The 57,671-nt window shown below is 63.4% G+C and carries 44 protein-coding genes and 2 tRNA genes (1 of these 46 running past the window's edge); 15 read left to right on the top strand and 31 right to left on the bottom strand.

The annotated features are described in order from the left end of the window. Positions 1 to 105 precede the first annotated feature (105 nt). From RTQ46_RS11510 to RTQ46_RS11525, 4 genes are all read right to left on the bottom strand, one after another. Positions 106 to 181: transfer RNA gene (locus RTQ46_RS11510), tRNA-Glu, on the bottom strand. A 66-nt stretch (positions 182 to 247) separates the two neighbouring features. Next, positions 248 to 323, bottom strand: a tRNA-Ala gene (locus RTQ46_RS11515). Positions 324 to 447: 124 nt separating this feature from the next. Continuing rightward, positions 448 to 1,854, bottom strand: coding sequence for a glutamate--tRNA ligase (gene gltX / locus RTQ46_RS11520; protein ID WP_312436665.1), 1,407 nt, complete (start codon positions 1,852 to 1,854; stop codon positions 448 to 450). Between the two features lie 154 nt (positions 1,855 to 2,008). Further along, positions 2,009 to 2,920, bottom strand: coding sequence for a LysR family transcriptional regulator (locus tag RTQ46_RS11525; RefSeq protein ID WP_312436666.1), 912 nt, complete (start codon positions 2,918 to 2,920; stop codon positions 2,009 to 2,011). A 154-nt stretch (positions 2,921 to 3,074) separates the two neighbouring features. On the opposite strand from RTQ46_RS11525, the gene lysA reads away from it, so the two are divergent. Together lysA and RTQ46_RS11535 are read left to right on the top strand one after the other, a co-directional pair. Then, on the top strand, positions 3,075 to 4,313 hold the full coding sequence (lysA, locus tag RTQ46_RS11530; RefSeq protein WP_312436668.1) for a diaminopimelate decarboxylase: 1,239 nt from the start codon (positions 3,075 to 3,077) through the stop codon (positions 4,311 to 4,313). A gap of 65 nt (positions 4,314 to 4,378) precedes the next feature. Then, positions 4,379 to 5,947 carry a phospholipase D family protein gene (locus RTQ46_RS11535; protein ID WP_312436669.1) on the top strand — a complete coding sequence of 523 codons (1,569 nt, stop codon included), beginning with the start codon at positions 4,379 to 4,381 and terminating at the stop codon, positions 5,945 to 5,947. A gap of 146 nt (positions 5,948 to 6,093) precedes the next feature. Here RTQ46_RS11535 and RTQ46_RS11540 read toward each other — a convergent pair whose 3' ends face one another. The 3 genes from RTQ46_RS11540 to apbC all read right to left on the bottom strand — a co-directional run bounded on the left by RTQ46_RS11540 (position 6,094) and on the right by apbC (position 11,392). Further along, the gene (locus tag RTQ46_RS11540) at positions 6,094 to 7,767 is read right to left on the bottom strand and encodes an alkaline phosphatase family protein (RefSeq protein WP_312436670.1); all 1,674 of its coding nucleotides are present in this window, start codon (positions 7,765 to 7,767) and stop codon (positions 6,094 to 6,096) included. Positions 7,768 to 7,887: 120 nt separating this feature from the next. Continuing rightward, entirely contained in the window at positions 7,888 to 10,056 is a 2,169-nt protein-coding gene (locus RTQ46_RS11545) for a TonB-dependent siderophore receptor (RefSeq protein ID WP_312436671.1), read from the bottom strand. Between the two features lie 235 nt (positions 10,057 to 10,291). Next, entirely contained in the window at positions 10,292 to 11,392 is a 1,101-nt protein-coding gene (apbC, locus tag RTQ46_RS11550; protein ID WP_312436672.1) for an iron-sulfur cluster carrier protein ApbC, read from the bottom strand. Between the two features lie 148 nt (positions 11,393 to 11,540). Here apbC and metG point away from each other — a divergent pair, with 148 nt between their 5' ends. The 5 genes from metG to panC all read left to right on the top strand — a co-directional run bounded on the left by metG (position 11,541) and on the right by panC (position 16,336). Next, positions 11,541 to 13,700 carry a methionine--tRNA ligase gene (gene metG / locus RTQ46_RS11555; RefSeq protein WP_312436674.1) on the top strand — a complete coding sequence of 720 codons (2,160 nt, stop codon included), beginning with the start codon at positions 11,541 to 11,543 and terminating at the stop codon, positions 13,698 to 13,700. 9 nt (positions 13,701 to 13,709) lie between these two features. Then, a complete protein-coding gene (locus RTQ46_RS11560; RefSeq protein WP_312436675.1) occupies positions 13,710 to 14,189 on the top strand; it encodes a GNAT family N-acetyltransferase in 480 nt (159 codons plus the stop codon). 138 nt (positions 14,190 to 14,327) lie between these two features. Beyond that, on the top strand, positions 14,328 to 14,537 hold the full coding sequence (locus tag RTQ46_RS11565) for a DUF3460 family protein (RefSeq protein ID WP_312436677.1): 210 nt from the start codon (positions 14,328 to 14,330) through the stop codon (positions 14,535 to 14,537). A gap of 21 nt (positions 14,538 to 14,558) precedes the next feature. Continuing rightward, the gene (locus tag RTQ46_RS11570; RefSeq protein WP_312436678.1) at positions 14,559 to 15,440 is read left to right on the top strand and encodes a ScpA family protein; all 882 of its coding nucleotides are present in this window, start codon (positions 14,559 to 14,561) and stop codon (positions 15,438 to 15,440) included. Between the two features lie 56 nt (positions 15,441 to 15,496). Further along, positions 15,497 to 16,336: a pantoate--beta-alanine ligase gene (gene panC, locus RTQ46_RS11575; RefSeq protein ID WP_312436679.1), complete on the top strand. Its 840-nt coding sequence runs from the start codon at positions 15,497 to 15,499 to the stop codon at positions 16,334 to 16,336. A 338-nt stretch (positions 16,337 to 16,674) separates the two neighbouring features. Here panC and cheY read toward each other — a convergent pair whose 3' ends face one another. From cheY to flhD, 14 genes are all read right to left on the bottom strand, one after another. Then, positions 16,675 to 17,073 carry a chemotaxis response regulator CheY gene (gene cheY, locus RTQ46_RS11580; protein ID WP_010396677.1) on the bottom strand — a complete coding sequence of 133 codons (399 nt, stop codon included), beginning with the start codon at positions 17,071 to 17,073 and terminating at the stop codon, positions 16,675 to 16,677. Positions 17,074 to 17,220: 147 nt separating this feature from the next. Next, positions 17,221 to 18,300, bottom strand: a complete 1,080-nt coding sequence (locus RTQ46_RS11585; RefSeq protein ID WP_312436692.1) for a chemotaxis response regulator protein-glutamate methylesterase — start codon at positions 18,298 to 18,300, stop codon at positions 17,221 to 17,223. Positions 18,301 to 18,344: 44 nt separating this feature from the next. Beyond that, positions 18,345 to 18,953 (bottom strand): chemoreceptor glutamine deamidase CheD, encoded by a 609-nt coding sequence (gene cheD / locus RTQ46_RS11590; protein ID WP_312436693.1) that lies wholly within the window; start codon positions 18,951 to 18,953, stop codon positions 18,345 to 18,347. An 8-nt stretch (positions 18,954 to 18,961) separates the two neighbouring features. Continuing rightward, positions 18,962 to 19,834 carry a CheR family methyltransferase gene (locus tag RTQ46_RS11595; protein WP_312436694.1) on the bottom strand — a complete coding sequence of 291 codons (873 nt, stop codon included), beginning with the start codon at positions 19,832 to 19,834 and terminating at the stop codon, positions 18,962 to 18,964. An 84-nt stretch (positions 19,835 to 19,918) separates the two neighbouring features. Then, positions 19,919 to 21,640 (bottom strand): methyl-accepting chemotaxis protein, encoded by a 1,722-nt coding sequence (locus RTQ46_RS11600; protein ID WP_312436695.1) that lies wholly within the window; start codon positions 21,638 to 21,640, stop codon positions 19,919 to 19,921. Between the two features lie 318 nt (positions 21,641 to 21,958). Then, positions 21,959 to 22,462, bottom strand: coding sequence for a chemotaxis protein CheW (locus RTQ46_RS11605; protein ID WP_312436696.1), 504 nt, complete (start codon positions 22,460 to 22,462; stop codon positions 21,959 to 21,961). 31 nt (positions 22,463 to 22,493) lie between these two features. Next, positions 22,494 to 24,698 carry a chemotaxis protein CheA gene (cheA, locus tag RTQ46_RS11610; RefSeq protein WP_312436697.1) on the bottom strand — a complete coding sequence of 735 codons (2,205 nt, stop codon included), beginning with the start codon at positions 24,696 to 24,698 and terminating at the stop codon, positions 22,494 to 22,496. Between the two features lie 43 nt (positions 24,699 to 24,741). Then, positions 24,742 to 25,107: a response regulator gene (locus RTQ46_RS11615; RefSeq protein WP_065306416.1), complete on the bottom strand. Its 366-nt coding sequence runs from the start codon at positions 25,105 to 25,107 to the stop codon at positions 24,742 to 24,744. Between the two features lie 87 nt (positions 25,108 to 25,194). After that, on the bottom strand, positions 25,195 to 25,743 hold the full coding sequence (locus RTQ46_RS11620; protein ID WP_312436698.1) for a chemotaxis protein: 549 nt from the start codon (positions 25,741 to 25,743) through the stop codon (positions 25,195 to 25,197). A 48-nt stretch (positions 25,744 to 25,791) separates the two neighbouring features. Further along, the gene (gene motB / locus RTQ46_RS11625) at positions 25,792 to 26,763 is read right to left on the bottom strand and encodes a flagellar motor protein MotB (protein WP_312436699.1); all 972 of its coding nucleotides are present in this window, start codon (positions 26,761 to 26,763) and stop codon (positions 25,792 to 25,794) included. Between the two features lie 58 nt (positions 26,764 to 26,821). Then, the gene (gene motA / locus RTQ46_RS11630; protein WP_312436700.1) at positions 26,822 to 27,682 is read right to left on the bottom strand and encodes a flagellar motor stator protein MotA; all 861 of its coding nucleotides are present in this window, start codon (positions 27,680 to 27,682) and stop codon (positions 26,822 to 26,824) included. Positions 27,683 to 27,871: 189 nt separating this feature from the next. Next, on the bottom strand, positions 27,872 to 28,633 hold the full coding sequence (locus RTQ46_RS11635) for a methyltransferase domain-containing protein (RefSeq protein WP_312436702.1): 762 nt from the start codon (positions 28,631 to 28,633) through the stop codon (positions 27,872 to 27,874). Between the two features lie 85 nt (positions 28,634 to 28,718). Continuing rightward, complete coding sequence (gene flhC, locus RTQ46_RS11640; protein ID WP_312436704.1) at positions 28,719 to 29,279, bottom strand: flagellar transcriptional regulator FlhC; 561 nt, start codon at positions 29,277 to 29,279, stop codon at positions 28,719 to 28,721. A 36-nt stretch (positions 29,280 to 29,315) separates the two neighbouring features. Continuing rightward, entirely contained in the window at positions 29,316 to 29,633 is a 318-nt protein-coding gene (gene flhD / locus RTQ46_RS11645) for a flagellar transcriptional regulator FlhD (RefSeq protein ID WP_065306444.1), read from the bottom strand. A 591-nt stretch (positions 29,634 to 30,224) separates the two neighbouring features. On the opposite strand from flhD, the gene kynU reads away from it, so the two are divergent. The 4 genes from kynU to RTQ46_RS11665 all read left to right on the top strand — a co-directional run bounded on the left by kynU (position 30,225) and on the right by RTQ46_RS11665 (position 35,563). Then, positions 30,225 to 31,481, top strand: a complete 1,257-nt coding sequence (gene kynU, locus RTQ46_RS11650) for a kynureninase (protein WP_312436707.1) — start codon at positions 30,225 to 30,227, stop codon at positions 31,479 to 31,481. A 22-nt stretch (positions 31,482 to 31,503) separates the two neighbouring features. Further along, entirely contained in the window at positions 31,504 to 32,388 is an 885-nt protein-coding gene (gene kynA / locus RTQ46_RS11655) for a tryptophan 2,3-dioxygenase (protein WP_409518318.1), read from the top strand. A gap of 101 nt (positions 32,389 to 32,489) precedes the next feature. Beyond that, entirely contained in the window at positions 32,490 to 34,529 is a 2,040-nt protein-coding gene (locus RTQ46_RS11660) for a hypothetical protein (RefSeq protein WP_312436709.1), read from the top strand. Between the two features lie 2 nt (positions 34,530 to 34,531). Next, entirely contained in the window at positions 34,532 to 35,563 is a 1,032-nt protein-coding gene (locus RTQ46_RS11665; RefSeq protein WP_312436711.1) for a hypothetical protein, read from the top strand. Between the two features lie 166 nt (positions 35,564 to 35,729). On the opposite strand, the gene RTQ46_RS11670 is transcribed toward RTQ46_RS11665, so the two are convergent. The 4 genes from RTQ46_RS11670 to RTQ46_RS11685 all read right to left on the bottom strand — a co-directional run bounded on the left by RTQ46_RS11670 (position 35,730) and on the right by RTQ46_RS11685 (position 40,894). Continuing rightward, positions 35,730 to 36,794, bottom strand: a complete 1,065-nt coding sequence (locus RTQ46_RS11670; RefSeq protein WP_312436712.1) for a hypothetical protein — start codon at positions 36,792 to 36,794, stop codon at positions 35,730 to 35,732. Positions 36,795 to 36,886: 92 nt separating this feature from the next. After that, complete coding sequence (locus RTQ46_RS11675) at positions 36,887 to 37,234, bottom strand: hypothetical protein (protein WP_312436713.1); 348 nt, start codon at positions 37,232 to 37,234, stop codon at positions 36,887 to 36,889. 209 nt (positions 37,235 to 37,443) lie between these two features. After that, positions 37,444 to 39,363: a molecular chaperone HtpG gene (htpG, locus tag RTQ46_RS11680; protein ID WP_312436715.1), complete on the bottom strand. Its 1,920-nt coding sequence runs from the start codon at positions 39,361 to 39,363 to the stop codon at positions 37,444 to 37,446. A gap of 94 nt (positions 39,364 to 39,457) precedes the next feature. After that, a complete protein-coding gene (locus RTQ46_RS11685) occupies positions 39,458 to 40,894 on the bottom strand; it encodes a PLP-dependent aminotransferase family protein (RefSeq protein ID WP_312436717.1) in 1,437 nt (478 codons plus the stop codon). A 101-nt stretch (positions 40,895 to 40,995) separates the two neighbouring features. Between RTQ46_RS11685 and RTQ46_RS11690 the strand changes: the two genes are divergently transcribed. Then, complete coding sequence (locus tag RTQ46_RS11690) at positions 40,996 to 41,901, top strand: DMT family transporter (protein WP_312436719.1); 906 nt, start codon at positions 40,996 to 40,998, stop codon at positions 41,899 to 41,901. A 54-nt stretch (positions 41,902 to 41,955) separates the two neighbouring features. On the opposite strand, the gene RTQ46_RS11695 is transcribed toward RTQ46_RS11690, so the two are convergent. After that, on the bottom strand, positions 41,956 to 45,801 hold the full coding sequence (locus tag RTQ46_RS11695; RefSeq protein WP_312436720.1) for an FAD-dependent oxidoreductase: 3,846 nt from the start codon (positions 45,799 to 45,801) through the stop codon (positions 41,956 to 41,958). A gap of 310 nt (positions 45,802 to 46,111) precedes the next feature. Here RTQ46_RS11695 and RTQ46_RS11700 point away from each other — a divergent pair, with 310 nt between their 5' ends. Further along, a complete protein-coding gene (locus RTQ46_RS11700; protein WP_312436722.1) occupies positions 46,112 to 47,305 on the top strand; it encodes a PLP-dependent aminotransferase family protein in 1,194 nt (397 codons plus the stop codon). 262 nt (positions 47,306 to 47,567) lie between these two features. After that, complete coding sequence (locus RTQ46_RS11705) at positions 47,568 to 48,926, top strand: diguanylate cyclase (RefSeq protein ID WP_312436724.1); 1,359 nt, start codon at positions 47,568 to 47,570, stop codon at positions 48,924 to 48,926. 276 nt (positions 48,927 to 49,202) lie between these two features. On the opposite strand, the gene RTQ46_RS11710 is transcribed toward RTQ46_RS11705, so the two are convergent. From RTQ46_RS11710 to RTQ46_RS11730, 5 genes are all read right to left on the bottom strand, one after another. After that, positions 49,203 to 51,482, bottom strand: coding sequence for a TonB-dependent hemoglobin/transferrin/lactoferrin family receptor (locus RTQ46_RS11710; RefSeq protein WP_312436726.1), 2,280 nt, complete (start codon positions 51,480 to 51,482; stop codon positions 49,203 to 49,205). Positions 51,483 to 51,724: 242 nt separating this feature from the next. Then, positions 51,725 to 53,302: an FGGY-family carbohydrate kinase gene (locus RTQ46_RS11715; protein WP_312436727.1), complete on the bottom strand. Its 1,578-nt coding sequence runs from the start codon at positions 53,300 to 53,302 to the stop codon at positions 51,725 to 51,727. Next, positions 53,299 to 53,613 (bottom strand): hypothetical protein, encoded by a 315-nt coding sequence (locus RTQ46_RS11720; protein WP_312436729.1) that lies wholly within the window; start codon positions 53,611 to 53,613, stop codon positions 53,299 to 53,301. The genes RTQ46_RS11715 and RTQ46_RS11720 overlap by 4 nt, the downstream gene beginning before the upstream one ends. 31 nt (positions 53,614 to 53,644) lie before the next feature. Then, positions 53,645 to 55,225 (bottom strand): glycerol-3-phosphate dehydrogenase/oxidase, encoded by a 1,581-nt coding sequence (locus RTQ46_RS11725; RefSeq protein ID WP_312436731.1) that lies wholly within the window; start codon positions 55,223 to 55,225, stop codon positions 53,645 to 53,647. Further along, positions 55,222 to 56,832, bottom strand: a complete 1,611-nt coding sequence (locus RTQ46_RS11730; protein WP_312436733.1) for an FAD-binding oxidoreductase — start codon at positions 56,830 to 56,832, stop codon at positions 55,222 to 55,224. Before RTQ46_RS11730 ends, RTQ46_RS11725 begins: the two co-directional genes overlap by 4 nt. Positions 56,833 to 56,924: 92 nt before the next feature. Here RTQ46_RS11730 and RTQ46_RS11735 point away from each other — a divergent pair, with 92 nt between their 5' ends. Then, positions 56,925 to 57,671: the 5' portion of an AraC family transcriptional regulator ligand-binding domain-containing protein gene (locus RTQ46_RS11735; RefSeq protein WP_312436735.1), read on the top strand. It continues 315 nt past the right edge of the window; the window shows 747 of its 1,062 coding nt (coding positions 1–747); the start codon lies at positions 56,925 to 56,927; the stop codon falls past the right edge of the window.

The following is a 57,671-nucleotide window of genomic DNA, read 5'->3' on the forward strand; positions in this document are numbered from 1 at the left end:
ACCGCTGACCTCTTGCATGCCATGCAAGCGCTCTCCCAGCTGAGCTATACCCCCCGGGCGCAGAAACACTGCTACTTCTTTGCTACTAACAACACCAGACCGAACTGGCGTCCCCAAGGGGATTCGAACCCCTGTACTCACCGTGAAAGGGTGATGTCCTAGGCCTCTAGACGATGGGGACCGCGGAACTTCCATACAGCTACTGCACCACTTCAACGGCTAACAAAACAACCATCTGTTTTGCTGCTGGTGGAGGTAAGCGGGATCGAACCGCTGACCTCTTGCATGCCATGCAAGCGCTCTCCCAGCTGAGCTATACCCCCGTTGGTGCAGAAACAAGAGTATAGCAAAGAAGTTTCACTCTGCAAATACTCTTTTTCGCCCATGACGAACTTTTCACAGGGGCGGTTTCTGCGCCGCTATTTCACGCTTGCCCGGCAATGCCGATTACAGCCACTTGGCCAGGCGCGCCAGCACGGTCTCGCGGCCGAACAGCACCACCACCTGGTCGATGGCCGGCGTCTGCAACTGGCCCGTCAAAATCAGCCGCAGCGGCATGGCCAGCAGCGGCATCTTGATGGTGTTCGCCGCCAGCACTTCCTTGATCATGGCGGCGATGGCTTCCTTGCTCCACTCCACCGTGGCGATACGTTCGGCGAACTGCGCCAGCACCGGCTTGATGGCGTCCGTAATGTGCTGCGCGGCCAGCGCCGCTTCCGGCTGCGGCTCGCGGAAGAACAGCATCGAGGCGGCGGCCAGTTCATTGACGGTATTGGCGCGCTCCTTCATCAGGCCCAGCACCAGCGCCAGCTCCGGTGCGCCGTCGAACACGGCGCCCGCTTCCACCATCTGCGCACGGGCCAGGTCGGCCAGGCGGGTATTGTCGGCCTGCTTGATGTATTGGTTATTGATCCACTTGAGCTTTTCCAGGTCGAACTGGGCGGCCGATTTGGTCAGGTGATCGAGGTTGAACCACTCGCAGAACTGCTGCACCGAAAATACTTCGTCGTCGCCATGGCTCCAGCCCAGGCGCGCCAGGTAGTTCAGCATCGACTCGGGCAGGAAACCCTGCGCCGGATAATCCATCACGCTGACAGCATCGCGGCGCTTGGACATCTTCTGGCCGTCCGAACCCAAAATCATCGGCAGGTGGCCGTACAGCGGCAGCGGTGCGCCGATGGCGCGCAGGATATTGATCTGGCGCGGCGTATTGTTGACGTGATCGTCGCCGCGCAGCACGTGGGTGATGCCCATGTCCCAGTCATCGACGGCGACGCAGAAGTTATAGGTCGGCGTGCCGTCCGGACGCGCGATCACCAGGTCGTCCAGCTCGCGGTTCGAGATCGTGATGGTGCCCTTGACCACGTCGTCCCAGGTCACGTCGCCATCGAGCGGATTCTTGAAGCGCACGACCGGCTTGCGGTCGGCGGGGATGGCCGGCAGGGTCTTGCCCGGCTCCGGGCGCCAGGTACCGTCATAGCGCGGCTTTTCGCCGGCGGCGCGCATGCGCTCGCGCATCGCTTCGACTTCTTCCGGCGAGGAATAGCAATGGTAAGCCGTACCTTCGCCCAGCATCTGCGCCACCACTTCGCGGTAGCGGTCCATGCGCTGCATCTGGTAGAACGGACCTTCGTCATGCTCCAGACCCAGCCACTGCATGCCTTCGATGATGGCCTGCACGGCTTCCGGCGTCGAACGTTCCAGGTCCGTGTCTTCGATGCGCAACACGAAGGTGCCGCCGAAATGGCGGGCAAAGGCCCAGCTGTACAAGGCGGTGCGGGCGCCGCCCAGGTGCAGATAGCCGGTCGGGCTGGGAGCGAAACGGGTGCGGACGGGAGTAGCGGTTGTGGTCATCGAAGTAATCAGGCTTTAATAGGTAAAACGCCATTTTACTCTGTTCACTACACCCAACGGCAAACCCCGGGGTCGGTCGCTTCGTGATCGAAATGGGGCCCGCCGGGGCCCATTTCCCCTGAGGGTCCGACCCCAGTCCTCGATTGGGGTGGCTTTACAACTGAAGCAGCCGCTTTTTCACCTCGTCCGCCTGCGCCTGCAAGGCCTGCCCGAACAGGGCAACCAGCTGCGACAGGGGCCGGTGCAGCGGCTTGACAATATTGACCGTGAACGGCAGCGACACGGCAAAGCGGCGGATCTGCAGCCCCTGCCCCGCAAAATCGAGCGCCGTGAGCGGGTTGACGATGGCCAGCCCCACGCCTTCGCGCACCATGGCGCATACCGACGCCGCGCTGTGCGTGTCGAGCGCCATGCGCCGCTCCACGCCGGCCTGCGCAAAAATGGCGTCGATCTGCTGGCGGTACGGATCGACCGCCGCCAGGCTGATAAACGGCAGCCCTGCGAAATCCTCCGGCGCCAGGGTAGCCTTGGCCGCCAGCGCATGGCCATCGGGCAGCACGCACACTTCATCGACGGACATCAAGGTATCGAGCACGGTGCCGGGCGGCGCGTTGTCCACCTCCGTCAGGCCGAAGTCGTGGCGCTGCGCCGACAGCCATTCTTCCAGCAGCGGCGACTCCTGCGGCGTGATGCTGATGCTGACATTCGGAAAGTCCGCCACGAACAATTTGCACGCCTGCGGCAGCAGCGACTGCGAAAACACGGGCAGGCAGGCGATCGACAGCTGCCCCTGGTCGAACTGGCGCAGGGCGGTAGCCGTGCTGACGATGCGCTCCAGGCCGAAATAGGCGCGCTGCACCTCCTCGAACAGCTGCAGCGCCTGCGCGGTAGGCCGCAGCCGGCCCCGCTCGCGTTCGAACAGGGTGAGCTCGGTCAAATACTCCAGCCGTGCCAGCTCGCGGCTGACGGTAGGCTGCGAGGTATGCAGCATGGCGGCGGCGGCAGTCACGCTGCCAGTCGTCATGATGGCGCGGAACACTTCGATATGGCGCAGCGAGATGGTCATGCCCATATCATAAATGAATAAGGCAGGCCCAAACAGATATTTTATGCAAGGCTCAAAAACCGGCATCATGATCAGCATCGCAGGTCGGATTAGCGCCGCGCGCGTAATCCGACACCACCACCGTCGCCACCAAAACATTAAGAGACCACCACCCATGAAACCCGTCCCCGACCACACCCTCGCCCAACTCGCCCAGCAGCACGGCACGCCCCTGTGGGTCTACGACGCGGCCACCATCCGCGCGCGCATTGCGCAGCTGGCGCAGTTCGACACCGTGCGCTTTGCGCAAAAGGCCAACTCGAACATCCATCTGCTGACCCTGATGCGCGAAGCGGGCGTGCATGTGGACGCCGTCTCGCTGGGCGAGATCGAGCGCGCGCTGCAGGCGGGCTATACGCCGGCACAGACCAATGGCGCCGCCGGCGTGGTCTTCACCTGCGACCTGTTTGACCGGGCCACCCTGGCGCGCGTGGTGGAAGCGAAGATCGAAGTCAATTGCGGCTCGGTCGACATGCTGCGCCAGCTGGGCCCTGCGTCGCCCGGCCACCGCGTCTGGCTGCGCATCAATCCGGGCTTTGGCCATGGCCACAGCAACAAGACCAATACGGGCGGCGAAAACAGCAAGCACGGCATCTGGCATGAAGAACTGCAGGAGGCGCTGGCCATCATCCGCGCCCATGGCCTGCATCTGGTCGGCCTGCACATGCATATCGGCTCCGGCGTCGATTACAGCCATCTGGAAACCGTCTGCGGCACCATGGTCGGCCTGGTGAAGAACATGGGCCACGATATCGAGGCCATATCCACTGGCGGCGGCCTGTCCGTGCCCTACCGCGATGGCGAGCAGCCGGTCGATACCGGTCACTATTTCCAGCTGTGGGACGCGGCGCGCAAGCAGATCGAGGCCCACCTGGGCCACCCGGTCCATATGGAGATCGAGCCGGGCCGCTTCCTGGTGGCCGACGCGGGTCTCCTGGTGGCCGAAGTGCGCGCCACCAAGCAAATGGGCGGCAATCATTTCACCCTGCTCGACACGGGCTTCAATGAACTGATGCGCCCCGCCATGTACGGCAGCTACCATGCGATGACGGTGATCGCGCATGACGGCCGCGCGCTCGATGCGCAGCGCGCCACGGTGGTCGGCGGCCCGCTGTGCGAATCGGGCGACGTGTTTACCCAGCGCGATGGCGGCGTGGTGGAAACCCGTTTGCTTCCTGCCGCGCAGGTGGGCGACTATGTGGTGTTCGAAGGCGCGGGCGCGTATGGCGCGTCGATGTCGTCGAACTACAATAGCCGCCCGCATGCGGCCGAGTACCTGGTCGACGGGAATGCTTCGCGCCTGATCCGCCGCCGCCAGACGGTGGCCGAGCTGATCGCGCTTGAATCCGTGTAATCCCTGCAAGACCTCGGCTTCGGCGGGCTTCTGATACCATCGGGCAACCCCGATGAAAGCCCGCCATGACCCGTATTATTCTTCCTTCGCGCCGCCTGGCCGCCCTGTTTTCGGCGGCGCTGTTCGTTTCCGTTCTTCTGGGCGGCTGCGCCGAACTGCCCTCGCTGGCCGGCCGCACGCACAGCGTCACCCTGACCGACATGGCCGACACCAGGCTGGCGCAGGCCATCATGCCGGTGGCGGCGCAGCATCCTGGCGTCTCGGGCATCTATTCGCTGTCCGACGGGCGCGATGCGTTTGCCGCGCGCGCCCTGCTGGCCGCCGCCGCCCAGCGCACGCTCGACGTGCAGTACTACATCTGGCACAAGGACATTACCGGCACCCTGCTGTTCGACGCGCTGCGCCAGGCGGCCGAACGGGGCGTGCGCGTGCGCCTGCTGCTCGACGATAACAACACGGCCGAACTCGACGACACCCTGATCCTGCTGGCCAGGCAGCCCAACCTGGAAATCCGCCTGTTCAATCCCTTCGCGCTGCGCTCACCGCGCGCGCTGGGGTTTCTGACCGATTTTTCGCGCCTGAACCGGCGCATGCACAACAAATCGTTCACGGCCGATAACCAGGCCACCATCGTTGGCGGGCGCAATGTGGGCGACGAATATTTCGGCGCGGCCGGCGACGTGCTGTTTGCCGATCTCGACGTGCTGGCCATCGGCCCGGTGGTGGGCGAGGTGTCGCACGACTTCGACCGCTACTGGAACAGCCCGTCGGCGTATCCGGCGCCTCTCCTGATCAAGGCGCCGAAGACGGGCGACGCGAACGATATTGCGGCGGAGGCGGACCGCATCGACGACACCGACGCGGCTGCGGAATATGTACGCGCCATGCGCACCTCGCCGTTCGTGCAGCAGATGATCGAGCGCCGGCTGCCATTCGAATGGGCACCGACGCGCATGGTCAGCGACGACCCGGCCAAGGTGCTGGACCAGGCGCGCGCCGGCAGCGGCGTGGCGGCCAACCTGAAAAACCTGCTCGGCGTACCCGCCACGGAACTCGACCTGGTCTCGCCGTATTTCGTGCCGGGCAAATCGGGCACGCAGGCATTTGCCGACCTGGCGCAGCAAGGCGTGAAGGTACGCGTATTGACCAATGCGCTGGAAGCGACCGACGTGGCGGCCGTGCATGCGGGCTACGCCAAGTGGCGCAAGCCCTTGCTGGAAGCGGGCGTGACCCTGTACGAGTCGCGCCGTTCGTGGGATGAAGGCGACGCGCGCGAAAAGACGGGCCGCTTCGGCAGCTCGGCGTCCAGCCTGCATGCGAAGACCTTTGCCGTCGACGACCGGCGCATCTTTGTCGGCTCGTTCAACTTCGACCCGCGCTCGATCGACCTGAATACCGAAATGGGCCTGGTGATCGACAGCCCGGCCCTGGCCGGCAAACTGGGCCAGGCCATGCGCAGCACCATCCCGCAGCGCGCCTACCAGGTGCTGCTCAACCCCGACGGCTCGCTGTACTGGATCGCGCGCGACGCCAATGGCGGCACCACGCGCTACGACACGGAACCGGGTGCCAGCGTGTGGAAACGCATGGGGGTGTCGATCTTGTCGGTGCTGCCGATTGACTGGTTGCTGTAACAATGGCGCAGTACATGGGCCAACAATATGTCGGATTACGGGCGGCGTTGCCGCGCCAATCCGACCTACGATGCTGGCCAATAGCGCAGGTCGGGTTGGCGCGCAGCGCGCAAGCCGACAACATTGTTGGCCTGGCCGGTGGCGATTTACCGCATCGCTTCCGTCAACACCCTTCCCTCCGACGCCGACGGCTGGCGTATGCGCAGCAGATGCGCCAGGGTCGGTGCGATATCGACCACTTCCGCATACTGGCCATACGCGCCCGGCTTGATCCAGCGCGGGCCGTACACCATTAGCGGCACGTTGGTGTCGTAGGTATAGGGCGTGCCGTGCGAGGTGCCGCCCACGCCCTTGCCGAAGTACCAGGCCGGTTTCGTCACCACCATCAGGTCGCCCGACAGCTGGCGGTTCCAGGCGCGGCGCATCAGCGTATCCATGCGCGTGGCCACCGCGCCGGTCTCCATCTGCGTGCGCGTGTAGACCTGCGCCAGGCCGTCCTGCTGCAGCAGGAAACGCGACGCCTCGTCTTCCAGCTTGACGCGGCCGATGCCGTTTTTTTCCGCCAGCGCGTAGTCGAGATAGATATTCGGCAGCGAATGCGTGGTCACCAGCTTGTCGACGCCCAGCGCGCCCGCCAGGTGCTGATTGAGATTCGCCACCAGCTGCGCGCCGTCGATGCGCTTGGCCGGAATGCCCCGCGTTTCGTTAAATTCCGGGACGTTGGCAAAGCCATGGTCGGCCGTCAGCACCACCAGCACATTGTCCATGCCGACCTTCTTGTCGAGGTCCGCAAAGAAGCCGGCCAGCATGCGGTCGAGACGCTGCAAATGGTCGTGCGACATCCTGCTCTCGGGGCCGTAGGCGTGGTTGACGTAATCGTGGGCCGACAGGCTGACACCGAGAATATCGGGCACGCCGGCCGGGTTGCGGCCCAGCTGCTCGCCATCGACGGCGGCGCGTGCGAATTCCAGGGTCAGCTCGTCGAGGAAGGGGCCGGACTTGAGGCGGCTGTAGTAGTCTGCATCGAGGCTGCCGCTGTCGCTGTAGTAGCTGAACGGGAAGGTATTGCGCGCGCCCGGCCTGGCCGGAACGATGTCGTCACGGGCGTCGTTCGCATAGGCAGAATCGGCCAGCAGCGGCGTCCAGCTCTTGCCGTAGTAGCGGTCCTGCGGTTTGCCTGCCTGGTAGCGCTGCACCCACTGCGGATGCTGCTGCATGTAATAGGTGGAGCTGGCAAAGTTGCCGGTCTTTTCCATGTACATATAGGCAGTGCCGGTCTTGCCGGCCAGCAGGATGGCGCCACGGTCCTTGCCCGACACGGTGATGACCTTGGCCTGGCTGCCGGTGCCGTAGCGCAGCTCGTCGCCGAGCGTGGTCACGCGCAATTTGGCGGGCGAGGTGCCGTCATCGGGTTTGGTCTCTTCGCCGATATATTTGTGCGCGCTGTCTTCGGTGCAGTAGACCGACTGTCTGGTGACCGGGTCGATCCAGTTATTGCCGATCACGCCGTGCTGGTAGGGGTAGGCACCCGACAGCACGGCCGAATGCCCGATGGCGGTGACCGTGATGCCGTGCGCCTGGTGCGCATCGCTGAACCAGGCGCCCTGCTCCAGCAGCCTGCGCAAACCGCCCTGGCCGAACTGGTCGCGGTAGCGCGTGACCTGCTCCTGCGGCAGGCCGTCCACCACCAGCACCACCACCAGCTTGGGTTGTGCGGCCGGCCTGGCAGGCGTGGCGGCATGGACGGAAAAAGCGGCCAGCATGGACGTCAGCAGCAGCGCTGGCGCCAAGGCGCGTGTCAGGGAGATCGGTAATGTCATGGATAGTGTCGGTGGCTGGTTGAACTGCGCGGCGATCGTGCCGCGGCCCGCCCGGCAGCATACCCATGCCAGATGACAGGAGCATGACAGCGAACAGCCGCCATGCTCCTGGAGTGTTACTTAAAAGTCAAACACGGCCTTGAGGCTGGCCACGCGCGGGTCGCCCAGCGGCAGCACGTTGGCGTTCAGCACGCCGGCGTAGTACTCGCGATCGAACAGGTTTTTCACGTTCAGGCTGACGCGGTAGCCGCGGCCCTGGTAGGCCAGGCTGGCGTCCGCCACGGTGTAGCCTGCTACCGTGTAGCTGACGGCCGGTCCCGTCTTGCCCGCCTCGTAGCGCGCACCCAGGCCGGCCGTCCAGCCGTCCATCACGCCGCCACGGAAGCGGTAGTTGGCCCATACATTGGCACTCTGGCGCGGCGTGTTGAGCAGGCGCCGGCCGACGGTGCCGCCGTTGTCTTCGGTCACGCGACCGTCCAGCAGCGTCAATGCGCTCTGCACGCTCCAGCCATTGCGCAGGTCGGCGCTGATCTCGGCTTCGAAGCCGCGCGTGCGCTGCTCGCCCGTCTGCACCTGGGCGCTCGACAGGATGGCGATGTGGGCCGGGTCCGGGTCGGCCGTGGTCACATTCGTGCGCGTCAGGTCGTAGAGGGCGACGGCGCCATTGATGCGGCCACCGGCAAACTGGAACTTGCTGCCTACTTCCGCCTGGCGGCCCTCTTCGGGTTTGAACTGTACGCCGAAAAAGTCGCTGCCGCTGACGGGCAGGAACGAGGTCGCGTAGCTGACGTACGGGATGATGTTCGGCGTCAGCACATACGACAGCGCGGCATTGCCGGTGGTCGACGAGGTGTCCTGGCGCTGGGTGACGCTGGTCAGGCCATTCAGTTCGCGGTTGCGCGCGCGGTCGTGGCGCACGGCCAGGTTGACGCGCCATTGCTCATCGAGCTTGATCTGGTCGCGCAGGTACAGGCCGGTCGACGACACGGTGGTGGTGGTCAGGCGGCTGACGGGCGGACAGGTGACCACCGTGTTGTAGACGGGATTGAGCACGTTGAGCGCACCGATGCGGCAAGCCTGGTTGGCATTGCGCACGCGGTCGCTGTTCAGGTCCAGGCCGGCCATCACATTGTGCTCGACGCCGCCGAAGGCAAACGTGCGCGAGGCATTGGTGTCCAACCCGCGGGTAATCCCGTCGACATCCTGCACCTGCGCGGAGCGCGACAGCAGCAGCTCGTTCGCGGACAGGCCGCCCAGCGAGACGAAGCGCCCGTCCATCGCCATTTTCTGCCAGCGGAAATTCTGCGCCACTTTCCAGCCATTTCCGAACCGGTGTTCCAGGCTGTAGCCGACCTGCTTCTGCGACGAGTCGTACGGGCCGAAACCGGGTTCGCCAAAGAACTGGTTGCGGTCCAGCCGGCCATTGCGGTTCGCCTGCAGGGTGCCCCTGACCGGCACGCCCTGGTTGCGCAGGTATTCGCGGCTGGTGTATGACGTCAGTATCGTGAAGTCCGTGTTCGCGCCCAGGTCCAGCGACAGCGAAGGCGCCAGGTACCGGTTCTTGAACCAGACCTGGTCGGTCTGGTCGTCGCTGCTCGACCACAGGCCATTGAGGCGGAAAGCCGCCTTGCCGCTGTCGTTCAATGGCCGGCCCAGGTCGAACGTGGCCTGCTTGTAGTCGTAGCTGCCCACCGCAAAGCCGGCCTGGTTGAAGCTTTCCGCGCGCGGGCGCTTGCTGACCATATTGACCATGCCGCCCGGCTGCACCAGGCCGAAGTTGATCGAGGCCGGGCCCTTCAGGATCTCGATGGTCTCGACGCCGGATACTTCCTGCGCCACGTAGTTGGACTGGTTCAGTTTCAGGCCGTCGACATACACCGATTCCGAGGCGCGCTGGCCGCGGATGGAAAAATCGTCCCAGCCGCGCTTGCCCCAGCTGCCCGACGACACGCCGGCCGAACTCTGGATCGCCTCGTTCAGGGTGGTGACCTGGCGCGAATCGAGCAGGTCGCGCGTCAGCACGGAGATCGACTGCGCCGTTTCGAACAGCGACAGGTCGGACTTGGTGGTGGTGCTGCTGGCGCGCGTGGCGCCAAAGCCGGAATTTTCTTCGCGCGTACTGGCCACGTGCACGGTCTGGATAGTCGCCTGGACGGCATCGGCGCCGGCATCCGGCGAGCCGGTATCGTCAGCGAAGGCGGGACTGCACAGCAAGGCGGAAGAAAGGGTGAGGCACAACAGGCGGACAGCAGCGGGGATGGGGCGTGGTGTCAGGATGGAGAGAGACATTGAAGAATCTTTATCGTATTGAGAATGATTCTTATTATTAAATGTAAATCCGTGTAAAGACAAGGTGAAATGATTGCCTTGGGATAGTTTTCTGGCCTTTTGACAGGGTTTTTACGTGTTATCCCTTAATGGCCTTTGTGGTTTTTGTTGATGTTTGTGAAATTTTGACAAAAAAAATGCCGCGCGTTGATGCGCGGCATTTTTGCATTGCCGTTGGGTTAAAACACGTTAACGATCAATCGTTTTTAATCACAATGCTCGGGAATTTATTGGTCATGTCCTTCGCCTTCTCCGCCACCTTGATGGCGATGGTGCGCGCGATCTGCTTGTAGATCACGGCGACCGGGCCGTCCGGTTCGGCCACCACGGTCGGCGTGCCCGAATCGGTCTGCTGGCGGATCGCCATGGTCAGCGGCAAGGCACCGAGGAATTCCACGCCGAAGTCCGCGCACATTTTCGCGCCGCCGCCGGCGCCGAAGATTTCTTCCGCATGGCCGCAGTTCGAGCAGATATGCGTGCTCATGTTTTCCACCACGCCCAGGATCGGGATGCCGACCTTCTCGAACATCTTCAAACCCTTGCGCGCGTCGAGCAGCGCGATGTCCTGCGGCGTGGTGACGATCACGGCGCCGGTGACCGGCACTTTTTGCGACAGGGTCAGCTGGATGTCGCCGGTGCCTGGCGGCATGTCGACGATCAGGTAGTCGAGGTCGCGCCAGTTGGTCTGGTCCAGCAGCTGCTGCAGCGCCTGGGTGACCATCGGGCCGCGCCACACCATCGGTTCGTCCGGATCGATCATGAAGCCGATCGACGACACTTGCAGGCCGTGGTTTTCCATCGGCTCCATGCTCTTGCCGTCCAGCGTCTTCGGCTGGCCACTGATGCCCAGCATCATCGGCTGCGACGGGCCGTAGATATCGGCGTCCAGCACGCCCACCGACGCGCCTTCGGCGGCCAGGGCCAGCGCCAGGTTGACGGCGGTGGTCGATTTGCCCACGCCGCCCTTGCCGGACGCGACGGCGATAATGTTTTTCACGTTGCTCATCGGCTTCAAGCCGCGCTGCACCGTGTGCGAGATGATTTTCGACGATACGCCGACGCTGACATTGCCCACGCCCGGCAGCACGCGCAGCGCGTCCAGCACCGATTTGCGGATCAGGTCGATCTGGCTCCTGGCCGGATAGCCGAGTTCGATATCGAGCGAAATATCGGTGCCAGTTGCGCTGCCGTCGACCTTCAGATTCCTGACGGTCTTGCTGGAAACGAAATCTTTTTGTGTATTGGGATCAATAACCTGCGCCAGTGCCGCCTTGACGTCTTCTACCGTGATGCTCATGTAAATACTCCATATGTAATACGCGCAGTCTAGCGCAAATTTGCATGGCGCGACGTGGACAAAACCGCCACGCAATGGCGCGGCATCTGCTCATATTGCGTTTCCGCTGTTAAAATGCCTGTTTATCCATCCCAAAAGTGCATCAATCATGACTCGCAAGCTGTTCGTCACCACTGCCCTGCCTTACGCAAACGCCGCTTTTCACATTGGCCACATCATGGAATATATCCAGGCCGATATCTGGGTCCGGTTCCAGCGAATGCAACGCGATGGCGACGCTGGCCGCGAGGTGCACTTCGTGGGCGCCGACGATACGCACGGCACGCCGATCATGATCGCCGCCGAAAAGGAAGGCATCACGCCGCAGCAGTTCGTGGCCAATATCGCCGCCGGCCGCGCCCAGTACCTGGACGGCTTTCATATCGCCTTTGACAACTGGTATTCGACCGACTCGCCGGAAAACGTCGAGCTGTCGCAATCGATCTACCGCAAGCTGCGCGATACCGGCCTGATCGTCACCAAGACCGTTGACCGCTTCTTCGATCCGGTCAAGGGCATGTTCCTGGCCGACCGCAATATCAAGGGCGAATGCCCGAAATGCGGCGCCAAGAACCAGTACGGCGACAATTGCGAAGTGTGTGGCGCGGCCTACCAGCCGACCGATCTGGTCAACCCGTTCTCGGTATTTACCAACGCCACGCCGGTGATGAAGCCGTCGGAACAGTATTTCTTCAAATTGTCCGACCCGCGCTGCTTCGAATTCCTCAAGGACTGGCTGAACACGCCGGGCCGCCTGCAGCCTGAAATGGTCAACAAGGTCAGCGAATGGCTGGGCGAAGCGGGCGAGAAGCTGGCCGACTGGGATATCTCGCGCGATGCGCCCTACTTCGGCATTCCGATTCCGGATGCACCGGGCAAGTTCTTCTATGTCTGGATGGACGCGCCGGTCGGCTACCTGGCCAGCCTGAAAAACTATTGCGACAAGCAAGGCATCGATTTCGACGCTTTCCTGAACGATCCGAGCACCGAACAGATCCACTTTATCGGCAAGGACATCGTCTCGTTCCACCTGCTGTTCTGGCCTGCCATGCTGAAATTTGCCGGGCACCCGGTGATCGACAAGCTGAAAGTCAATGTGCACGGCTTTTTGACGGTCAACAACGAAAAAATGTCGAAGTCGCGCGGCACCGGCATCTCGCCGCTGCGCTACCTGGACCTGGGCATGAACCCGGAGTGGCTGCGCTACTACATCGCCTTCAAGCTGAACTCCAAGGTGGAAGACCTGGACTTCAACGGCGAAGATTTCGTGGCGCGCGTGAATAGCGACCTGATCGGCAAGTACGTGAATATCGCCAGCCGCTGTGCCGGCTTTATCGCCAAGCGTTTCGATGGCAAGCTGGCCCCGGCCCTGTCCGAAGGCGCGCAGACCTGGATCAACCGCGCGCTGACGCAGGACGTCAACGGCGTCGTGGTCGAGCGCCAGGACAGCATCGCCAGGCACTTCGAGAACCGCGAATTCGGCAAGGCGCTGCGCGAGATCATGGAAATCGCCGACATCACCAACCAGTATGTCGATGAAAACAAGCCGTGGATACTGGCCAAGGACGCGGAAAAAACAGCCGAGCTGCACGACGTGTGCACCACCGCGCTGATCCTGTTCCGCCAGTTGACGATTTTGCTGTCGCCGGTGCTGCCGGGCGTGGCGAAAAACGTGGCCAGTTTCCTCAACGACGCCGACTATACCTGGGCCGACACGCAGGTGTTCGGCGACGCCGTCGCGCACAGCATGCTGGGCCGCACCATCGGCGCCTACAGCCACCTGATGACGCGCATGGACGCCAAGATGATCGAAGCGCTGTTCGATGCGCCGCAAGCCGTGGCCGCTGCCCCGGCTATCGATGCAGCAAATGATGCTGCGCCGGCTCTGGTCGCCGCAACCCCGGCCTGCGCCATCGAAGAGCTGGCGCCCGAAATCAAGATCGACGACTTCCTGAAGGTCGACCTGCGTATCGCCAAGATCGTCAACTGCGAACTGGTGGACGGCTCGGACAAGCTGCTGCGCCTGACCCTGGACGCGGGCGAAGGCCGCCTGCGCAATGTGTTCTCGGGCATCCGTTCGGCCTACAAGCCGGAACAGCTGGTCGGCAAGCTGACCGTGCTGGTGGCCAACCTAGCGCCGCGCAAGATGAAGTTCGGCGTGTCCGAAGGCATGGTGATGGCGGCGTCCGCCGCCGACGAAAAGGCCAACCCGGGCATCTATATCCTGAACCCGTGGCCGGGTGCCGAACCTGGCATGCGCATCCGTTAAGGCCACGCCATGAAGATCGTGGTGCGCGAAGCGGGCGATGCGGATGCGGCCCTGATGGCCGGACTGACCCGCGCGGCATGGGCGGGCAAGGTCGCCGCCTCGTCCAGCGGGCACCACGAAACGCCGGAGCAGGTGGCGCGCTATCTGCGCAGCGGCGGCGGCTTCATTCTGTTGATCGACGGCATGCCGGCAGGTTCCCTGCGCTTCATGCCGCTCGACAGCGAACCGTCGATCTGGGAAATCTCGCGCATGGGCATTTTGCCGGCCTGGCGCGGCCACCACTGCTCGCAGCATCTGCTCGAAGCCGTGATCCATCATGCATTGTCGTGCCAGGCCGAAGAATTGCGGCTGGCCGTGCGGCTGGACCAGGGCAAGCTGATCGACTTTTATGCCGCCTTCGGTTTTGAGCTGGCGGAAGAACTCGAATATTCGCACGCCAATCCGGCCGAACCGCCCCCTTCCGTGATGCGGCGCATGCTGCGCTACTAAGCGGCGTTACCAAGTTACATTACCAAGTTACGTTATTGAGTTTTAGAAATTTCCATTGCAGCCCAGGCGACAGAATGTCCCACCGCGCTGCCCGGCGCGGTAAAATGTGGCCTGCTGACTTTTTATACAGAAAAGACCATGAAACTGCCTGCAAAACACATGAATTACGTTTCGGACCACACCCTGTTCATCGCCGAACTGAAAGCGAAGAACCCGGGCATGGAAGAAGGCCAGCGCGCCGGCCGCGCCCTGCTGTGGGACAAGCCGCCCGTCAGCCTCGACGAGCAGGACCGCCAGATGGCCTCGGCCGTCAAGCAACAGGCTTACGTCTACCAGAACAAGATCTGATAGACCGCCTGCGGAACCGGCATGTTGCCTGAAGAAACGGCGGACTCGCCAGGCACAGACGCGCCTGATGCGTCCGCCGTGGCGATTGCGCCACCCGAACCTGCCGCTGCCGCCGTCGCTGATCCGCTGGCGATTGCCCGCCTGTACGGCGAGCCGCTGCTGCGCATGCCGACGGATCTGTATATCCCGCCGGACGCGCTGGAAATCTTCCTCGAAGCCTTCGAAGGCCCGCTCGACCTGCTGCTCTACCTGATCCGCAAGCAGAATTTCAATATCCTCGATATCCCGATGGCGCAGGTCACCCTGCAATACCTGAAGTATGTCGACCAGATCCGCGTGCGCAACCTGGAACTGGCGGCCGAATACCTGCTGATGGCCGCCATGCTGATCGAGATCAAGTCGCGCATGCTGCTGCCCTCGCGCAAGAGCGAGGTCGAGGAAGACGGCGGCGATCCGCGTGCCGAACTGGTGCGCCGCCTGCTGGAATACGAGCAGATCAAGCTGGCCGCCTACGACCTGAACGCGATTCCCCAGTTCGAGCGCGACTTCGTGCGCACCCAGATCTTCATCGAGCAAAGCCTGACGCCCACCTGGCCCGAGGTCGAGGCGGTAGACCTGCAGCAGGCCTGGCTCGACCTGCTGAAACGCGCCAAGCTGACCCAGCATCACCGCATCAGCCGCCAGGAACTGTCGGTGCGCGAGCACATGACGGCGATTTTGCGCCGCCTGCAGGGCGCGCGCTTCGTCGAATTCGGCGACCTGTTCGAGCTGTCCGGTGGCGTGCCGGTGCTGGTGGTCAATTTCGTGGCCCTGCTGGAACTGGCCAAGGAAACCCTGATTGAAATCACGCAAGCCGAACCGTTTGCGCCCATTTACGTCCGGCTGGCCTATTCGCCGGCCTGATACCATCTCCCTTTGTCACTGACCACCGTACAACGGGGTTTTAGCGAAAGCAATCCATGAAAATTATTTCCGACATTGAAGAATTGCGCGACCAGCTCAGCGGACAGCTGCGCACGGCATTCGTGCCCACCATGGGCAACCTGCATGAAGGCCATCTGTCCCTGATGCGCCTGGCGCGCAAGCATGGCGACCCGGTGGTGGCCTCCATCTTCGTCAACCGCCTGCAGTTCGGCCCGAATGAGGACTTCGAAAAATATCCGCGCACCATGGCGGCCGATGTCGCCAAGCTGGAAAAGGAAGGCGTCTACGTGCTGTTCGCGCCGACCGAGAAGGAACTGTATCCGGAGCCGCAGGAATACCGCGTGCGCCCGCCTGAGGGCCTGGGCAATACGCTGGAAGGCGAATTCCGACCCGGCTTCTTCGAAGGCGTGTGCACGGTGGTGACCAAACTGTTTTCCTGCGTGCAACCGCGCGCGGCCGTGTTCGGCAAGAAGGACTACCAGCAGCTGATGATCATCCGCAACATGGCGCGCCAGCTGGCCATGCCGACCGAAATCATCGCCGCCGAAACGTATCGCGCCGAAGACGGCCTGGCGCTGTCGTCGCGCAATATGTATCTGTCCGACAGCGAACGCGCGGAAGCGCCCGAGCTCTACAAGGGCCTGAACTTTGTGGCCGAGGAAGTACGCAAGGGCAACCTGTCCGTTACCGAACTGGAACAGGCCGCCATGCGCCTGCTCGACGGCCGCGGCTGGAAGTCAGACTATATCTCCGTGCGCAAGCGCGCCGACCTGCAGGCGCCGAATGCGGCCGAGCTGGCGGCCGGCGAGCCGCTGGTGGTGCTGGCGGCAGCGAAGCTGGGGCAGACGCGCCTGATCGACAATCTGGAGATTTAGCCGACATGCCGAGACCGTTCAGTTAGCGTCCCGCGCCACCAGCACACCGGCAAATGGATTAAAACCTCAATCGCCCGCACCGGTCCCCGGGCCAAGCGGGCCTGAAAAATGTCGAGGGCAAGGCGCAGCGACGAAGACGGTACGACTGGTACGGCAATGAGCTGCAACGCAGCCATCGGCATTTTCTCAGGCTCGCGTCTCCGGCCCGCCATTTTGACGTTTTTGCGCCTTTCAATGCGTCGGAAAGCTTAATTTAACGGCATCAGTTCGGATCCCGGATGTAAAAAAAGCTGCCAGTTCACACTGGCAGCTTTTTTATTGGATCAACCCCGGCAAAATCAGGCGCCGGCTTTTTCCAGCTTTTCAAAAATCTTGTTCAGCTTTTCATCGAGCGTCGCGGCCGTGAACGGCTTGACGACGTAGCCGCTGGCGCCGGCTTGCGCGGCAGCGATGATGTTTTCCTTTTTCGCTTCAGCCGTCACCATCAGCACCGGCAGCTTGGCCAGTGCCGGATCGGCGCGGATATGCTGCAGCATGGTCAGGCCGTCCATGTTGGGCATGTTCCAGTCCGAGACGACGAAATCGTACGATTCCGCGCGCAGCTTGGCCAGACCCATCACGCCGTCTTCCGCCTCGTCGACGTTGGCATAACCCAGTTCCTTCAACAGATTCCGGACAATGCGGCGCATCGTCGAAAAATCGTCAACGACTAAAAATTTCATCTTTGGATCAGCCATGAATAACTCCGTTGTTTCTGTAGCGGTTTGTTAATAATATCGACATGAATGCCGACATTATGGTCGACACTACGGCAGCAAGCTGTAGGATAGCATTTTCGTTGCTTTTAAGCGAAAAAACTTGCCCTTTATCATAGGAAACGTGGCTTACACGCGCAAAGCGCGCATGCCATGCGCCGCCAGGTAGCCCAGCACCATGCCGGGCAGCGCTGTCAGCGCACCAACCTCGTGCGTGGCGCCGACGGCAATCGCTTCGCGCGGCATGCCGAACACCACGCTACTGGCTTCATCCTGTGCGAAATTATACGCTCCTGCGGCCTTCATCTCCAGCATCCCTTGTGCGCCGTCCTTGCCCATGCCGGTCAGGATCACGCCGACCGCGTTCTTGCCGGCAAACTGCGCGGCTGAACGGAACAGCACGTCCACCGACGGACGGTGGCGGTTGACCGGCTCGCCCTGGTCGATCTTGGTCATGTAGTTCGCGCCGCTGCGGGTCAAGGTCAGGTGCGAGTGGCCCGGGGCGATATACGCGTGGCCTGGCAGCACGCGCTCGCCGCCGGCCGCTTCCTGCACCGAGATCTTGCACAGCGAATCGAGGCGGCGCGCAAACGAGCGCGTAAAGCCTTCCGGCATGTGCTGGGTGATCAGGATGCCGGGACAGTCCGACGGCATCTGCATCAGGAACTCGCGGATCGCCTCGGTGCCACCCGTGGATGCGCCGACGATGATCAGTTTTTCCGACGACAGCAGCGGATTGCGCAGGATCGGCAACGGCGCCGTGCCAGGCGCTGCCGGCGCGCCGTGCGGCGCCAGCGTGCGGGCACGGATGCGCGCCTTGGAAGCGGCGCGGATCTTGTCGGCGATCATCTCGGTGTACTCGCGCATGCCGCTCTGAATCGAAATCTTCGGCTTGGTGACGAAATCGACGGCGCCCAGTTCCAGCGCGCGCATGGTGATTTCCGAGCCGCGCTCGGTCAGCGACGACACCATCAATACCGGCATCGGGCGCAGGCGCATCAGTTTTTCCAGGAAGTCCAGGCCATCCATCTTCGGCATCTCGACGTCCAGCGTCAGCACGTCCGGATTGGTCTGCTTGATCATTTCGCGCGCCACCAGCGGATCGGGGGCGGTGCCCACCACTTCCATGTCGGGCTGGCTGTTGACGATTTCCGCCATCACGCTGCGGATCAGCGCCGAGTCATCCACGATCAGTACCTTGATCTTCATTTATTCCCCTTCCAGGCCATACGGGCCTTTACTCATGATCTTTGTTAGAACAAGTCGACCGATCCGCCTACCGGAGCGACTTTCAGGCGGCTCGCGTAATCGAGTTCGCGGCGTACCAGCGTGTCGTTATGCGACTGCATCAGCTTCTTGACCAGCACCTTGCCGCTGCGCGGGAAGAAATACACCTTGCGCGGATGGATGTCATTCAGGTCTTCGGCCACCACGCGCATCTTCTCGGCCTTCAGGTAGTTGATGACGAAGGCCGCATTGCGCTCGCCGACGTTGATCGCCGTGAAGCCGCGCAGCACGGCGCCGCCGCCGAACACCTTCGCTTCCATGTTCTCGCGCTTGGCGCCCGCTTTCAGCAGGTCGTTGATCAGTATCTCCATCGCGTAGGTGCCATAGCGCATCGAGGCCGAGATCGGGCTGTTGGTGTCGCTGCCGCCGTCGGGCAGCATGAAGTGGTTCATGCCGCCCAGGCCCGTGACGCGGTCGCGGATGCAGGCCGACACGCACGACCCCAGCACGGTCACGATCAGCATGTCCTTGTTGGTGAAGTAGTACTCGCCAGGCAGGATCTTGGCGGCTTCGCAGTTGAACGTCCGGTCGAAATAGACGTTGGTGGCAAATTGTTCTTTGGGTGCGAGGCTCATGGCTAATCTCAGGTACGTTGCGACGATGCTTTGGGTGCGGTGCTGCGCGCCAGGTCCAGTTCATAGACCGTCTTGCCGCGCAGTTTCAGTGACTCCGACACGTACAGGAAATTTTCAGAGTGGCCCGCGAACAGCAGGGCATCAGGTTTCATCAGCGGCACGAAGCGCGACAGGATCTTGCGCTGGGTCGCCTTGTCAAAATAGATCATCACGTTGCGGCAGAAGATCACGTCGAACTGGCCCGTCAACGGCCAGCCGTCGGCCAGCAGGTTCAGCGGCTTGAAGGTGATCATCTGGCGCAGCTCGGGGCGCACCCGCACCTGGCCTTCGCGGTCGCCCTTGCCGCGCAAGAAAAAGCGGCGTGCGCGGTCGGCCGGCATCTTGTCGAGGCGGTCGAGGTTGTAGACGCCATTGGCGGCCGTGGCCAACACATTGGTGTCGATATCGGTGGCGATGATGGTCACCGGCGGCGTGAGCGTGTTGAATGCTTCGCACACCGTCATGGCGATCGAATACGGCTCTTCGCCGGTGGAGGCGGCCGAGCACCAGATGGTGATCGGCCCCTTGAGTTTTTTCACGTGTTCGGCCAGCAGCGGAAAGTGATGCGCTTCGCGGAAGAACGAAGTCAGGTTGGTGGTCAGCGCGTTGGTGAATGCTTCCCACTCGTCGCCCATGCGGCCCGCTTCCAGGTCGTCCAGGTAGCGCACGAACGAGGAGATACCGGTCGCGCGCAGGCGCCGCGCCAGGCGGCTGTAGACCATCTCCTGCTTGCTGTCGGCCAGCGCGATGCCGGCCCGCTTGTAGATCATTGCGCGGACCCGCTCGAAATCCTTGCCGGTAAAGTCAAACTCCTTGACTGAATCCGATTTAGTTTGCGGCATTTGTGTTTACCTCTTTCATGACTGCTTGGACCAATGCCTGTACTGTGCAAGTATAACCAGCGGGGCCGCCGGGATTACGATCGGTCAGAATTCTTCCCAATCGTCCCCGTTGGCCACCGCCAGCTTTTTCGCGGGTGGCGAAGCTGTCGTCTTCGCCGCTGCCGCCCTGTTTTCCACCGCCTTCACCACTTTCGCGCTGGCTGCCGGCGGCCTTGCCGGCGCTGCAGGCCTGGCGGCCATCGCCACCGGCGCATCGCTGTCGCCACCGAGCTTGAAGATGCTGACCGCATCGGCCAGGCGCTGCGCCTGGTCCTGCATGCTTTCGGCCGCCGCCGCCGCTTCCTCGACCAGCGCCGCATTCTGCTGCGTCATCTGGTCCATCTGCGCGATGGCCTGGTTCACTTCCTCGATGCCATGGCTCTGCTCCTGGGTCGCCGCCGTGATCTCGCCCATGATGTCGGCCACCTGGCGGATCGAGGTGACGATCAGCCCCATGGTCTGGCCGGCTTCATCGACCAGCCGGCTGCCCGCGTCGACCTTGTCGACCGAGTCGCCGATCAGGCTCTTGATTTCCTTCGCCGCGCCGGCCGAGCGCTGCGCCAGGTTGCGCACTTCCGACGCCACCACCGCAAAGCCGCGTCCCTGCTCGCCCGCGCGCGCCGCTTCGACCGCAGCATTCAGCGCCAGGATATTGGTCTGGAACGCGATGCCGTCGATGACGCCGATAATGTCGACGATCTTGCGCGAGCTGTCCTTGATCGAGCCCATGGTGTCGACCACCTGCGCCACCACGCTGCCGCCCTGCTGCGCCACCGACGACGCCGACACGGCCAGCTGGTTGGCCTGGCGCGCATTGTCGGCATTCTGTTTCACCGTCGAGGTCAGCTCTTCCATCGACGACGCCGTCTCTTCCAGCGAGCTGGCCTGCGTCTCGGTGCGGGACGACAGGTCGGCATTGCCGCTGGCGATCTCGCGCGAGGCGATCGTGATCGTCTGCGTACCCTGGCGCACATCGCTGACGGTGCGCACCAGGCTTTCATTCATGTCCTTCAATGCCTGCTGCAGCGCGCTGGTCTCATCTTTTCCTTCGACCACCACGTGCGAGGTCAGCTCGCCCGCCGCCACCTTCTGCGCCACCGCCACCGCGCCCGACAGCGGCACCGTGATCGAACGCGTGATGAACACCGCGCACCAGGCGCCCAGCGCCACGGCCACGCCGCCCAGCACCATCAGCACCAGCATCAGCCGCTGGTCGTCGGCCAGCGAACCGGCCATGAAGCTTTGCTGGCTGGCGTGCTGCAGCTGCAGCAGCTTGTTGATATCGGCCAGCATCTTGCGGTTCAGCGGATCGATGCGGTTGGCGATCACCTTGGCGCCGCCTTCGCTGTTAAACGCCAGCACCTGGCCCATCGCTTCCTTGAACGCGCTGTCGACCTCGCGGTCCAGCGTGGCGATATTGGCCAGCAGCGCCTTTTCGCCATCGGACAGGCCCAGCGTGGCCAGCCTGTCGCGCCCGGTCTCATAGAGCTTGCGCTGTTCGCGCACCTTGCCTTCTTCCACCTGCATCAGGCCGACATCGCCCTGCAGGCCGATATTGCGCATCGCGATGCCCATTTCCAGCATCGCGCTTTTCATGGTCGAGGCCTGCGTGTTCTTTTCGCTGGCCAGTTCCAGCCCCGCCAGCAGCTGGGCCTTGTTCCGGTAATTCAATACATTGGCCGATACCACCACGACCACCAGGATGGCCAGAATGCTGCCGAAGCCGATTCCCAACCGCGTACCGATCTTGAAATTGCGCAAACCCATTACAGTCTCCCCCTATGTTTGATGACGGCGCGCACGATAGTCGTGTCGCGCCGTGCCGTGGCCTGGTTTCTGTGAACCTTGCGGCCTGCCGGCGCGCCTCTGATCGCGCCGGGTCATGCATATGCTGTAGTGATGCTGGTGCTGGTGCTGCTGTCAATCTTGTTGCGGGTGTTGCCGGGTTACGCTGAACGTCGGGTTCCGCTGCGCTAACCCGACCTGCCCGACCTGCGCGACTTTCGCTTTCACCCCCAACCGCAAAATGCCGGGGTCGGACCCTGAGGGTCCGACCCCAGGTGCTGCCTTGGGGTCAAAGGTTGCTCAAGCGGCCAGTTTGTCGATCAGGCCCATTTCGCTGCTCGACATCAGCTTGTCGATATCGACCAGGATCAGCATGCGCTCGTCGATCGTGCCCAGGCCGATCATGTAGTCGGTCGAAAACGCGGTGCCCATTTCCGGCGCCGGCTTGACCTGTTCCGGGGTCAGGGTGGTGACGTCGGAGACGCTGTCGACCACCATGCCGACGATACGGCCACCGATGTTCAGGATGATCACCACCGTGAACTGGTCGTACACGGGCGTGCCCAGCTTGAACTTGATGCGCATGTCGACCACCGGGATGATGATGCCGCGCAGGTTGATCACGCCCTTGATGAATTCGGGCGCGTTGGCGATGCGGGTAACCGCTTCGTAGCCGCGGATTTCCTGGACTTTCAGGATATCGATGCCGTACTCTTCCGAGCCCAGCGTGAAGGCCAGGAATTCACGGCCGGCGATATCCTTGCCGTCGCTGGTTTTGCTGGATGATTGTTGAGTATCTGACATGGCAGGTTTTCCTATCGTTTATCTATCGGTGTTACGAAAAAATGGCTTCGTCCGCCAGCTGGCGGGACGAGCGGATCAGGGCGGCGACATCGAGGATCAGCGACACGCCGCCATCGCCCAGGATGGTGGCACCGGAAATGCCGACCACCTTGCGGTAATTCGATTCGAGGTTTTTCACCACCACCTGCTGCTGGCCGACCAGGTCGTCGACAAACAGCGCGGCCTTGCGCCCTTCCGTTTCCAGGATCACGCAGATGCCTTCGGACGGATTGACAAAGCGCGGCGCGATATCGAACATCTGGTACAGGGGGATCAAAGGCAGGTATTCGCCGCGCACTTTCACTACCTGTCCCTTGCCGCTGATGTCCTTGATGTCTTCGACGGCCGGCTGCAGCGATTCGATGACAAAGCCCAGCGGCAGGATATACACTTCCTCGCCAACGCGGATCGACATGCCGTCCAGGATCGCCAGCGTGAGCGGCAGCGAAATCGAAATCGTGGTGCCGAAACCCTTGGCCGAGCGGATGTCGACCACGCCGCCCATGGCGCTGATATTGCGCTTGACCACATCCATGCCCACGCCGCGGCCCGACACGTCGGTGACCGCTTCGGCGGTGGAAAAGCCGGGCGCGAAAATCAGCTGCCACACCTCGGCGTCGCTCATCGTGTCCGACACGTCCATGCCCTGCTGCTGCGCCTTGGCCAGGATGCGTTCGCGGTTCAGGCCCGCGCCATCGTCCGATACTTCGATGATGATGTTGCCGCCCTGGTGGCTGGCCGACAGGAACAGGCGGCCCGCTTCGGTCTTGCCGGCGGCCACGCGGGCGGCCGGCATTTCCACGCCATGATCGATGCTGTTGCGCACCAGGTGCGTCAGCGGATCGACGATGCGTTCGATCAGGCCCTTGTCCAGTTCGGTAGCCGCGCCATTGGTGATGAAGTCAACCTTCTTGCCCAATTTGCCGGCCAGGTCGCGCACCATGCGTGGAAAGCGCGAGAACACGAAATCCATCGGCATCATGCGGATCGACATCACCGCTTCCTGCAGGTCGCGCGTATTGCGCGTCAGGTGGCTGACGCTGTCGAGCAGTTTTTCATGCAGCATCGGGTCGAGCGCGCCGGCGCGCTGTTCGATCATCGCCTGCGTGATCACCAGTTCGCCCACCAGGTTGATCAACTGATCGACCTTTTCGATCGACACGCGGATCGACGACGATTCGGCGCCCGCCTTGTCGGCGTCTTTCTTGGCAGGTTTTTTCTCGTGTTCCGCCTCGCCGGCTGCCACTACCGCCACCGGTGCGGCAACGGCTGGCGCCACGCTGGCGGCGTTGGCGCGGATCTGTTCGAGCGGCTGGAAGAAGCCGTAGCCGCGTTCGGCGTCCGTCTGCACGCCGGCGGCGGCGCGGATGTCCTCGAGCGGCTGGAAGAAGCCATAGCCCTGCTCCGCCTCGCTCTTGACGCCGGGCGCATCCGGCAAGGGATCGAAGAAACCGTAGCCCTGCGCCGCTTCCTGCGCGGCGCGCGCGGCCTGGGCAGTCGTCGCTTCGCCCGGCGCCAGCGGCGGCGCCTGCGTGATCACCATGTCGTCCGGGTTCAGCACGAACGAGCAGATGGCCAGGATATCGTCCAGGCTCTCATGGGTCGTCACTTCGAGCACGCTGCGCGTATCGGGCAGCTGCGATACCGCCACGTCGCCCAGCAGGCCCAGTTCGGCCGCCAGCGCATCGACTTCGCGCTGCTCCATCTTCGGCAGTTCAAGCCGGAAGCGGTGGCCACCGGCATGGCTGACGGCGGCTTTTTCGGCCGTATGAAAGGCCGGCGCGACCGGCGTGAGCGCCGCCACCGGCACGTCCTGCGCAAACGACTGCAGCATCATGCGCACGTTGGCCACGGCGTCCTGGTCCACCTCGGAGCCGAGGCGATGGCCGTCGAGCTGCATCTTGAGGATATCCTTGGCCGCCAAAAAGGCATCGACGTGTTCGGCCGTCAAGGCCATCTGGCCCTGGCGGATACGGTCGAGCAGGGACTCGAGGATGTGGGTCACCTCGCTCATGTCCGACAGGCCGAACGTCGACGCGCCGCCCTTGATCGAATGGGCGGTACGGAAAACGGCATTCAGGTCTTCGGCGTCGGGCGCCGCAATATCGACGGCCAGCAGCAGCCGTTCCATTTCAGCCAGCAGTTCCTCGGCCTCATCGAAAAAGACCTGGAAAAACTGGCTAATATCGATGGTCATATCGTGACTCCGTCCATTGCATCGTTGCGCTGTGCGACTGGCATCAGCCGATCACCTTCTTGACCACTTCGATCAGGCGTTGCGGATCGAACGGCTTGACCAGCCAGCCATTGGCGCCGGCCGCACGTCCCTTCGATTTCATTTCGTCCGACGATTCCGTCGTCAGCATCAGGATGGGCACCTTCTGGTAAGCCGGCAGCTCGCGCAGCAGCTTGATCAGTTCCAGGCCGTCCATGCGTGGCATGTTCTGGTCCGTCAGCACCAGGTCCACGGTTTGCAGCTTGGCTTTTTCCAGTCCGTCCTGGCCGTCCACGGCCTCCACCACCTGGTAACCGGCGGCTTTCAGGCTGAACGCCACCATCTGGCGCAATGAGCTGGAATCGTCCACTGCAAGTATCGTTTTGGCCATCTTTGCTCCCACTGATTCCCGGGCCTCGTGCCCGGGTTAATTATTGAATTGATCCATGCAACCGCAAGCGTTCCGCAAAAACCTTTGCTAGAACAGCTCGATGTCGCCGCTTTCCAGATGCTGTTGACTGACAGCCTTGCGCAGCACGCTGCGCAGTTCCAGGCTTTGTATCGCCAGCGCCATGCTGACGCGCCCAAGCAGGGCCACGATTTCCTCGTTATCGCTTTCCGGCAGCATTTCGGCGCCGTGCGACCCGAGGGTGCCGAGAAACTCGCTCAGGCCCGTTACCCGTTTCAGGGTGCGGTCGATCAGCTGGCTGGTCATGTCCTGGAACTGCATGCTGGTGATGGCGGCATTGACATAGCCGCCCACCTCGTCCTGCAATGCCAGCAGCTTTGCGCGCTGTTCTTCGGGCGGCACGCCGCCGTCGAGCAGCAAGGCGATCGTGTCCTGCTGCGCTGCCACGGCCGCGTGAATGGCCATGAAGTTGAAGGACAGTTTCTCGATTGCCTCTTCCAGCAAGATGCCGGTCTGCACCAGGTCGGTCTCAACCTCGGACAGATGCTTGCGGCCATGGTCCGACACGCCGGACAACAGGCGCTTCACATGCGAGCCAAGTATTTTCTTTCTTGTCATAGAGATCTCATTGTTTTACTACACGATGCGCTGGCAAGCCATGTACACCTAATTCTTTGCCGGTGCCGGGCTGGGGGGAGGCGCCGCTGGCGGCGCACCGGCCGCCAGCGATGAGCTGATCGCGGCAGCGGCGTCGTTCACCGGCAATTCGATCGCCGCGCCGTCGCGCAGGACGTTTTCTTCCGTGCGCTTGTTCATGACGATGATGCTGATGCGCCGGTTGATGGGATTGAAGGGGTCGAGCTTGTCGAGGTTGGCGGCCGAGCCGAGACCCACCACGCGCAGCACTTTTTCTTCCTTCATGCCGCCGATCACCAGTTCGCGCCGCGAAGCGTTGGCGCGGTCGGCCGACAGTTCCCAGTTGCTGTAGCCGGCGTCGCTCATGTAGGGCGTCGAATCGGTATGGCCGGACAGGCCGATGCGGTTCGGCACTTCGTTCAGCACATAGCCGATCGCGTGCAGGATTTCCTTGGTGTAGGGCTGCAGGTTGGCGTTCGCCAGCGCAAACATCGGGCGGTTCTGCTCATCGACGATCTGGATGCGCAGGCCTTCGCTGGTAATATCGAGCAGCAGCTGGTTCTTGTATTTTTTCAGCAGCGGATTGGCGTCGATGGTCGCTTCGATGCGCGCTTTCAGCGCCTGCAGGCGCTTGCCTTCTTCGCGCTCCAGGGCCGCCTTGGCCGAATTGAGGTCGAACGACTTGCGCTGCTGCTCTTCCTGCGCCTTGCGCACCTGGCCATCCTGGCGCGACAGATCCTGGCCGCCGCCCTGGATCACGGAACTGCTTTCGCCGCTGCCGGAGCCGCCCGCCATCGCCACCTTCAGCGGCGTCTTGAAGAATTCGGAAATGCCGTTCAGGTCGCCCTTGGAGGTCGAGCCCAGCAACCACATCAGCAGGAAAAAGGCCATCATGGCCGTCACGAAGTCGGCGTAGGCGATCTTCCACGCGCCGCCGTGGTGGCCGCCGGCGGTTTTCTTGATGCGCTTGACGATAATCGGGCGCATGCCTTCATCGGCCATGGCGTCCTCCTTTCGTGTGCGGCAATCGACTCATGTTATCCAGACGTGTATTCACTGCTTACTTCGTTTTCGATTTCTTGATGTGGTCTTCGAGCTCATTGAAGGTCGGACGCTCGGTCGAGAACAGCACCTTGCGGCCAAACTCCACCGCCAGCGCCGGCGCATAGCCGTTCAGGCTGGCCAGCAGGGTCACTTTCACGCACTGGAACATCTTGCTCGACTCGTCGAGCTTCTGCTCGAGCAGGCTGGCCAGCGGGCCGACGAAACCGTAGGCCAGCAGGATGCCGAGGAAGGTGCCGACCAGCGCGTGCGCAATCAGCATGCCCAGTTCGGCCGGTGGAATGCCGACCGATTCCATCGTGTGCACCACGCCCATCACGGCAGCGACGATACCGAAGGCCGGCAAGCCGTCGCCGACCTTGGCGATCACGTGGGCCGGCACGGCGCCCTCGTGGTGATGGGTTTCGATTTCGTTGTCCATCAGGTTTTCGATCTGGAATGCGTCCATATTGCCCGACACCATCAGGCGCAGGTAATCGGTCATGAATTCGACGATATGGTGGTCGGCCAGCACGGCCGGATACTTGGAAAACAGCGGGCTGTCCTGCGGGCTGTCAATATCGCTCTCGATCGACATCAGGCCTTCCTTGCGCACCTTGCTGAGCACCTCGAACAGCAGCGACATCAGTTCCATGTACAGGTCTTTGGTATAGCGCGAGCCCTTGAACAGCGTCGGCAGGGCGGCGATGGTGGCCTTGATGGCCTTGCCATTGTTGCCGACCAAAAAAGCGCCCGCAGCCGCACCGCCGATCATCAGCAGTTCCAGTGGCTGGAACAGGGCCGCCAGATGGCCGCCCGCCATCGCAAAGCCGCCGAATACCGAGGCGCAAACGATGATGTATCCGATTATGACTAACAAAGTGCTGTAACTCCCAAATGTGGCCGGGCCTGCATTCCCATGATATTCAGGCAGGTCCGCGCAGCGGCAAAAAGTAACCGAAGGTAGTTTGAAATGGCGACCATTCCAAGGTATTTTCAGCAAAGTGCCGTGTGGAACTACAATAACGTGAGATTGTGCTCCGGGCAAGCAAATAACGCAGACAATTGCCTAAAAGAACCATACGTAAAGTAAAGGGCCACACTCTGTGGCGGCGATGGTCTTGTCGGGCGCCCGCGCGGCGATCCTGAATTCGTAACTGACAAGCATACTGCCGGGCAACATTTGCGCTGCCGCCTGTTGCCACAAGGCCGCCATGGCAGCCGGCGACAGGTAGGCAAACACCACATCGTAAGCGGCAAAATCAAGCGCCGCATAGTCGCCACGAATAAAGCGCGCGCGGCTGCCGCCCGCCTTGGCACGCAAGCGGCTGACCAGCCATGGCAGCGGCGCCAGTTCGATGCCGCAAAACTCGCCATCGGGCCGGCGCCGCGCCAGGTCCAGCACCAGGCCGCCGAGACCGCTGCCGATATCGATCAGCCGCACGCCGGGCCGCCCGTCAATCAGCTGCGCCACTTCGCGCCACACGCGCGGACCGGACGGATAGAACGGCACCTGGGTGCGGAACGTCGACCAGTACAAACTGAGCAAAAATATAAAGGCCAGCAGGAACAGCCATGGCGGCAAGTCCAGCATGCCGACGATCAGCAGCGCTGGCGCGAACAGCAGGCCGATCGCGCACCACCAGCGCGCCAGTCCGGCGCGCCAGGTGATCAAGGCCGCCAGCAGACCCTGCAGCAAGGCGACTGCCAGCAGGGTCATGCCGACACCGGCACGCGCCAGCAAGAACACCAGACCCAGCATAAAAGGAAACGCCAGTGCCTGGATCAGGATGGCCTTGAGCGCAGGCGCCCGCAAAATCTGTTGCAGCATGGATCGGTTTTAGCGGAAACAGTGGTGAGAACGGCAGTATTGACGGCGGTGCACCATCCCGACTTTGTCTGACACGGCGAAGAACTCAGCTGCCGTTGTCGGTCGGTGCGGCAATGGCTTCGTCGCGCGCTTTCTTGGTCTTGCCGGCGCGCGACGGCATGTGACACAGGCCGCATACATAATCAGAATTCAGGTCCAGGCAGTTGACGACGAACTTGCCGCCACACTTGCCGCAGGTAGCCATGGCCAGCATCTTGCTGCTGAAAAAGCGCACCAGGGTCCAGGCCCGCGTCAGCGACAGCAGCGGCTCTTCGCCCGGCTCGGGCGGCATTTGTTCAAGGTAGAGCTTGTAGGCCTTCATCACGGCTTCGATGCCGGTGGCGCCGGCGTGTTCCACGAGGAAGTGGTGGATATTGATGAACAGCGAGGAATGGATGTTCGGTTGCCAGGTGATGAACCAGTCGGTAGAAAACGGCAGCATGCCTTTCGGTGGCGATACTCCCTTTAACTCCTTGTACAGATTGAGCAGCCGCTCGCGCGACAGCGATACTTCAGTTTCCAGCAATTGCAGGCGGGCGCCAAGCTGTATCAACTCGATCGCCAGCTGGATTTCCTGTGCTTCCGAGACGACACTTTTTTTGGCCATGCTGCTGCTCCCGTCTGATTGACTACGGGTTGCAGTTTACACGATTTCTTCGACGCCCTGTCCGGCCATCAGGATCGCGGCATGCGACTGTGCCAGCGAACGATCCTTGTTGTAGTTCGTCAGCATGCCCAGGATGGCGCTGTCGTCGAAGCGGAAGCGGGCCAGCATCATGTTGCCGCCAGCCAGTTTCAGGATCTGGGCATTGCTCATGCCTTCGATCAGTTCGGCGATTTCGGCGGACACGCCAAGACGGAAAATGGCCGTTACCTTGTCCGCACGGATCATCTGCTGGGCCAGCATCAAATAGCTCAGGTTAGCATCGCGAATCTCAGCCATCATGTCGTTAGCAGTCATTTCCATCTCCTCAATCCGTTGAATTCTATCGCTGGAACACAACGTGTTTCCAGTGAGATACATTCTGCCGGAGCAACACAAAACGGCATAGAGGCGCGCTGCTGTATTTTTGGCCGGACAATAGAGGATAGGACCGTCGGTGTTTGTCTTACAAACACGGTGCGATCAGGTCTGCACGCCTGTAAAAGCGTGTAAAAAGGAGCGTTGAAAAACCAAGTTTTCCGACTTTCTGCGACATACGTGCTATCGCATTTTTACAACGGCTTGACTTGCATCAAAATATCTTCACTCCCTGTATCGGCAGTGATGGCGAGAACTTGAGGGTTTTTTCAAAAAGATTTGAAAATAGTTCCTATCTCTTCCATGTAGTCTTTTACGACGCTTGCGATGGAAACTTTAGGGCTTTTGAAAAATATTTTGAAAAAAAGCGAAATTTTTTCCCTACGCCCGGGAAAACCCCACTTTTGGCATGGGTGGCAGGCGCAAAAATGGTGCAGATGAGCCCAGACTTGCTACACTGCCGTTCCCGTTCGGCCCTGCTCCGCCAGCCGATATCATGCAACGAAGACAAGTATCGACATGAAAGCCACCATGATTTCCAGACAAGATTGCCTTGCATACGACCAAGACGATGCGCTCGCGCCGCTGCGCGGCCAGTTCGACCTGCCGGACGGCGTGATTTATCTCGATGGCAACTCGCTGGGCGCACGCCCGAAAGCGGCGCTGGCGCGTGCCCAGCAGGTCATTGCCGCCGAATGGGGTACTGACCTGATCCGCAGCTGGAATACCAACGGCTGGTTCGACCTGCCCAAGCGCCTGGGCGACCGTCTGGCGCCGCTGATTGGCGCCGGCCAGGGCGAAGTGGTGATTACCGACACCACCTCGGTCAACCTGTTCAAGGCGCTAGCAGCCGCGCTGCAGATGCAGGCGTCACACGCCGACCCTGCGCATGCTGCGCGCCGCGTGATCGTCAGCGAACGCAGCAACTTCCCTACCGACCTGTATATGGCGCAAGGCCTGGCTCAATGGCTGGACCGCGGCTATCAGCTGCGCCTGGTCGACGATCCGGCCGAACTGGCGCAGGCAATCGACGCCGACTGCGCCGTGGCCATGCTGACGCATGTGAACTACCGCAGCGGCTACCAGCATGACATGGCCGCTGTCAGCGCCCACTGCCACCAACAGGGCGCGCTGGCGCTGTGGGACCTGGCCCACTCGGCCGGCGCCGTGCCGCTGGACCTGAACGGCGATGGCGCCGACCTGGCCGTCGGCTGCACCTATAAATACCTCAATGGCGGTCCCGGTGCGCCGGCCTTTGTCTGGGTGCCGCAAAAGCACCAGGCCGCGTTCCGCCAGCCGCTGTCCGGCTGGTGGGGCCATGCGGCGCCGTTTGCCATGGATCCGTCGTTTGCACCGGCCGACGGCATCGCCCGCGCGCTGTGCGGCACCCAGCCCATCGTCTCGCTGGCACTGGTCGAATGCGGCCTCGACATCTTTGCGCTCACCAGCATGCAGGCGATCCGCGCCAAGTCGCTGGCTTTGAGCGACCTGTTCATCGCACTGGTCGAACAGCGCTGCGCCAGCCATCCACTGGGACTGGTCACGCCGCGCGAGCATGCGCGGCGCGGCAGCCAGGCCAGCTTCACGCATCCGCATGGCTATGCCGTGATGCAGGCGCTGATCGCGCGCGGCGTGATCGGCGACTACCGGGAACCGGCCATCATGCGCTTCGGCTTCACGCCGCTGTATACCAGCTTTGCGGAGGTGTGGGATGCGGTCGAGATCCTGCGCGAAATCCTCGACACGCAGGCCTACGATATCGAAGCCCGCCGCGACGCGGTGACCTGATTTTAAAAACCGAGACCAGCACATGAACGACACACCAATCACCAGCGGCTGCCCGATGCATGCCGGCGCCAATGTCCAGGACAAGGACGCCCAATGGCATGGCGCGCAGATGGATTTCAGCGAGTCGATGAGCTATGGCGACTACCTGGCGCTGGACCGCATCCTGACGGCCCAGCATCCGCTCTCGCCCAACCACAACGAGATGCTGTTCATCGTGCAGCACCAGACCAGCGAACTGTGGATGAAGCTGATGCTGCATGAAATGCACGCCGTGCGCGCCAACCTGCAAAGCGGCGACCTGCCGCCCGCTTTCAAGATGCTGGCCAGGGTCGCACGCATCATGGACCAGCTGGTGCATGCCTGGGATGTGCTGGCCACCATGACGCCGCCGGAATACACGGCCATCCGCCCTTACCTCGGCGCCTCGTCCGGCTTCCAGTCCTACCAGTACCGCGAGATCGAATTCATCCTGGGGAACAAGAACGCGGCGCTGCTGAACGTGCATACCACCGCGCCCGAACCGTACGCCGTGCTCGATGCGGCCCTGCGTTCGCCGTCCGTCTACGACGAATCGGTCAGGCTGCTGGCGCGCCATGGCCTGCCCATTTCCGAGGCTCGCCTGAACGCCGACTGGACCCTGCCAACCGCCAGCGACGACTCGGTCAAGGCTGCCTGGCTGGAGGTCTACCGCGACCCGTCGAAATACTGGGCGCTGTACGAGCTGGCCGAAAAGCTGGTCGACCTGGAAACGGCGTTCCGCTTCTGGCGCTTCCGCCACGTCACCACGGTCGAACGCATTATCGGCTTCAAGACAGGCACCGGCGGCACGGCCGGCGTCAGCTATCTGCGCAAGATGCTCGACGTGGTGCTGTTTCCCGAGCTGTTCGCGCTGCGCACCGAGCTCTGACCCGGCCCCAGGCTGCGCACGATAGGCGTGTATTTGCTCAATGGGAAGAAGTTAGGCAGTATCGATGCCTTTCCATAGTGGGCAACGCGCCTGTCCCCCCGATGAAACGCCTTTTTCTGCCACTGCTGTTCTGCACCGCCCTCGCCCACGCCGCGCCGTTCTACCAAGGCAAACCGCTGGCCCATCCCGTGATCGCGGCCTCGCAGGACAGCGGCCTCGATATCGTCTTCCTGAAAGAGGGAAATGGCGTCAACGCGTACTACTGCGAATGCGGCAAGGCCGGCGCAAAACCGCAACGGCTCGACCAGTTCGGCAATGCAGTGATCCGCTCCGTGTTCTACGCCCCGCTCGACCACAAGCCGGAATCCTCCACCCTGCTGGTGCTGTTCCGGCTTGACGGCAAGCAGGGTCTGCGCGCCTACCGCCATGACCACAGCTCGGGCAAGTATGTGAAACTCGTCGGGCTGCAGCCGGCGCTGGACCGCGTCGTGGCGCAGACCGCCACGCCGAATGCGGGCCAGGTCAAGGCGGCACTCGGCAAGCTGACGCCGATGGATTACAGCGTCGTGCGCGGCAAAAGCGGCAATGCCGATTTTGACGCGATCGACCATACGCAAGGCACGGTGGTCGGCTTTTTCGATAATCAAGGCCACTCTGTGGACGCCGCCAGCAAGGACGCCATCACCTACAAGAAAACCTTTTCCAGGCAGGGCGCGCGATATCTGACGGCCAGCTACACGCTGTACGGCGACGGCGGCGCGGGCGAGCTGCCCAACTACCGCTTGTGGCAGGTGGGCTGGGAAACCGCGCCGCAGCAGTTTGCGGGCAGCGCGGAGGGGCCGTCCGTGATCTACAGCCTGAGCTGGGATGACGGTTCGGTAGTGGAGCGGGGCGAGTACGCCCACGGCAAGCGTACCGGCATCTGGACCCGCAGCGGCCTGCATGAAGGCTCGGCCAGGGGCGCGTATGTGAACGGCCTGCCCGACGGCCCCTGGCATATCGAGGAGCCGAAGCAGACCGAGGACGGCGCGTACCGCGCCGGCAAGCGCGAAGGCCGCTGGACGGTCATCAACTATGCCGGTGAAGACGAAGTGACCGGTTTCGACACCTACGCAGGCGGCCAGCTGAACGGCCCGCACGAACGCACGATGAAAGGCAAGCTGCAGGCGCGCGGCAATTACGTCAACGGCACGCGCCAGGGCAAGTGGATCACGGGTGATGGCGAAGGCAGCTATCTCGACGGCCTGCGCGATGGCCCCTGGATACTGAAACTCAAGGATGGCGCTACCCTGCGCGTCAATTTTGTGAAAGGCAAAAAACAGGGCGAGGCGACAGAGAGCGACGCCAGCGGCAAGCTGCGGTTGCGCGAACACTATGCGATGGATGTCCTCGATGGCGAGCGCACGCGCTACATGCCCGATGGCACGCTGGTGTACCAGGCCACGTTTCGCAACGGCCAGCTCGACGGGCGCGAGCGCGCCTGGAACGCCGACGGCAAGATCCTGCGACTCGACACGGCCTGGGACAACGGCAGGAAACAGGGCATGGATGCGCGCTACTACCCGGACGGCAAGCCGGAACGCCTGACTGTGGTCGAACGGGGCCGGCTGGCGGCGCACCTGCGCGAGTACGCCGAGGACGGCACCCTGATCAACGATATCCACCGCTGTTACTTTACCGAAGACGGCCGGGAGCGCGACGATGTGTGCGACTATCACCGGATGTGGTATGGCAATGGCAGACCAGAGTCCGACTACGTGTTCCAGTTCGGCCAGCGCCAGGAGGGACACTCCTGGTATGCCAACGGCAAGGTGATGGATGAACTGCTGGTCGACCGCGCCGCCGACACCTCGGTCTACAACACCTACTTTGAGAGCGGCCAGCTCAAATGCACGGAGCCGCGCCGCGGCCACGGCAAGCGCACCGTCAATGGCCAGACTGTCCTCAGCTATGCCTCGGCCGAGCGCGACGGCGACGCCATCTGCTATCACCCGAACGGCAAGGTGGCCAGCATCCGCAGCTATCGCCAGCGCATCGCCGTCGACTGCGGCAAGACATTTGACGACACGGGCATGCAACTATCACCGGGGCCGGAAGGCTGTCCGCTGGCGAAGAAAACCCCGTTCGTATTTGGAGAATAAGGATGAAACAAAGCACGCTGACCCTGCAGAATCCTTTGCAACTGGATGGAGCTGAAATCGGCGCAGCCATCGCCGCCGGCCGCCAGGTACTGGTGCAGTTCGACACGCTGGGCGAGCCCGGGCCGCTGCTGCCCGAACTCGATGCACTGGCGGCCATTCATGGCACGGCACTGACAATCCGCATCTACGGCTACGATCCGCGTGTCTTCGATACGCGCATCCTGCTTGGCCTGCCGCATGTGGCCAGCCTGTCGATCGACTGCCACCGCAATGCGCTGTATCTGGAAACGCTGGGCGAACTGCGCCATCTGAAACGCCTGGACCTGGGCGTGTACGAACTGGCGCAGACGGATATCCTGCAGCTGGAGAACCTGCACGGGCTGGAATACCTGCATCTGGGCGAAACAGTCAAAAACAATATCGACCTGGCGCCGCTGCGCCATTACACGCAGCTGTCCTCGCTGGCGATCGAAGGCCACGCCATGCAGATCGACACGCTGGCCGGTTTGCCCGCGCTGACCGAATTGTCGCTGTACCGCATGAAAAACACGGTGGCGCTCGATTTTATCTCCGGCATCGCGCGCCTGGAACGCCTGCTGCTGCAGCTGGGCGGGCGCGAATCGATCCGGGAGATCGACGCGCCGCAATTGACGCAGCTGGAAGTGATCCGCGTGCGCGGTCTCGAAGACCTGGGCGACCTGGCCCGCTTCCCGCTGCTGCGCCAGCTGTGGCTGGAAGACCAGATCAAGCTGACGCAACTGGACGTCAGCGGCAACCGGCTGCTGGAGCGGCTGCATCTGCTGACGTGCAAGGGGCTGGAGCGGCTCGACGGGCTGGCTTTGCTGACCGCGCTGCACACATTGTCCGTGTCGGAAACCCGGCTCGATTTCGATGCGCTGCTGGCAGGCGGACTGCCGGCGGCGCTGATTTATATGCGCTTCAGGACGGGGAAGGTCAAGCGGGATCAGGAAATCAAGGCGATGCTGGCGCTGGGTGGCCATGATGGTGATGTCGGGTTACGCGCTGCGCGCTAACCCGACCTACGATCCTGCCTCTGTCACGCAGGTCGGATCAGGCGCGCAGCGCCGTAATCCGACCACACCGCTGGCGCCAACAATGGTGTCGGATTACGGCTCCGCCTAATCCGACCTGCGGTCTTGTTGCCCGGCTGCCCGACCAACCGCGGGAGCCACCAATGGTTTATTGTCCGGCCACCAGCTTTTTCTGCCACAGTGCCACGTCGATCATCACGCCGTCAAAGCCCGTGTTGCGGATATACACGCGGTAGCTGCCCTGCCCCAGGTCGCCGTGCAGGTAGGCGGTGCGTTCGTTGCGCTGCAGGCGGGCGCCCTTGATGGTCTTGCGGTACAGCTCGACCACGCTGTCGAAGCTGGCGTAGCTGCGCAGCGCCACTTCCAGGTCGCGCGGCGGCCGGCCTTCCGCTTCGTCGAGCACATTGTTCTGCTTCTTGCCCTTCAGGGACAGCGGGAACGTGAACACGCCCGCGCCGGCCGAGGTCAGCACGGTCGATTTGTCGAGCAGCAGCGGCAGCAGCGCGGACGGAAAGCCGGACGGCAGCTGCGCGCGGTTCCAGCCTGGCAACGCCGGCTGGGCCAGTACATATTCGACCGTGGCGATCTTCTGTCCGTCACTGCCCGTTTCATCGTCGGCGGCGATCAGCGCCAGCATCGGCGGCAGCTGCCTGGCCCACGCCAACAGCGGCGCCGCTTCGCCAACCAGCATGCCCTTGCGGTGAAACACGGTCAGCACGGACTGCGGATCGGGATTGCAGACCCTGGCCAGCGGCTGGCCGTGCAGGCGGCAATGGCCGTTAACCAGGCCAAAGGCGATCACGGCGCCGCGCTTGTCGAGCAGGATGGCGCCCCGTTCGCGGCCCTGGTTGCGGTCGTTCATGGAAGCGAGCAGCTGGCGCCCGTCCGGCAGCACGTTGCGGGTGGCATCGCGCCGTTCGCTGATCGCTTCGAGCGCCTGCTCCAGCAGCAGCGCGTCGTCATCGGTATAGCTGCCGCGCGCATAGCCGAAAAACTCGAACAGCGCCGCGCGCACCTGCGGCTCTTCGCTCAGGCGCGGCAATTGCCCGGCCGGCAGCACGATGGCCCGGGGCACGATGGCCCGGGGCGCGATCGCAGGCGCCTTGACGGCGGCCGGCGTTGCGGCTTTGGCCGGCGAAAGCACCGGCATGGCCGCGCAGGCAGCCCATAACAGGATGCCGCCGAAGCGGCGATAAGTCGATACAGTATTCATGATTCCGTCTGCCCAGGGTCTACCCGTGAATGCGGCCACGCTTGGCACGTCGGCGATTCTAGCATGGCGCCGTTCGGGCTACTACAGGGGCATCAGCGCCGGTAGCGCGCCAGCCTGCGCCCGGCCAGCACGCCGAGCCAGCTCGCGGCTGCGGCCGCCATGCTGAAATAGACGGCGCGCAGCGGATGCTCCGGCAGAAAACACACCAGCACGGCCACCGCCAACAGTACGCACAGCACGGCCTTGACGACATCGTAGGGCACCAGCGCGATCAGCAGATTGGCTCCGGCCACACCATACAGCAGCAAGGCAAGCGTGAGCGCACCGGCGATGCCGCTGGCCGGCAATGCACCCATCAGCCGCTCACGCAAGACGAACCGGAGCCACAGCAACACCAGGAACAGCACACATGCCAGCAGATGCGCGGCGAGGCTGGCCATCACGCTTTTCATTGCACCCATCCCTGTCTTGTCTTCAATAACCCATCTTGGCTGGCTAGCCGAGAGCCAGGCGCTGGTATCGGATAAAAAAAAACCGGTCCTTTCAAGGAGAAAGGGCCGGCTTCGATACATCACTTTGCTGTGGTGGCCGGATTACGCTTGCGCTGATCCGACCTGCGCACTGGGCGTATCAGATACGCCAGGATGCGTTATTTCGCCGAATTGAGCAGCAGTTCGTTCAGGCGCTTGACGAAGGTGGCCGGGTCGGCCAGCGAACCGCCTTCGGCCAGCAGGGCCTGGTCGAACAGGATATTGGCCCAGTCGCCGAACTTGCCGCCTTGCGCATCTTCATACTTGAGGCGCGTCACCAGCGGGTGGTTCGGGTTGATTTCCAGAATCGGCTTCGATTCCGGCGCGCTCTGGCCGGCTGCCTTCAGCATGCGCAGCAGGTTGCCCGACAGTTCGTTCTCGTCGGCCACCAGGCAGGCTGGCGAATCGGTCAGGCGGAACGTCACGCGCACGTCCTTGGCCTTGTCTGCCAGCGCGGTCTTCATCTTGCCGACCAGGTCTGCGTACGAGGTTTCGGTTTCTTCGTGCTCTTTCTTTTCCGCTTCGTCTTCCAGCGCGCCCAGGTCCAGACCGCCCTTGGCGACAGAGACCAGTTCCTTGCCTTCGAAGTCCTGGATAAACGACAGCATCCATTCATCGACGCGGTCCGTCAGCAGCAGTACTTCGACGCCTTTCTTGCGGAAGATTTCCAGGTGCGGGCTGTTTTTCGCGGCGGCGTAGTTGTCGGCCGTGACGTAATAGATCTTGTCCTGGCCTTCCTTCATGCGCGCCACGTAGTCGGCGAACGAAGTAATCTGTTCGTCGCTGTCGTTGGCGGTCGAGGCAAAGCGCAGCAGCTTGGCCAGGCGTTCCTTGTTGCCCGCGTCTTCGCCGATGCCCTCTTTCAGCACCTGGCCGAATTCCTTCCAGAACGTGGCGTACTTGTCCTTTTTATCCTGCTCGTCGGCGTTCGCCAGTTCTTCCAGCATGCCCAGCACGCGCTTGGTCGAGCCTTCGCGGATCACCTTTACGTCGCGCGACTCCTGCAGGATTTCACGCGACACGTTCAGCGGCAGGTCGGACGAATCGATCACGCCTTTTACAAAGCGCAGGTAGGTCGGCATCAGCTGCTCGGCGTCGTCCATGATGAAGACGCGCTTGACGTACAGCTTGATGCCGCCGCGCTTGTTGCGGTCCCACATGTCGAACGGCGCCTTGGCCGGGATGTACAGCAGCTGCGTGTACTCGCTGCGCCCTTCCACGCGGTTGTGCGTGTGCGTCAGTGGCGCCTGGAAGTCGTGCGACACATGCTTGTAGAATTCTTCGTACTGTTCCGGCGTGATATCGGACTTGCTGCGGGCCCACAGGGCGCTGGCCTGGTTGACGGTTTCCAGGTCGTCCTTGACCACGGTTTCCTTCTTCTCGTCGTCCCACTCTTCTTTCTGCATCACGATCGGCAGCGAGATATGGTCCGAATACTTGCGGATGATGGACTTGATCTTCCAGCTCGACAGCAGCTCGTCCTCGCCTTCGCGCAGGTGCAGGATGATGTCGGTGCCGCGGCCGGTTTTCTCGATGGTCTCGATGCTGTAATCGCCTTCGCCGGCCGACTCCCAGCGCACGCCTTCCGAAGCGTCGGCGCCGGCGCGGCGGGTTTCGACGGTGATCTTGTCGGCCACGATAAAGCCCGAGTAGAAGCCCACGCCGAACTGGCCGATCAGGGCCGCGTCCTGCTGCTGGTCGCCCGACAGTTTGCCGAAGAATTCCTTGGTGCCCGACTTGGCGATGGTGCCCAGGTGCGAAATCGCCTCGTCACGGGTCATGCCGATGCCGTTGTCGGAAATGGTGATGGTGCGCGCTTCCTTGTCGAAGCTGACCTTGATCTTCAGTTCATGGTCGTTGCCATACAGTGCGTCATTGTCGATCGCTTCGAAGCGCAGCTTGTCGGCCGCGTCGGACGCGTTCGAAATCAGCTCGCGCAGGAAAATTTCCTTGTTCGAGTACAGCGAATGGATCATCAGATGCAGCATCTGCTTGACTTCGGTCTGGAAACCCAGTGTTTGCTTTTCGGAGACAGCCATGTTTACCTCATAGTCTTGTGAATGGGACGAGTGTCAGCTAATTGGAGATGCTGGCGGCGATTTCAAGATGCCAACAAGCAAATTTTTCACGCCGTCAGCTACCCAGCGTGCGTTGGAAAAAATCCCATACCCGCTCATCCTGCATGGTGGCCAGGTTCAGCCGCATGCGCGTCGAGGGCAGCTGGCGCGGCGAAAACAGGCTGCCGGGCGCCAGCACCAGGCCATCGGCCAGCGCCTGTTCGGCCAGCAGATTGGTATCGCTGCCGGCATCGGCCCAGACAAACATGCCGGCCGCGGCAGGCTCGAAGCGCAGGCCGGCCAGCTCCAGGCGGCGATACGTGCCGTCGCGCACCCTGTCGAGCCGCGCGCGCAGCCGTTCGGCGTGCTTGCGGTACAGTCCCTGCGACAGGATTTTATACACCACGCGCTCGCCCAGATCGCTGCTGGTCAGCGTGGACAGCATCTTGCGGTCGGCCAGGCGCTGGGCCCGCTCGAGCGAGGTCGCGATAAAGCCCACGCGCAGGTTGGCCGCCAGGCTTTTCGAGAAGCCGCCCAGGTAGATCACGCGCCGCAGCTGGTCCAGCGCGGCCAGCCGCGTGGCCGGCTGCACCGTGCCGCCGGGATGCATGTCGCAATAGATATCGTCCTCGACCACCAGGAAGTCGTGCTGCTCGGCCAGGCGCAGCACCTGGAACGCTTTCGCGGCAGAAAGAGAAGTCGAACTGGGGTTGTGCAGCACGGAATTGATCACGTACAGCCTGGGCCGGTGGATGGCCGCCATTTCTTCGAGTACGGCGATATCGGGGCCGTCGCCCTGGCGCGGGATGCCGATCACCTGCATGCCCATGGCGGCAAAGGCGCCGAACATCAGCCAGTAGGCCGGGTCGTCGACAAAGATGGTGTCGCCAGGGCGGGCAAATTCGCGCGCCACCAGGTCCAGCGCCTGCATGACGCCCACGGTGGTGACGATCTGCGCCGGAGGACAGGCGATTTCCAGCCCGGCCAGCTTGATCTGCAATTGCTGGCGCAGCGGCAGAAAGCCCTGCGGCGCGCCATAGCCAAGCATCAGCGCGCCGGGCTGGCGGCTGACGTCGCGCAGGGCGCGGCCCACCAGTTCGCCATCGAGCCAGTCGGGCGGCAGCATGCCCGAGCCGGGCGCCAGCGACGTTCCCAGCGCGGGCGACTCGCGGAACATATTGCGGATCAGCCAGACCACATCCATCGGCCGGGCCGCGCCCTGCGGCTGGGGCGCCACCGGCAGATGCAGCGGCGCACGCTCGCGCACATAGAAGCCGGCGCCGCGGCGCGATTCCAGGTAGTCGCGCGCCACCAGCTTGTCGTAGCTGGCCACCACCGTGGCGCACGACACGTTCAGGCTGGCCGCGCACTGGCGGATCGACGGCATGCGCGCGCCGCCGCGCAGCATCCGGTCGTCGATGCGCGCCGCCAGGCTGCGCACGATCTGATCGATCAGGGTTTCGCCCGAGCCGCGCGTCAGCAGGCCGGGTATCGCGTCGGTTGTATTGCTCATCAGACCATTACAGTATAAGAAATTATGCGGAAAAGTGTATTTGTACTGTACTGCTACTGCGCCTAGCATAGCACCATCAGCCATCCCTTTTCAGGAAAACCATGCCGCCGACCACATTGACCACCGCCCCACCCTTGCTGGACAACGACCGCAAGGGCCTGCTGCTGGGCTTGAGCGCCGTCGCGCTGTTCAGCCTGACCCTGCCGTTTACCCGGCTGGCGGTGGCCGAGCTGCCGGCCATTTTTGTGGCACTGGGCCGCGCGCTGGTGGCCGCCTGCCTGGCGGCATTGTGGCTGTGGCATCAGAAAGCCGCACTGCCGCGCCGCCAGCAGTGGCTGCCGCTGGCTTTGGTGGCCGGTGGCTGCGTGGTCGGTTTTCCGCTGCTGACGTCGCTGGCCATGCGCAGCCTGCCCGCCTCGCATGGCGCGGTGCTGGTCGGCATCCTGCCGCTGGCCACGGCCGTGTTTGCCGTCTTGCGTGGCAAGGAGCGGCCTTCGGTGGCTTTCTGGCTGATGGCGGTGGCGGGCACGGCGCTGGTGGTGCTGTTTGCGCTGCGCCAGGGCGGCGGCAGTTTTCATGCGGCCGACTGGCTGATGTTTGCCGCCGTGCTGCTCGGTGCGCTCGGCTATGCGGAAGGCGGCCGGCTGGCGCAGTCCATGCCGGGCCAGGATGTGATCTGCTGGGCGCTGGTGCTGGCCGCGCCGTTCGTGCTGCCGGCAGTGCTGTGGGACGCCTGGCCGCAGCGCGCACTGCTGGTGCAGGCCAGCCTGCAGGCCTGGGGCGGCTTTGCGTACATCTCGGTGTTTTCCATGTTTATCGCCTTCTTCTTCTGGTACCGCGGCATGGCTTTGGGGGGCGTGGCGCGCGTGGGGCAGACGCAGCTGCTGCAGCCGTTCCTGACGCTGGTCGGCGCAGCCGTGCTGCTGGGCGAACCATTGACCCTCGACAGCCTGCTGTTTGCCGGCGCCGTGATCGCCGTGGTGGCCGCCGGGCGCAAGCTCAAATAAGAAAAGCCCGGCCGCTTGCGCGACCGGGCTTCGTGATGCGGGCGAATCAGCGTGCTACGACGCCGTGACCTGCGTCAGATCATCGCCGCCGCGCGCAGCCTGCACTTTTTCCGCCGCCTTCTTGCCTGCAAGGAAAGCATGGTCCGAGTTGTAGTATTCCCACTCGCTGTAGCGGCCGGCCAGCACGATGTCGTGCCGCTCCATCCAGGCGCGCACGGTGGCGACATTGTGCGCGCGCTGATGGTCGTACACCACATAGGCGTACGGCATGTCGACCTGGTTGGCCACCAGCACCTTGTCGTCGGCCCTCATCATGCCGACCGCGATGCAGTCGTCGATGCAGCGCTGGATCAGCGCGTCGCCGTCGAGCGGCAGCGGTTTCCATGGCGAATAGGAAATCTCGCAGGTAAAGCCGAAGCCGCCCGGCGCATTGCATTCCGGGCTGGCATTGCCCTGCACGAAGATGCGGTGGAAGATGCTGTCTTCCGGATAATAAATCCAGTGCTTGTCCGTCACGTCGGTGCGGGCGATGCCGATATTGACGCAGCGAATCGAGATATGGCGCAGGCCGCGCGCGGCCGCCTGGACTTCTTCCGGCGCATCCTGCCCGATCAGCTTGACCAGTTCCGGCAAGGGCATGGTGCTGATCAGTTGATCGTACTTGAAGCGGCGGCCATCGGCCAGCGCCACCGTGTGTTCGGACGGCAGCACCTGCGTCACGTCGGCGTTCAGTTCGACCTTGCCGCGGATATGCGGCAAAAAGCCCGACACCAGCGCCTGGAAGCCGCCCTTCAGGGGATAGCCGAAGCGCGCATTCGGCCCCTGCGGCTTGGCCACCGGCTGCAGCGCGCCATCGATGATTTCGCCCAGGTCCGGCAGCGGCACCCGGCCGCCCAGCCACGAGGTTTCCATCTCGGCCAGCGGCACGGTCCAGATCTTCTTGTTGTACGGAATCGCAAAGTGCCTGGCAATGCCGGCGCCCCACACTTTATAAATGAAGTCCTCGAAGCTTTGCGTCTTTTGCGGGCGCGCGGTGGCGCTCGCATTGGCCGCGTCCACCGTGCCGTCGGCGCAGCAGTCTTCCACCGTGTTGGCGGCGCAGGTGGCCGCCGCGTCGCTGACATCGGTCACCGTGTTGCCGTAGCGCGCGTCGATGGCGCCGACGATACACTCCTTGATCACGTCAGGCGGCAAGCCGTACAGCGCGCCCTGGAACGGATAGCGGGTAAATACCTGCTTGCTGTAGACCCACGCTTCGCGCATCTGCCAGTGCTGGTTGTCGCCCAGCAAAATATCGTACAGCTTGAGCACATACGGGTCGTTCGAGAACATGATATGACCGGCATAGTCAAAGGTAAATCCCGCGTCCTCGATCGAGCGGCACCAGCCGCCAACCGTTGCATTGCGTTCGAGCAATACCGTATTGGCGTCGCCATGATAGGCGGCCGACAGGCCCGTCGGTCCGCCACCGATGATCAGGCAGCCGATATCGGTCACGGGCGATGGTGTGCGCAGCGGGTTGATCTTGCCTGCCACGCCATAGTTTTCGGTCAGAACAGGCGCGGCCACGGCGGCGTTGGCGGCCTTGGCGCGCGCATTGCTGTCGATCAGCATGCACATGGTGTCGGCCGTGGCATCCCACGAAGTCTTGCTGACGATGTCGCGCATGCGTCCCGCCATGATCAGCGTTTCTGCGGAGGACTGCGCCAGCGCCGCTTCGCAATGGGCGATGAATTCGGCCTGGTCGTGGCCGATGGCGACGATATCGCCATACGGCTGCTCGACGTCGGTAATGGCCGTGCTGACGATCGGCAGTTCGGCCGCCATGTATTCAAGCACCTTGGTCGGGCTGATGAAGCGCGTCGATTCATTCAATGCGAACGGCAGCAGGCAGACATCCCAGCCGGCCAGGAACTGCGGCAGCGCCTGGTAGGCCTGCTGGCCCAGGTAATGGATATTGGCGCGCTGCGGCAGGCTGGCCGGGTCGATCTTGACGACCGGGCCGATCAGCACAACCTGCCATTCCGGATGGGCGTCGGCCAGCGCGGCGATCAGGCCCGCGTCGAAGCGCTCGTCGATCACGCCATAGAAACCCAGTCGCGGACGGGCGATGGTTTGCTGCAGCGGATGGGCATTGCTGCGGTCGAGCGCCTGCTCGAAGTGGATCACGTCGACGCTGCTGGGGAAACAATGCGCGTTCGCATGGCGCGTGCGCTTGGCTTCATACAGGCTGGGGCCGCCCGTGAAGACCAGGTCGGCGATGCCGAGCAAGGCGCTTTCGCGCTGCAGCAATTGCTTCGGCGGATTGTTGAACGCGGACAATTCGTCCATGCAGTCGTACACCACCAGCGACGGATGCAATTGGGCCAGCAGCGGCAGCGCCATCGGCGTGTAGAACCACACCACCGGATGCACGCCGTCCGGCACCAGGCCGTCGAGCAGCGACTGCAGCACCGGAATCTGGTCGTCGTGGAAACCGGGCGCCTGGATCGGCGTATGCGGCTGGTACACGGTCAGGTTGGGCACCGGGGTGTAGCTGTGCATGCTGGCCAGTCCCGCGTCATACACGGGTTCTTCCACGAAGATCACTTTGTAATGGCGGGCCAGGCGCGTGAGCAGTTGTTGCGGCCGTTGAAACACGAAATCCCAGCGCAGGTGACAAAATACGACGACAGTTTCCACGATACTCTCCTTGGTTTGCCCTTGCGGGACGCTAGTGATGCTGCTGGTTGTGATGTTTGTCTGTTCTGTTATGCGCAGCTTGTCCGTCAGGTGCTGCGCCTGCCGCAGTGCTGCCGCGTACGGCGCCACCAGCAGGCGCGCCAGCGGATCAGGGCCATCGCGGTCCAGGTCCCACAGGCCGCTGCGGTGCCAGTGATGTTCGTGCATCCAGTCGGGGCGGTCGATGATCGGGTACAGGCACACCCCCAGCACCGGCGCGCCATGCTGGATCGCCAGCGCCGCTTCGGCCGCCATCTCGCGTATCCACACGCCGCGTCCGCTGCCCACATGGCTGGTCTCGGCCAGCAGCAGCGGACGGCGGTAGCGCTGGTGCAGCGCCAGCAGCAATTTGTGCAGCGGCTGGCGGCGCGCATCGGCAAGGTGCCACCACAGGCGCGCGTTGGTGCCGCCTTCCCACTGGTTGGTGTCGTAGTAGTTGGCGCCGATCAGGTCGAGATAGTGCGGCGCCCCCCCCAGCTCCGGTTCGCGCCGGCCGCACAGCATGTCCCAGGCATCGAACTGGGCGTCGTGCCAGGCGGCCGCCTGCGGCGCCAGTTCAGGTTGGCCAGGCGGCGCGATCACATTGATCAAAGGGTCGCAATGCAGCATGCGCGCGCCGGGCGTTACTTCCCGGATGGCGTCGCAACCGGCCAGCGTGGCGCGCACCAGCTGGCGCTTGGCCTCGGTGGCCGCGCGTTCGTCATGGCGGTTCAGGCAGCCGAACATGTGCACCGACAGGCCCCAGCTGGTAAACGACAACTCATTGATCGGCGAATAAATGGGTGCGGGTCCGGCAAACGGCGCCAGGTACAGCGCGGCGGCGCGGCAGAAGCGGGCAAAACGCGGCACAAATTCAGGGCCGTAGACATCGATCTCGGGCGGCCAGCCGTAGTGGCAAAAGGTCCAGCATATCTGCAGCCCCTGCTCGCGCGCCGCATGCAGGCGTGCATCGAGAAACGAGAAATCGAACACGCCGCCGCGCTCGGCCAGGCGCCAGCCGATGGTCTCGCGCACCGTGCGGATGCCGAACTGGCCCAGCAGCGCATAGTCGGCACCGGCGCGCACGTCATGGCCTGTCAGCCCATTCATGTCGAGCGCGCGGCCGCCATGGTTGACGTGGTCGGCGCCTTCATAACCACCTTGCCAGAACGAACTGAACGGAGAATTGAACTGAGCCATGCACCGCTTCCAATTTATGATAATTTTGTTAATTTACATGCATTAATTGTAACTTGTGCGACTATGAATTTGCTATCCTTTCCTGCCCTGTTCGCGTGGGATAATTCCTACGTCAGAAATCCGCAATGCGGCACACATGCGCTGTTGCCGGCCATGCCAGGCGGCTATGGGCATGGCGCCCGCTACGTCGTACAATGCCTGCTGACCAGATTCAGGGCGGCGCTTATCCGGCGCCGCTTTTTTCAAGCCGCCACAAGCGTCTTTACCCAGGCCGCGCCTGTCGCACGGCACTTTCTTTATGAGATCTCGAATGAAAATTGACAATCCAAATCCGATACAGTGGCGTTTTGCCGAGCGTGCCGAGCAATTGCAAAGCTCCTTCATCCGCGAGATCCTGAAGATCACGCAGCGCCCCGAGATCATTTCGTTTGCCGGCGGCCTGCCCTCCCCGGCCACCTTCCCTGTCGAGGAAATGAAAACCGCGTTCGACAAGGTCCTCAGCAACAACGGCAAGGTCGCGCTGCAATATGGCCCGACCGATGGCTACCTGCCGCTGCGCCAGTGGATCGCCGATACCCTCTCCACCAGCGGCAGCACGATTGCGCCGGAACAGGTATTGATGACGTCCGGCTCGCAGCAGGCGCTCGACCTGCTGGGCAAGGTATTGATCGACGAAGGCAGCCGCGTGCTGGTCGAAACCCCCAGCTACCTCGGTGCGCTGCAGGCGTTTTCCGTCTATCGTCCCGAATTCATGTCGGTCGATACCGACGACGAAGGCCTGGTGCCGTCATCGGTCGACCCGGTAGCCGATGGCGCGCGCCTGCTGTATGCGCTGCCGAACTTCCAGAATCCGACCGGCCGCAGCCTGTCCGTGGCGCGCCGCGTGGAACTGGTGGAAACCTGCGCCCGCCACGGCCTGCCGCTGATCGAAGACGATCCGTACGGCGCCCTCAGCTACAGCGGCGAGCCGTATCCGAAAATGCTGAACATGAATCCGGACGGCGTGATCTACATGGGTTCGTTTTCGAAGGTGCTTACGCCCGGCATCCGCCTGGGCTACGTGGTGGCGCCGCCGCCGCTGGTGCGCCGCCTGGAACTGGCCAAGCAGGCGGCCGACCTGCATACCTCGCAGCTGACGCAGATGGTGGTGCACGAAGTGATCAAGGACGGTTTCCTCGACCAGCACATTCCGAAGATCCGCACGCTGTACGGTGACCAGTGCCAGGCCATGCTGGACGCGCTGCAGCAGCACTTCCCGGCCGGCGTGACGTGGACCCGCCCCGAAGGCGGCATGTTCATCTGGGTGACCCTGCCGAAACATATCGATGCGATGCAGCTGCTCGATGTAGCGATCCTGAACAAGGTTGCTTTCGTGCCAGGTTCGCCGTTCTATGCGAATGCGCCTGAAACCAACACGCTGCGCCTGTCGTTCGTGACGGTGCCGCCGGAACGCATCCGGGAGGGCGTGGCCATCCTGGGCAAGCTGATCGCGGCCAGGATGTAAGCAGTGTAAACTTTCCCGCGCGCATGCCCCGGCGGGCGGGAAGCACCAGCCGGCGCCGGTTGCGGCTGCAGCGGCGCCGGCAGCGAAATTATCAATTAAGTCATTAAAATATGAGCAGGGCAATATTTTCCATAAAAAAATAACAGCGATTTTCTACCCAACATGTTAGCAAAGCGGTATGATCTGTATCAAAGTAACATTTTGAACCAGGCTCAGCCATGGCTGCTGGCCTGTGCCGTACATCAGATAGAGGCCGGTAGCAATGAGTCCAGGCAGTGTGGGATTGTCCCAACGGCGCGAAGCCGCGATATTGATCGTCGATGATGCGCCGGCCAACCTGGAGCTGCTGCGCAAGCTGATGACGGAGCAGGGTTACCAGACCTATGTCGCTCCATCAGGCGAGCGAGCGCTCGCTATTGCCCAGCGCGCCCAACCGGACCTGATCCTGCTCGACGTGATGATGCCCGACATGGATGGCTTCGAAACCTGCCGGCGGCTCAAGCAACATCCACTCACCCAGCGCATCCCCGTGATCTTCATGAGCGCGAAAACCGACACCGAGGACGTGGTGGCCGGCTTCGATATTGGCGCGGTCGACTATATCGGCAAGCCGCTGCGCATGGCCGAAGTATGCGCCCGCGTGCGCGCCCAGCTGCAAATCCGCAGCAACAGCGAAACCCAGGAAGAACAGGCCGAGCGCCTGCGCACCATCGTGAACAACATGGCCGAGGGCCTGCTGATCATCGAGGCCGATGGGCGCATCCAGTACACCAATCCGGCCTGCGACCACTACCTGGGCTACCGCGAAAACGAACTGGCGGGCCGCTCGATCGGAGAATTGCTCAGCCCGCTGGTAACACAGGAATACCTCGATTATTTCGCCATGTATGCGGCCAATCCGGAAACCGCGCACAACCACGGCACGCGCGAAGTGGCGATCCGCCACCGCAATGGCGAGGCCATGAGCATGGACCTGACGCTCACGCCCATGTATTTGCGCCAGCCCCTGTATATCGGCCTGCTGCACGACATCACCCACCACAAGCAGTCGGAAGACGCACTGCAGCGCGCCGCCTACCTCGACCCGCTGACCAAGATCGCCAACCGCCGCCATTTCGACAGCTTCCTGGAAAAAGAATGGCAGCGCGCCGTGCGCAACGGCGGCACCCTGTCGCTGGTGGTGCTCGATGTCGACCATTTCAAGCTGTACAACGACAGCCTGGGCCATCCAGCCGGCGACACCTGCCTGCAGCAGGTGGCGCTAGCGATCCAGGCGCATGCCTGCCGCTCGGGCGACCTGGCCGCCCGCTACGGCGGCGAAGAATTCGTCATGCTGTTTGCAGAAACGGAAGCGGAAAACGCGATGGTGCTGGCTGAAACCATCCGCGCCGACATCGAAAACCTGCGCCTGCCCCACCCGCGCTCGCCCACCTCGAACTGGATCACCGTCAGCATCGGCGTCGCCACCATCCGCCCGCATCAACTCGACGACCGCGAAGCCCTGTTCGTCGCCGCCGACCGCGCCCTGTACGTCGCCAAAGAAGGCGGCCGCAACCAGGTAAGGGCGACGCATTCGGGCAGTACGGCGTGGGAGACGGTGAAGGCGTTGATACTGCGATAGGCAAGAAAGCCGACCGCAGGCGGTCAATCCGGCCCAAGACCTCAAAATAGGCTCCCGGGCCAAGCGGGCCTGAAAAATGTCGAGGGCAAGGCGCAGCGACGAAGACAGTACGCATGTACGGCGAGGAAGCTGCAACGCCGCCATTGGCATTTTCTCAGGCCCGCGTCTCAGGCCCGCTGGTTTTAAAGCTCTAAAACAAACCCGGAAGCAAATTCCGGGGTCGGACCCTGAGGCTCTCGGCGCCCCCGTCCAACCCCAGCATCTCAGCCGTACGGGTTAAAACTTGCGTGAAACACTGAGCTTGGCATTGCGTCCCACGCCGGTAACAGCCTCGCTCAAGTAAGGCATGTAATGACGGTTCAACACATTATCCACCGTCAACCTCACCTCCGTCCCACGCCAAATGCCGTTAACCCCATTCCACGACGCAAACAACGTATGCAATGCATAGCCCCTGGAAGGCGGCAAGCGATACACATTCCCCACCGGAAGAACACGATCCTGCCTGGCGACGAAACGTCCTTGCCAGCCAACAGTCGCGCCTTGTGAAGGAAAGCGCCAGCCCAACCCCGTCATCACCTTGTCCGGCGCAATCGTGGAAACCGGCTCATCCTTGCCCCACGGATCGCGCTGCGAACCGTGGCGCGAGCCAAATTGCGACGACAGCGACGCACTCGCGTACAGGCGCGGCGAGTTGTAATACGATTCGATCTCCACGCCTTCCGTGCGCAAACCAGCCAGGTTGCGGTAGGACGACAAACCGGGCGGCAGGCCCACGCCGCTGCCGGAAACATAGCCTTCGACCAGGATACCCAGGCGCGGGCCGATATTGTCGGTGACGCGATTGCGGTAAGCGGTGACGCGCAATTGCGCATCGTCGCGTTCCATGAACAGGTTCTGGCGATGCAGCATGGCGCCGATGCGCGCGGCCGTCACGCGCTCGACCGCCAGGTCGCGGCTGGTGCCGGGCGTGCTCGATCCGAGGCGCGCCGAGACATAATATTCATTCGAATACATCTCGTCGATGGTCGGCGCGCGCCAGGTACGGCTCAAGTCGCCGAACAGCGCCAGCGCGCTGCTGGCCTTCCAGAACAGGCCCAGGCGCGGCGACCAGTCTGCATGCGTTTTTTCGCTGAAGTCGTGGCCGGCCGCAGGCAGCGGGCTGTTGTAGCGCGAGGCCACGTTCGGCACGCCTTCGGATACGACGCGGTCGTGGCGCAAGGCCGCCGTCAGGGTCACATCGCCATAGCTGACCGCATCCTGCAGATACAGTCCCTGCGTCTCCTGGCGGCCGGACGGCATATAGTAGGGCTGGAAGTAGCCATAGTTATAGCTCGGGTCCTTCAGCGCGGTCGAGGACGGATAGTACATCAGCGTGTCGCGCACGTTCTTGTGCCACTGCAGGCCCATCATCAGCACGTGCGACAACGCGCCGGTGGCAAACGCGCTCTCGTTGCGCACTTCAAGAATGCGATCCACATACGAGGCCCAGCTCTCGTTGCCCAGCGAGCCCAGATAGGAGCCCAGCGAGGCCGATGGCAATCGCGTGTCATGCTGGTCCGTGTGCGAGTAGCCGGCCGTGGCCGTCAGCTTGATCCACGGATTATTGGCAGGCGCGTACTGCCATTTGACGGAATACGTGTCGTCGTTCTGGTCACGGTATACGGCCTTGCGCTGCCACGCTTCTTCCAGGCCGTAGCGCTTGATTTCCGCTTCGGTCGGCGTCGGCACGTCTTCGCCCATGGCGGCAAACGGTCCCCAGCCCGTGCTGCCGCTCTTCATGGCGGTGAGCGTGAGCAGCTGCTCCGGCGTCAGGCGCACATTGAGCTTGAGCAGGTGCGACGGCGCGTCGATGGCGGAGAAGCGGAACGGCTTGCCGTCCGGCTTGCGCAGATCGTCGGACTTGCGCTGGGTGGTAAACGCCATCACATCGTAGCGGCCGTCTTCCGTGCGGCCATACACGGCAGCGGTGACATCGTCTTCCGCATTGTTGCTGTGGCGCGAATACTTGACGAACGCGCCCAGCTTCGCATCGCCTTCGAGCATGTCTTTCGCATCCTTGGTGTCGACCGTGATCACGCCGCCAAAGCCGCCATTGCCGTACAGGCTGGTGTGGGCGCCCTTGTTCACTTCGATCTGCTTGATCAGTTCCGGTTCGATGAAGATCGATCCCTGGCGGTATTTTTCAAACCCCTTCGGCACGCCGTCGAGGATGACCTTCACGTCCTGCACCTTGTTGAAGCCCCAGATATTGAGGCTTTGTCCGCTCGGGCGCGCCGTGCCGGCCAGGTCCACGCCTGGCAAGGTGTCGAGCAGCGAGGCCACGTTGTCTGCCTGCTGGCGTTCGATATCTTCGCTGTTGATATACGAGCGCCCGGCCGTGCCGGCGCTGATGGCATCGCCGAACACGCTGATGGCCGGCATCTGCTTGTCGTTGGAGGTGTCGCCGGCATCAATCGCCCAGGCGTTGCTGGCGGCGCCCAGCGCCAACGCCAGTGCGGCCGCCATCGGGGTCAGTGCGCCTGCGCGCGGAATATGCTTGCTGCTGAAAGTCATTGCGTTCCTTGCCTGGTTCTTCATGCTTGTGGAATGAAAAAACGCTGGGCAGAGGGGTGCATGCATGCACTGTTCAAGCGGCGGCGTTGAAGGGAGCGTTGCGGCCGGGCTCTGCCCGCGCGATACGCGCCACCGGCATCTGGCGGGCGGCGCGTGCAGTCACCGGGTTAAGTTGCCTTGGTGAAATGCGGTGCACATCATATAACAGATGCGAATGATTCGCAATATCATTTGCATGCCATTCACTCGGGATAGCCTGTGATGTCCGCGATATCGCGGTACAGCGGCTGCAGCCGCGCATACATCCTGCGGTACACGCGCCGGTACAGCCGGTCGTAGGTGCGGCTGTGTTGCGGGTTGGGCTGGAACACGCGGCCCTCGCGCGTCATGGCGCACACGGCGGCGGGAAAATCAGGGTAATGCCCCAGGCCCACGGCCACGGCGATCGCCGCGCCCAGCCCCGAACTTTCATACACGTGGGCGCGCGCGGCCGGCATGCCGAAGATATCGGCCGTCAGCTGCATCGCCGCGTCGCTCTGCGAACCGCCACCGGCCACGCGCAGCTGCGTGATGGGCACCCCGCTTTTTTTCTCGATGCGCTCCCTGCCTTCGCGCAGCGCATACGCCAGCCCTTCCAGGATCGCGCGGTACATGTGGGCGCGCGTATGCACGTCGCCAAAACCGATCATGGCGCCCTTCGCTTCCGGCCCCGGCACCTTGATCCCGGGACTCCAGTACGGCTGCAGCATCAGGCCCATCGAGCCGGGCGGCACGCTGTCGACCAGGCGGTCGAACAGCGCTTCGGCCGACAGGCCCGAGCCGTCCTCGGCGGCGGCAGCCCGCTCGCGGTCGCCGAACTGCTGCTTGAACCAGTTGACCATCCAGTAGCCGCGAAAGATCTGCACTTCGGTGCTGTAGGCGCCCGGCATGGCAGCCGGATACGGCGGAATGAAGCGCGTCACTTCCAGATATTTTGCATTGGTGGTGTTGATGGTGGCCGTGGTGCCGTAGCTGAGGCAGGCCATGTGCGGCTCGATGCAGCCGGCGCCCAGCACTTCGCAGGCCTTGTCGGCGGCCGCCGCCAGCAGGGGCGTGCCTTCAAGAATGCCGGTCGCCAGCGCAGCGGCGGCCGTAATGGTGCCCATGCGGCTGCCCGGCGTCACCAGTTCCGGCAGCATGGCCTTGTTGACGGCCAGCGCCTGCCACTTCCAGTCGTGGCGCCCGGCCCAGGCATGGCGCTTGTAGTCGAACGGAATATACGCCACCTGCGAACCGGTCGAGTCGACATACCGGCCGCACAGCCGGTGATTGAGGAAACCCGACAGCAGCAGGAATTTATGGGTGCGCTGCCACACCCCGGGCTGGTGCGCCGCGATCCAGTTGATCTCGGCCTCGCGCCGGAAGTAGCCGATGGTGCCGTCCAGGCGCGCGATGCGGAAAGCGGCGCGCCACCACGGCGCCAGCGGCGGCACCAGCTTCGTATTGCGCTGGTCCAGCCAGGTAATGGCGGGGCGCAGCGGCCTGCCCTCTGCATCGACATTGACGACCGTGCCGCGCTGGGTGGTGACGGCCACGCCCGCGACCTGCGCGCGGTCGATGGCGCAGCCGCGCCATAGCTGCCGGCACGCTTCGCACACGGCTTGCCAGTAGCCGTCGGCGTCATGCTCGGCCCAGCCGGGATGCTCGGAAAAATACGGCTCCAGAAACACCTGCGCCTTGGCCGCCAGGTTGCCGTGCAGGTCGAACAGCAGCGCGCGCACGCTTTGCGTGCCGTTGTCGATGGCCAGCAGATACGGTCCGGCGGGCGCAGTGGCGTTCACGGCTGGGCTGCTTGGGCCAGCGCAGCGTGCAGCGCCTGCAGCAGCGCCTGCGGCTGCAGCGCCGGCTGCGCGCTGAAGACGGGCGCTTCCCAGTCCTGCCCCCGCACCGTCACCACGCGCAGGCCGCCCTGCTCGTTCCAGGCCGGATACCAGCCGACGTCGACGATATCGCCATTGGCACAGCAGATCTGCAGCAGGTCTTCGCCCAGGTCATCCACAATGGCGGCCAGCGGCTGCGCCAGGTCCAGCTGCGACAGGCTGTCGTAGGTGATGCGGGCGCCGCCCAGAGCCAGGGGCAGGCCAAACAGCATGGTTTTGATAGTGTTCTCCTCTTTATTGAATTCACAGTGTGCCGGGTACGCTGTAATGGCGCCGCCACAGCGCCAGGTAGCGCGTTTGTTCCTGCTCCCAGCGCGCGTCATCCCATCCCAGTTCACCCTGACAGATGGCGCGCACGCGCGGCAGCATGGCCAGCGCGCCGCTGGCCAGCTGCAGGCCCAGGCGCGTGCGCCGCAGCAGCAGATCGTCCAGGTGATGCACGTCTTCCGTGCGCGCGCCCCAGCGCAGCTGCGCCCACAGCGTCTGCGTGCCGGCGACCGTCGCCAGTTCGCCCTCCTGCGCCGCGTCGCACAGCGCCTGTGCGGCGCCGCCATAACGCCCCGCCAAGCGCTGCTGCTGTTGCGCGTCCAGCGCCAGCGCCGCAGCCGACAAAGGCGCTGGCGCGGCGAAAATCGGCCGCTTGCGCAGGTCTGCCCGCCAGTGCGGGAGCAGCGGCGCGGCCTTGCGCAACACGCCAAGGGCAATCGCGCGAAACGTGGTCAGCTTGCCGCCGGCCACCGTCAGCAGGCCGTCCTCCAGCCACAGCGCATGTTCGCGCCCTTCCTTCGACGGGTCAAGCGCACCGCTGCCGATCACGGGCCGCACGCCGGAAAACGTGGCGATCACGTCGCTTTCATCCAGCGCCAGCGCAGGAAACTGCCAGCGCAGCGCTGCCAGCAGATACTCCATTTCGCCGCGCGTGATCGACGCTTCGGCGTCGAGGCCGTCGCCATGGTCGGTATCGGTGGTGCCCACCAGCGTCACGCCCTCCCACGGATAGGCAAACACGGGCCGGCCGTCCTGTGGATGCATCAGGCTGACCGCCTGCGCCAGCGGCAGGCGCCAGGCCGGCAACAGCAGATGGCTGCCGCGCAGGGGCCGCAGTTTCGGCGCCGCCCCCAACTGGGCGCGCAGGCCGTCGGCCCAGGCGCCGGTCGCGCTGATCACCAGATGCGCCCGCACCGCATGGCCGGTGCCGTCCAGCGCATCGTGCAGCAGCGCGCCCTCGACCTTGCCCTCGCTGCGCAGCAGCGACTGCACGCCCAGGTAATTGACGGCCGCGCCGCCATGGTGTCTCGCTTCGTGCAGCACGCGCAGCACCAGCCGCGCATCGTCGGTCTTGGCGTCCTGGTACAGCATGCCGCCCAGCAGCCCGGCGCGCTGGACGTCCGGCGCCAGCATGCAGAATGTGTCGGCGTCGAGATGGCGCCGCGCGCGGCGCCCCGCCATCAGGTCATAAATGGCCAGGCCCAGCATGAACTGGCGCCGGCCCGGTTTGCGGCCCAGGTAATCGCCAAAGGCAAAGCCCTGCGGCTCGACCAGCCCGGCCGCCTCCTCCAGCAAGGCCTGGCGTTCATGCACGGATTCGTACGTCATGCCGAGGCGGCCCTGCTTCAGGTAGCGCAGGCCGCCATGTACCAGTTTCGAGGAGCGGCTCGAGGTGCCCCAGGCAAAGTCCTGCTGTTCGACCAGCAGCGCGCGCAAGCCGCGCCGCGACGCTTCCAGCAGGATGCCGGCGCCCGTGATGCCGCCGCCGACGATCAGCAGATCCCAGTCGCGCGCCAGCAGCGCCGGCAGATCGTCGCGGCGTGCGCCATCGCTCACGGCGGCGCTCCGGCGCCCTGCAGCAGTTTACCGGGATTCATGATGCCCTGCGGGTCGAACTGGCGCAGCAGCGCGCCGATGGCGGCCATGCCCAGCGCCCCTTTTTCGGCCGCCAGGTACGGCGCATGATCGGTGCCCACGCCGTGCTGGTGGCTGATGGTGCCGCCATGCGCGACTATCGCGCTGCTCGCCGCGTGTTTCAGCGCGCGCCAGCGCGCCATGTTCTGTTCATAGGTGCCGGCCAGCAGCCACACATACGTGGTGTACACGCTGGCGCCCTGCGCATACAGGTGCGACAGATGGGTATAGGCGTGCACGCGCTCGCCGAACGCTTCCAGCGCCGCGGTGCCCGCCTGTTCCAGCGCCGCCATCATGGCCGCCACGCGCGGCCAGTCGACCGCCGTTTCCACCGTGTCGATCACATAGCCATGCTCCCAGGCCGCATTGCGCAAATACACATTGCGAAAGCGCCCCTGCTTCCACTTGTCGCCCATGCGCCGCCCCACATGCACGCCTTTTTCTGCCCGCGCCAGCGCCAGTGCGCTGCGTATCGCCGCGCGCACGGCTGCCGGCGCGCCGCTGGCGCCCACCATCAGCATGCACTGCCCTTCGCCGCAACCGCGCAGATGCAGGTAGCGCTGCAGCCAGGCGATCTGGCGCGCATGGCCCGCCAGCGCCAGCATGGTGCGCGTTTCCAGCGCATTCGACAGGCGCAGCAGGCTCAGAGGCAGGCGCGCCTGGGCCAGCTGGCGCACGGCCGCCTGCGCCTGTTGCCAGCCCGGAAAAAACACGGCGTGAAACGCTTCATGGGCCGGCAGCGGCGACACGCGCACGGTGGCCTCGGTGATGATGCCGAGGCGTCCCTCCGAGCCCAGCACCATTTCGCGCAGGTCGATGCCGGCCGCCGAGGCGGGAAAGGTGGGCAGTGCCAGCGTGCCGCCGGGCGTCTCCACCACGCCACCTGCAAACAGCTGCTCGATGCGGCCATAGCGCAGCGACTGCTGGCCAGACGAGCGCGTGGCGATCCAGCCGCCCAGGGTCGAATATTCGAACGACTGCGGATAATGGCCCAGCGTGTAGCCGTGCGCGCGCAGCTGCGCTTCCAGGTCGGGTCCATACACGCCGGCGCCAAAGGTGGCCAGCTGCGCTTCGCGGTCCAGGCTGTGCAGCGCGCGCAGATGCGTCATGCTGACCGCCAGCACGGGCCGGCCGTCATCCGGCACGGTCAGGTGGCCGGCCACGCTGGTGCCGCCGCCATGCGCAATGATGACAATGCTGTTGTCACGCGCATGGTCGAACAGGGCCCGTACCTGCTCGCCGCTGTCGGGAAATGCCACGCCGTCGGGCACCGCGCCGATGCGGCCGTGGCGCAGCTTGAACCAGTCGGGCAGGCTCTGGCCCAGCGCATGGCGCACGCGCACGGCAGGCGTGGTGTCGATCAGCGGATGCGGCGCCAGGCGCGAGGCGGGTACGCCGGCGCAGACGGCGCCAAAGCCGGCATCGAGGATCGGCTGGCCCGCTCCCACGCGCTGCCGCAGGAAGCCCAGCGCCTCGCCGCTCAAGACATGGGTAATGCCTTCGTCGCCCCAACCATTCCAGCGTTGCATCGCCTGCCTCCCAAGGTATACTGTCTGACTGGCAGCATATGCCGTCACCATTTTCGGGTATTGGTTTTTCATGACAATCGCATTGTTTCATCATGCCATTTACTGACAGCGCCGGGCGCGTCGCGGCAGCCTATGTGCAGCCCTTGCTGGAGGCGGCCGGCGCGCACGGCATCGGCAGCGCGGACCTGGCCGGCGCGGCGGGCTTGCCCGCGCAAGGCCTCTCGCCGCCGCCCGCCACCCTGCCCGCGGCGGCTTATGTGCGCCTGCTCGACGCGGGCGCTGCGCTGGCCGGCGACGCGCATTTCGGCCTGCACGTCGGCGAGCGCGTGCGCATGGGCACCTACAGCGCGTATGGCATGGTGCTGCTCAGTTGCAAGAACATGGGGCAGGCGCTGGAACAGACGGCCCGCTATGAAGGACTGGCGCACGACCTGGGCCGCTCCGCCCTGCGGCGCGACGGCGAGCGCTTTCAATACCGCTGGATCAGCCATTATCCCGACGCCAGCCGGCACCTGGTCGACAGCGTGTTTGCCGGCATCCGCGTGTGCGGCGACTGGCTGGCCGGCAAGCCGCTGCCGCCCAGCGAGCTGGCCTTTGCCCACGATGGCGGCGGTGACCTGCTGCGCCATGCGGCGCACCGCGACGAATATGTGCGCGTGCTGGGCAGCCTGCCCCGCTTCAACGCCGACGCCAACACCGCCATCATGCCGGTCCAGGTGCTGGACTGGCCCGTGCCAAATGCCGACCTCAGCCTGTATCCGCTGCTGCGCCAGCACGCCGAGCAGTTGCTGGCACAGCGCTGCGGCGACGCGGGACTCGATGCCGGCATCGCCGCGCGG

The sequence above is a fragment of the Janthinobacterium sp. genome (assembly GCF_031995485.1).
Classification (GTDB): domain Bacteria; phylum Pseudomonadota; class Gammaproteobacteria; order Burkholderiales; family Burkholderiaceae_D; genus Janthinobacterium.

What these genes read in the sequence shown, in the direction of transcription:
- gltX (WP_312436665.1), bottom strand. Translation starts at nt 1,854, where the DNA reads ATGACCACAACCGCTACTCCCGTCCGCACCCGTTTCGCTCCCAGCCCG.
- RTQ46_RS11525 (WP_312436666.1), bottom strand. Translation starts at nt 2,920, where the DNA reads ATGACCATCTCGCTGCGCCATATCGAAGTGTTCCGCGCCATCATGACG.
- lysA (WP_312436668.1), top strand. Translation starts at nt 3,075, where the DNA reads ATGAAACCCGTCCCCGACCACACCCTCGCCCAACTCGCCCAGCAGCAC.
- RTQ46_RS11535 (WP_312436669.1), top strand. Translation starts at nt 4,379, where the DNA reads ATGACCCGTATTATTCTTCCTTCGCGCCGCCTGGCCGCCCTGTTTTCG.
- RTQ46_RS11540 (WP_312436670.1), bottom strand. Translation starts at nt 7,767, where the DNA reads ATGACATTACCGATCTCCCTGACACGCGCCTTGGCGCCAGCGCTGCTG.
- RTQ46_RS11545 (WP_312436671.1), bottom strand. Translation starts at nt 10,056, where the DNA reads ATGTCTCTCTCCATCCTGACACCACGCCCCATCCCCGCTGCTGTCCGC.
- apbC (WP_312436672.1), bottom strand. Translation starts at nt 11,392, where the DNA reads ATGAGCATCACGGTAGAAGACGTCAAGGCGGCACTGGCGCAGGTTATT.
- metG (WP_312436674.1), top strand. Translation starts at nt 11,541, where the DNA reads ATGACTCGCAAGCTGTTCGTCACCACTGCCCTGCCTTACGCAAACGCC.
- RTQ46_RS11560 (WP_312436675.1), top strand. Translation starts at nt 13,710, where the DNA reads ATGAAGATCGTGGTGCGCGAAGCGGGCGATGCGGATGCGGCCCTGATG.
- RTQ46_RS11565 (WP_312436677.1), top strand. Translation starts at nt 14,328, where the DNA reads ATGAAACTGCCTGCAAAACACATGAATTACGTTTCGGACCACACCCTG.
- RTQ46_RS11570 (WP_312436678.1), top strand. Translation starts at nt 14,559, where the DNA reads ATGTTGCCTGAAGAAACGGCGGACTCGCCAGGCACAGACGCGCCTGAT.
- panC (WP_312436679.1), top strand. Translation starts at nt 15,497, where the DNA reads ATGAAAATTATTTCCGACATTGAAGAATTGCGCGACCAGCTCAGCGGA.
- cheY (WP_010396677.1), bottom strand. Translation starts at nt 17,073, where the DNA reads ATGGCTGATCCAAAGATGAAATTTTTAGTCGTTGACGATTTTTCGACG.
- RTQ46_RS11585 (WP_312436692.1), bottom strand. Translation starts at nt 18,300, where the DNA reads ATGAAGATCAAGGTACTGATCGTGGATGACTCGGCGCTGATCCGCAGC.
- cheD (WP_312436693.1), bottom strand. Translation starts at nt 18,953, where the DNA reads ATGAGCCTCGCACCCAAAGAACAATTTGCCACCAACGTCTATTTCGAC.
- RTQ46_RS11595 (WP_312436694.1), bottom strand. Translation starts at nt 19,834, where the DNA reads ATGCCGCAAACTAAATCGGATTCAGTCAAGGAGTTTGACTTTACCGGC.
- RTQ46_RS11600 (WP_312436695.1), bottom strand. Translation starts at nt 21,640, where the DNA reads ATGGGTTTGCGCAATTTCAAGATCGGTACGCGGTTGGGAATCGGCTTC.
- RTQ46_RS11605 (WP_312436696.1), bottom strand. Translation starts at nt 22,462, where the DNA reads ATGTCAGATACTCAACAATCATCCAGCAAAACCAGCGACGGCAAGGAT.
- cheA (WP_312436697.1), bottom strand. Translation starts at nt 24,698, where the DNA reads ATGACCATCGATATTAGCCAGTTTTTCCAGGTCTTTTTCGATGAGGCC.
- RTQ46_RS11615 (WP_065306416.1), bottom strand. Translation starts at nt 25,107, where the DNA reads ATGGCCAAAACGATACTTGCAGTGGACGATTCCAGCTCATTGCGCCAG.
- RTQ46_RS11620 (WP_312436698.1), bottom strand. Translation starts at nt 25,743, where the DNA reads ATGACAAGAAAGAAAATACTTGGCTCGCATGTGAAGCGCCTGTTGTCC.
- motB (WP_312436699.1), bottom strand. Translation starts at nt 26,763, where the DNA reads ATGGCCGATGAAGGCATGCGCCCGATTATCGTCAAGCGCATCAAGAAA.
- RTQ46_RS11635 (WP_312436702.1), bottom strand. Translation starts at nt 28,633, where the DNA reads ATGCTGCAACAGATTTTGCGGGCGCCTGCGCTCAAGGCCATCCTGATC.
- flhC (WP_312436704.1), bottom strand. Translation starts at nt 29,279, where the DNA reads ATGGCCAAAAAAAGTGTCGTCTCGGAAGCACAGGAAATCCAGCTGGCG.
- flhD (WP_065306444.1), bottom strand. Translation starts at nt 29,633, where the DNA reads ATGACTGCTAACGACATGATGGCTGAGATTCGCGATGCTAACCTGAGC.
- kynU (WP_312436707.1), top strand. Translation starts at nt 30,225, where the DNA reads ATGATTTCCAGACAAGATTGCCTTGCATACGACCAAGACGATGCGCTC.
- kynA (WP_409518318.1), top strand. Translation starts at nt 31,504, where the DNA reads ATGAACGACACACCAATCACCAGCGGCTGCCCGATGCATGCCGGCGCC.
- RTQ46_RS11660 (WP_312436709.1), top strand. Translation starts at nt 32,490, where the DNA reads ATGAAACGCCTTTTTCTGCCACTGCTGTTCTGCACCGCCCTCGCCCAC.
- RTQ46_RS11665 (WP_312436711.1), top strand. Translation starts at nt 34,532, where the DNA reads ATGAAACAAAGCACGCTGACCCTGCAGAATCCTTTGCAACTGGATGGA.
- RTQ46_RS11670 (WP_312436712.1), bottom strand. Translation starts at nt 36,794, where the DNA reads ATGAATACTGTATCGACTTATCGCCGCTTCGGCGGCATCCTGTTATGG.
- RTQ46_RS11675 (WP_312436713.1), bottom strand. Translation starts at nt 37,234, where the DNA reads ATGGCCAGCCTCGCCGCGCATCTGCTGGCATGTGTGCTGTTCCTGGTG.
- htpG (WP_312436715.1), bottom strand. Translation starts at nt 39,363, where the DNA reads ATGGCTGTCTCCGAAAAGCAAACACTGGGTTTCCAGACCGAAGTCAAG.
- RTQ46_RS11685 (WP_312436717.1), bottom strand. Translation starts at nt 40,894, where the DNA reads ATGAGCAATACAACCGACGCGATACCCGGCCTGCTGACGCGCGGCTCG.
- RTQ46_RS11690 (WP_312436719.1), top strand. Translation starts at nt 40,996, where the DNA reads ATGCCGCCGACCACATTGACCACCGCCCCACCCTTGCTGGACAACGAC.
- RTQ46_RS11695 (WP_312436720.1), bottom strand. Translation starts at nt 45,801, where the DNA reads ATGGCTCAGTTCAATTCTCCGTTCAGTTCGTTCTGGCAAGGTGGTTAT.
- RTQ46_RS11700 (WP_312436722.1), top strand. Translation starts at nt 46,112, where the DNA reads ATGAAAATTGACAATCCAAATCCGATACAGTGGCGTTTTGCCGAGCGT.
- RTQ46_RS11705 (WP_312436724.1), top strand. Translation starts at nt 47,568, where the DNA reads ATGAGTCCAGGCAGTGTGGGATTGTCCCAACGGCGCGAAGCCGCGATA.
- RTQ46_RS11710 (WP_312436726.1), bottom strand. Translation starts at nt 51,482, where the DNA reads ATGACTTTCAGCAGCAAGCATATTCCGCGCGCAGGCGCACTGACCCCG.
- RTQ46_RS11720 (WP_312436729.1), bottom strand. Translation starts at nt 53,613, where the DNA reads ATGCTGTTTGGCCTGCCCCTGGCTCTGGGCGGCGCCCGCATCACCTAC.
- RTQ46_RS11730 (WP_312436733.1), bottom strand. Translation starts at nt 56,832, where the DNA reads ATGCAACGCTGGAATGGTTGGGGCGACGAAGGCATTACCCATGTCTTG.